This is a genomic window from Vibrio sp. M260121, assembly GCF_036533715.1.
Lineage (GTDB): Bacteria > Pseudomonadota > Gammaproteobacteria > Enterobacterales > Vibrionaceae > Vibrio.
In genome coordinates this window covers 1-57,671 of record NZ_JATABF010000012.1, presented here as the reverse complement: position 1 = coordinate 57,671, position 57,671 = coordinate 1, and the positions used below count along the sequence as shown (strand labels likewise).

Genomic DNA, 57,671 nt, shown 5'->3' with positions numbered 1-57,671 from the left:
CCCGAAAGAGCTGACTGACCGCATTCTTGAGCGTGCAGGTCTTGACGGTTTCCTAGGTAACTGCCACGCATCTGGTACTCAAGTTCTTGACGATCTTGGTGAAGAGCACATGAAGACTGGCAAACCAATCTTCTACACGTCTGCTGACTCTGTATTCCAAATCGCATGTCACGAAGAGACTTTCGGTCTAGACCGTCTACTAGAGCTTTGCCAAATCGCACGTGAAGAGCTAGAAGATTACAACATTGGTCGTGTTATCGCGCGTCCATTCGTTGGTGCTGGTAAAGGTCAATTTGAGCGTACTGGTAACCGTCGTGACCTTTCTGTTGAGCCACCATCAGCAACGGTTCTACAGAAACTTGTTGAAGAGAAGCAAGGCAACGTGGTTTCTATCGGTAAGATTGCTGATATCTACGCAAACTGCGGCATCACTAAGAAAGTGAAAGCGACAGGTATCCCTGCATTGTTCGAAGCAACGCTAGAGCAAATCAAAGAAGCGGGTGATAACACAATCGTATTTACTAACTTCGTGGACTTCGACTCTGCTTACGGTCACCGCCGTGATGTAGCGGGCTACGCAGCTGCACTTGAGTACTTTGATGGCCGCATCAATGAAGTGTTGGATATTATGGAAGAAGACGACGTGCTTATCCTAACGGCAGACCACGGCTGTGACCCAACATGGCCAGGTACTGATCACACTCGTGAGCACATCCCTGTGATTGTTTACGGTAAGAAAGTGCCAGCTGGTTCTTTAGGCCGTCGCGATAGCTTTGCAGATATCGGTCAAACATTGGCAACTTACTTCGGTATTTCTCCAATGGATTACGGTAAGAACTTTCTATAATTAGGTTTTGAAAACTAGGAGCTATATTGCTCCTAGTTTTATGTTTGCAGCATGAAAATGTTGCTTGTCGGAAATGAGAATATTCTAGCCAAAACCGCCAACAGCAGCGCGGATCGCTAGAGACAGGTTAAGGAAAAGAAACATGGCAACTCCACATATCAACGCAGAAATGGGTGCTTTCGCAGACGTCGTTCTAATGCCGGGTGATCCGCTACGTGCAAAATACATCGCAGAAACTTTTCTTGAAGATGTAGTTCAAGTGTGTGACGTCCGTAATATGTTTGGTTACACAGGTACTTACAAAGGTCGCAAGATCTCGGTAATGGGCCACGGTATGGGTATCCCATCTTGTTCAATCTACGTGACTGAACTGATCAAAGACTTCGGCGTGAAGAAAGTGATCCGTGTAGGTAGCTGTGGCGCTGTGAACGAAGACATCAAAGTACGTGATGTTGTTATCGGCATGGGTGCTTGTACTGATTCTAAAGTGAACCGTATCCGCTTCAAAGGTCATGACTTTGCGGCTATCGCTGACTACAAAATGGTTCGCGCAGCAGAAGAAGCAGCAAAAGCTCGCGGCGTTGATGTGAAAGTAGGTAACCTATTCTCAGCGGAACTGTTCTACACGCCTGATCCAGAAATGTTCGACGTAATGGACAAGTACGGCATTGTTGGTGTTGAAATGGAAGCGGCTGGTATCTACGGTGTTGCAGCAGAGTACGGCGCAAAAGCGCTAACTATCTGTACTGTTTCTGACCACATCAAAACTGGTGAGCAAACGACATCTGACGAGCGTCAAACTACGTTCAACGACATGATGTTGATCGCTCTAGATTCAGTATTGCTAGGTGATGAAGAATAAGGTGAGAGCCATCTACTCTTCTGCTTATCAGCATTAAAAAACAGCCCGCATCATGCGGGCTGTTTTATTTTCTAAATTCGCTTCTTGGATTATTTGGTTAGCAACAGGTTTTCTGCTTTCTTGCGGCGGATCGGCTGTCTGCGCAAGATCATGATGAACAACATGCCACACACAAAGCTCATTAGCACCATCATGTACATGTAGCGATCACTCTTGCGGTAATGGTGATCAGAAATGGCGGTGACTCGACCGGTTTCAAATGTCACTCGCACAAAGCCAATCACTGCGCCATCCGACAACACTGGCTCTACGAGCTGTTGGCGGCCAATCGATGCGGTCGCGAGTGGGGTATCTAATCCCAACACCTCACGTACTGACAATGCTTCTTCACTCGATGCCAAACGCACACCTTGTGCATCATAAATGGTTGCATCAAATACCAAGCGGTCTTGAGCAAGCTGGTTAGTGAGCTTGAGTAGACGTTCTTGGTCTTTATTGATGATCATCTCGCCGGCTGATAAGGACGCCTGCGAAATCAAAACTTTGGTCAGGGTTTCAAGCTGTTGTGCTTGTATTTTCTCATTACCCTTACTGATCACGACACTGTTTTTGATGGTGACAAAAAGCATCACACATAACAGGATCAGAGCCAGAATTCTTAGGGCATTCCTTACTGAGAACAAGGATTCACTCATGCTCTTTACTCGTCCATTCAAATCAAAACAAAGACTTGCCTTTTTAGCTTGTTAAGGTAACGTTTTAGCAAAGTCACAAGGGATTATATACATGGACGCGTCAAAAAGCTTGCCTATCAGAAGGCATACGACTCTTTTAAAACGACTACCCGAAACTCGCTTCGCGACACAGCTCGATAAAGCCAAGGCGAATTGGATTGTGTTTGGTGAACATCTTGAGCCCCGCAACTTCGAAGACATCGACTTCTTTACTGGCTTTTACAACCCGATTTTAGACACTTGGAAAGTTGGTCAATATGAAGTGGCTCTCATGGCGGGCAACCTTACACCAGAGCATGAAACCATTCTGAAAGGCTTAAATCTGGATTACGCCTCTCTGCAAGAAGTGCCAGATCTTTCTGCGCCGGGTTTGGTCGTGTTCGATATGGACTCAACCGCGATTCAAATCGAATGTATTGACGAAATCGCCAAATTGGCAGGTGTCGGCGAAGAAGTGGCAGAAGTGACTGAGCGCGCCATGCAAGGTGAGTTGGATTTCGAACAAAGCTTACGTCAACGTGTCGGTAAGCTAAAAGGTGCCGATGAAGCCATTCTTGAACAGGTACGTGGCCAACTACCATTTATGCCGGATTTCGAAGCGCTGATTGCAACGTTTAAAGCGCTTGGCTGGAAGACTGCCATTGCCTCGGGGGGGTTTACTTACTTCTCTGATTTCATCAAAGACAAAGTTGGATTGGACTTTGCGCAGTCTAACCAACTGGAAATCGTGGATGGCAAGCTGACCGGTGAAGTACTGGGTGAGGTTGTATCAGCTCAGACAAAAGCGGATATCTTAGTTGAGCTTGCGGAAGAGTACGAAATCGAACAACACAATACCGTTGCCGTGGGGGATGGTGCGAACGATTTGGTGATGATGGCTGCGGCAGGGCTAGGTGTGGCTTATCACGCTAAACCTAAAGTTGAAGAGCAAGCGCAAACCGCTGTTCGATTTGCAGGTCTAGGTGGTGTGCTGTGTATCCTTTCTGGCGTTTTGGTTAAGCAGCAGAAAATCAGCTGGAAAGCGAAACCTTAGCTGGAGCTTCTTCCAAATTAACATAGAAAAACACCGCCATCTCGGCGGTGTTTTGTTATTCCGTTAGCTCTAAGCGAACAATCACTTCTTCGGTAATGTCTTCAAATTCGCTGTAACCAACTAGGGCGGTCAGCTCTTTTTCTAACTTACTCGCCTGATGAACACCAAATTGGGTTAAGTCGCTCAAGTCTTGGCGTAGCAATGATGTCATCGGATCGAAGATCGGCGCCGTTGAAATGCGTGTCGCGTAAAACTCGCCCATCATGCGCGCTTTCTTAATGAACTGAATACGCTCTTTGACGCTGGTGAAGTCTTGTTGCATTTTCGATTCAATAGCGGTGATCTTATTGCCGACTTTACTTACGCTGATATAAATGTCTTGGTGTCGAGCCTGTGCTCCATCAATACGCTTTATTGGGTCGGCAATTAATGTGTTTGAGCGTCCTTTAAAAAGGGGCTCTAACGAATACTGCTGATTGTGACCCAGGCGAGCATACAACTCGATATGTTTTGCTAACGGTAAGTTCACCCCAATTACGGGGGTCTTCACTGAAGAGGCGGCACTTTTGCTGATAAAGATTGGCGTGCTTAGCGTTCGTGACAGCAACACACTGTGCAGTCTTTCTAATAGCGCATTGCTTGGCAGCATCTCTTTCTGCGGGATCAGCTTGTCTTGGTTGTGCTCAATAATGCTGTTGAAGAAAGCGATCACTTTCATGGTCTTGCTTTGTTCATCAATCACCAGTTGGACACTTCGACCATCAGGGCTAACGCGAATGACACGGTAAGGCACCTCTGAAAGTGGCAACTTCTTATCGTAAAGCTGTAACTCTCTAAAGTTTATCCGTACCTCTTCTCCTGAGCGCAGTGCGGTAGGCTCATCCAATCTGAGGCCCAAACCTCGCTTAGAAATATCCGCGGTAAAGCCAGCAGCTTTAGCGTTGCCAGTATCTAGAACCAAAGGGGTTTTAAAACGGTAGCGTGGTTCTTTACGGCGAGACTGGGCATCGAAGTAAATCCCTTTTGGATTACCAAGGATTTTTCTTGGTTGCCTAAACTCATTCAAGGTGTTTGCAGGAACACGAGGCTTTTCGGTCAGCAAGTAATCTTGGCCTGACTTCTCATCTGCAATTTCTTGCAAGATGCCCACATGTGTCAGCTTTTGCGAGCTTTCGGCCAACTCAGAAGAAAACGCAGCAAGGTCTTCTTTTTCTTGTTGAGACAGTTCGAAAATCGAGATTCGGAAAGCACGCCAACTTGCTCGTTTTGCTCCTAGGTGCCAGAACAATTGACGTTGTTCTCTGGTTGCCTCTGGGCGCAGCATTGAATAGAAGTAGGTTTTGCTCTCATGCTCATGAGTGAAGGAATACAACACGTTGGTTGCGCCTTTCACGCCGGGAGCAATCAGGGAAGCCATTCTCTTTGGATTGAATAGCGAACCAAAAACTTGTTGGTTGCGTTCATCATGCCAGTATTGCCAAAGCTTTTGGTTGTTTGGCGTTAGCATTGCCAGTTTGAGTTCACTGCCCTCGAAAAACAGCGGCAGGTTACTGGTGTGCTTCAGGGCGATATGTTCGTAACCACGCGTGCGAGCGCGAATGATTTTATCTTGGTTATCATGACGAGCACGTTTTGCAGCGCTGTTGAGAGCTTCATCAATCAAGCGAGCAACGACATTGGTCTCGGTCAAGCGAATGGTTCTTAGATAACGAACAGCATCGTTCTCGTAGCAATCATCCACTGCGAGCACACGATAAGTGATTGGTTTTTCAACGCCGGCAACCTGAGATTTGCTGGCAAACTCGGTAAAGGTAACTTGAATGACTTCGCCCAAGCTGTATTTGAAAGCGCTTGGGACCTTGAATTTCGCGCCAGAGCTGGAAAGATCGATACTCAAACCGTGAATCACTTGCCCTTTAGGGCGGATGATTTCGACTTGAGATTGTACTTTTAAGCGTTTTTCTTGGCGTTTTAGATCATAACCAAGATGGACTGGTTCTGCCAGAAATGGGCTTTTCGGATCGGTCAGTGATTGTTCTTCACTTTTACCATTGTTTTTACTCATCACGCGAAAGTTATTGCGCGTGTTGACCAAGGCTTCCCACATACCTTCGGTATAAGCGCCAAACTTTTTTAGGTTCTTGTGGTAAGCATTAAAAGCAACATCATCCAACCAATGCGGGATGCCATCTAATAGGTATTCACGACATTCACCTTTCACTCGGCCTCGTAAATCAATGCTCTTTTTACAAGGTGCCATGACACGGTTGAGTTCCATCTTAACTAGGATTTTGGCTGACGGCGGTTCACCCTCGGTCAGTTGACCAAGGACAAAGTCAAAGTCATCAGTGCCATAAACAGGGATGAGTCGTTCTGCGAGCGAGAGAATTTCAGATTGCTGCATTATTTCTGTTAAAGTATGTCGTTATTCGAATTATATCGGCTAAGCAAAGCAAAACTTGAGTATATCAAGAGTTCATGTCCGATAAGGTCAGACATGGCTGTGTTTGGTCACATTTGTTGAAAAAATCGAGGCATCATGGCGAAAGCAAAACGAGCGTATGTTTGTAATGATTGTGGCGCGGATTTCCCACGTTGGCAGGGGCAGTGTAATGCGTGTGGTGCATGGAATACGATTACCGAAGTTCGCATAGCGGCATCGCCAACTGTCGCGCGCAACGAGCGCTTATCTGGTTATGCAGGCTCAGCGACGGAATCAAAAGTTCAGACGCTTTCCGAGATTGATCTGCAAGAAGTGCCGCGATTCACCAGTGGCTTTAAAGAACTAGACCGCGTGCTTGGTGGCGGCGTGGTGCCTGGTGCTGCCATTCTGATCGGTGGTAACCCAGGTGCAGGTAAGTCGACCTTGCTATTGCAAACCATGTGTTTACTCTCAGCGCAAATGCCAACGCTTTATGTAACGGGTGAAGAATCCCTTCAGCAGGTCGCGATGCGTGCTTCTCGTCTTGGTTTACCAAAAGAGCACCTAAAGATGTTGTCGGAGACCAATGTCGATAAAATCTGCCAAATCGCAGAGAAAGAGCAGCCTCGAATTATGGTTATCGACTCGATTCAGGTAATGCACGTCTCGGATGTTCAGTCTTCTCCGGGTAGTGTGGCGCAGGTGCGTGAATCAGCGACCGCTTTGACGCGCTACGCAAAGCAAAACAATGTTGCCGTCTTTATTGTTGGTCACGTAACAAAAGATGGTACCCTTGCAGGTCCGAAAGTGCTTGAGCATATTATTGACTGTTCTGTGCTGCTTGATGGTGGCACCGATAGTCGCTTCCGTACACTTCGCAGTCATAAAAACCGTTTCGGTGCAGTGAATGAGTTAGGTGTATTTGCTATGACGGGGCAGGGACTGAAAGAGGTCAACAACCCATCGGCAATCTTCCTTTCTCGCGGTGAAGAAGAAACTTCGGGTTCTTCTGTTATGGTGGTATGGGAAGGCACGCGCCCTCTATTAGTAGAGATTCAAGCGCTGGTGGATTATTCGCAACTGGCCAACCCTCGTCGTGTTGCCGTTGGCTTAGAACAAAACCGCCTCTCTTTATTACTCGCTGTCCTGCACAAGCACGGTGGCCTTCAAATGGCTGACCAAGACGTATTTGTGAATGTCGTCGGTGGCGTAAAAGTGACAGAAACCAGTGCTGACCTTGCGTTAGTTATGGCGCTTTTGTCGAGCTTCCGTGATCGCCCATTACCGAAAGATGTGGTCGTATTTGGTGAGGTTGGCTTGGCGGGTGAGATTCGCCCTGTACCAAGCGGACAAGAACGCTTAAATGAAGCATTCAAGCATGGCTTTAAGAAAGCAATCGTCCCTGCGGCAAATATGCCTAAAGGTGGCATTCCTGGTATGCAAATCCACGGCGTGAAAAAATTATCAGAAGCGATTGAAGCATTTGATGAGTTGTAAACGCCATTTTGTGCCCCAATTCTAGGGGTAACAATAATGTTGAATCTGTCCTCATTATTGTCGAATTAAGCACACATATTGCGAAGTTTGACTATTATTTGAGGACGGAAAATCGACGTTAAAATTTTTTTTCTTCCATCCGCACGCAAGGGTATCAGTATTGACAGAATGTGATATACTCTGCGCGCACTTTATACCTTATTAACAGAGTAAGACAATGACTGATTTATCAAAATACAGAAACATTGGTATTTTTGCTCACGTAGACGCGGGTAAAACTACCTCTACAGAGCGTATCCTAAAGCTAACTGGTAAGATCCATAAGATCGGTGACACTCACGACGGTTCAACTACTACTGACTTCATGGAGCAGGAAGCTGAGCGTGGTATCACAATCCAGTCTGCAGCAACAACTTGTTTCTGGAACGATCACCGTCTAAACATCATCGATACTCCTGGACACGTTGACTTCACTATCGAAGTTTACCGTTCTCTAAAAGTACTTGACGGTGGTATCGGTGTATTCTGTGGTTCTGGTGGTGTTGAGCCTCAGTCAGAAACTAACTGGCGTTACGCTGACGAATCACACGTATCTCGTCTGATCTTCGTTAACAAACTAGACCGTATGGGCGCTGACTTCTACAAAGTTGTTGACCAAGTACAAAACGTTCTAGGTGCTACTCCACTAGTAATGACTCTACCTATCGGTATCGAAGAAGATTTCGTAGGTGTTGTTGACGTACTAAGCCAACAAGCTTACGTATGGGACGAGTCTGGCCAGCCAGAGAACTACGAAGTTCAAGACATCCCTGCTGATCTAGTTGAGAAAGCGGCTGAATACCGTGAAATGCTAATCGAAACTGCTCTAGAGCAAGACGAAGATCTAATGATGGCTTACCTAGAAGAAGGCGAAGAGCCATCTCTAGAAGACATCAAACGTTGTATCCGTAAAGGTACACGTGACCTAGCATTCTTCCCAACTTACTGTGGTTCAGCGTACAAGAACAAAGGTATCCAACTTATTCTTGACGCGGTAGTAGATTACCTACCATCACCAACAGAAGTTGATCCTCAGCCTCTAACTAACCCAGAGACTGGCGAACCAACTGGCGAAGTTGCAAAAGTATCTGCAGACGAGCCACTAAAAGCGCTTGCGTTCAAGATCATGGACGACCGTTTCGGTGCTCTAACGTTTATCCGCGTTTACTCAGGCCGCATGAAGAAGGGTGACACAATCCTTAACTCTGCAACTGGTAAAACTGAGCGTATCGGCCGTATGGTTGAGATGCACGCAGACGAGCGTAACGAAATCGATTCAGCACAAGCTGGTGACATCATCGCTGTAGTTGGTATGAAGAACGTTCAAACTGGTCACACTCTATGTGATCCTAAGCACGAATGTACTCTAGAACCAATGATCTTCCCAGATCCAGTAATCTCTATCGCAGTTAAGCCTAAAGATAAAGGCGGCAGCGAGAAGATGGGTATCGCGATCGGTAAAATGGTTGCAGAAGATCCATCATTCCAAGTTGAGACTGATGAAGATTCAGGTGAAACTATCCTGAAAGGTATGGGTGAACTTCACCTAGACATCAAGGTAGACATCCTTAAGCGTACTTACGGCGTTGAGCTAGAAGTAGGTGCTCCACAGGTAGCTTACCGTGAAACTATCACTCAAGCAGTTGAAGATAGCTACACGCACAAGAAGCAGTCTGGTGGTTCTGGTCAGTTCGGTAAGATCGACTACCGCATCAAACCAGGTGAGCCAAACTCAGGCTTCACGTTCAAATCAACAGTTGTTGGTGGTAACGTACCTAAAGAATTCTGGCCTGCAGTAGAGAAAGGCTTCGCTAGCATGATGGAACACGGTGTTCTAGCTGGCTTCCCAACTCTAGACGTAGAAGTTGAACTATTCGACGGTGGCTTCCACGCAGTTGACTCTTCAGCTATCGCTTACGAAATCGCTGCTAAAGGCGCATTCCGTCAGTCTATGCCTAAAGCTGGCGCGCAACTTCTTGAGCCAATCATGAAAGTTGACGTGTTCACTCCAGAAGATCACGTTGGTGACGTAATCGGTGACCTTAACCGTCGTCGTGGTATGATCAAAGACCAACAAGCTGGTACTACTGGCGTACGTATCAAGGGTGATGTACCTCTATCAGAAATGTTCGGTTACATCGGTACTCTACGTACTATGACTTCTGGCCGCGGTCAGTTCTCTATGGAGTTCTCACACTACTCGCCATGTCCAAACAACGTTGCTGAGCAAGTAATTGCTGACGTTAAAGAGCGTAACGCTAAGAAGTAATTCTTAAGTTAACTCTGTAAGACATCAAAGCCCCGCCTAGTGCGGGGCTTTTTACTATCTAGCATCTGTTTACTTGTCTATCTGAACGGAGCTGATGTTTTCCAAAATTTATTGCTTACTTCATTCTTCTTTTAATTGAATCGTTTCAAAGTCTCGAACGGTACTGCGTTCAAATTCAGCAATCTCTTCTTTTATCCATTGACTAAATAACTGTGTTTTTTGACGCTTCAAATATCCTGTCGGCGCGCAAAGGTAATAGGCATACTTAGGCTGAATGCCTATGTCACCAATTCTTACCAGTTTTCCTTCTTGGATGTATCGATAAGCCAAGCTGTGCTTGACCAACGCTACGCCTTGCAACGAAAGAGCACCTTCTAAAACCAAATGCGAGCCACTGTACTTGAGCGTTGGTTTTGCCGCTTTATGACCTAATGTGTTGAGCCACATGTTCCAGTCTAAGTCCGGCCATAAATCTTCGATCAACTCTGCTTTATTTAAATCTTGGACGCTGTAGATACCATGCTCTTTTTGGTAGATGGGATGGCAGGCAGGGTAGAAGACTTCATCCATCAGCCATTGTGATTCGAGATTCGGGTAGTATCCATGACCATAGCGAACGCAAAGGTCTATCTGACTGTCTTGAAATGACACCAACTCGTTGGTTGGTTCCATCAGTAAAGATATATCCGGGTGACGCTGCCGAAAAGCGGTGATTCTTGGTACTAACCAATGGTGTGCAAAAGAGGGCAGCGTGGAGATGGAGAGGTGATTCGGGTTGGGATCTTGATTAATCAACCGTACACCTTGCTGAAGGTGGTTGAACCCTCGCTCTGCTTGGGCAAACAGTAAATCCCCCTCTGCGGTAAGGAGTATCTTTCGATGTTGGCGGACAAATAAGTCGGTACTGAGAAACTCTTCCAATTGACGTATCTGCTGACTAATCGCTGCTGGTGTGACAAATAAGTATTTGGCAGCGGCTTTAAAACTGCCTTCCTTTGCCGCGATGTAGAAGTAGTACAGCCCTTGTAACGGAGGCATACGTTCTTTCACATTAGTTTTCCTTAACTCAGTGTCAGATTCTATCGTTTGAGAATAGCAGGGTAGTCACTGATTATTAAGTGGTCAATGTGAATAAATCGAGGAGGATATATGAACAACGCAACGCAAACCTGTGGCCAGCTAGCGTCTAAGCCAAGCAAGAGTTTAGTTCAGTATATCTTTTCTAAATTAGCCGTATGGAGAAAGAACTACCGTACACGACGTCATTTGTCTGAATTACCTCGCCACCTTTTGGATGATATCGGTTACAACGAAACTGAAGTCCAAAAGGAAATTCAGAAACCGTTTTGGCGGGATTGATTAACGTGGGAATGAAAAACGCTCCCTTTATGGGAGCGTTTGAATTGTTGGTTCTCGGAGTGTGAGTAAGAGATTATAAATCTTCTTCCCATACAACCAGTTCGCCTTTTGGCCAGTTGTGTCCGATTTCATGATATTTCTGCTCAAGAACGTGGCGTTTGATCTTCAAGGTAGGAGTCAGAATGCCGTTTTCGATACTCCAAGGGTCTTGGATCATCAACACCCCTTTAATTTGCTCATGCGATTCAAGTTCTTGGTTCATGCGAGCGACAACCTTACGTGTTGTGCGGGCGTAACGTTCCTTATCAAAGTTCGGGAAGTCATGTGGCACAACCAATAATATTGGTCCAGGTAAGCCTAAGCCGATCAAACACATCATTTCGACTCGACTGTACTCAAACAGCTTCTTCTCGATAGGCACAGGAGCAACAAACTTACCTTTGGCAGTCTTGAAGGTGTCTTTTTTACGACCTTGAATGGTGAGGTAACCATCCGCATCAATTGAGCCAATGTCACCAGTATGAAGCCATCCTTCTGAGTCAAACGACTCTTGTGTCGCGATGTCATTTTTGTAGTAGCCAGAGAACAGCCCTTTGCCGCGAACCATGATCTCATCATCGTCAGCGATCTTAAGTTCAATACCTGGTCCGGCATTGCCCACAGAGCCAATCTTATCGGCGCGGAATGGGTAGTTTAGTGTGCTGTAGGCGAAAGACTCTGTCATCCCCCAAGCTTCAGTGATGTTTAGACCAACACTGCGGTACCACTCAAGTAGTGCTGGCGACACTGGGGCAGAACCACAACCAAGGACGCGGGCTTGATCTAAGCCGAGACCATCCGCCAATTTCTTCTTAATCAATGAATTAACGAATGGGATCTTCAACAGAATGTTGAGCTTTTTCTGTGGAAGCTTGTCTTGAATACGTTGTTGGAACAATGTCCATAGTCGAGGTACAGAGATGAAGAGTGTCGGGCGATGCATTTTGACATCTTCAATGAAGGTATCGAGTGACTCAGGGAATGCTGTGGTTACACCACCCATAATCGATGAACCAAAGATGTATACGCGCTCTGTGATATGAGCGAGTGGTAAATAAGAGAACAATCGGTCGTTTTCTTGGATACCAATATGATTGATCAGTTGCTGAACGGACCAGCTGAACGCACCGTACGTCAGCATTGCCCCTTTTGGCAGGCCTGACGTACCTGAGGTGTAAACGAGAGACATTAGCTTGTCATCATGGTGTTGCGGACGCTCTGCGCTTGGCTCAACGTCTGCAATAATCTCGTTAAACTGATATTGGCATTTCGGCGCCGTATCGTAAGGAAGTGCAATGCTAATTAAATCTGGCATTGAATCGACTACTTGCTGAGTGGCAGTAGGATCATCTAGCTTACCGCCGATCAGAGCTTTACTTTCACTGTGGGTAACGCAGTACTCAATGGTGTCTGCACCGGCTGTTGGGAAAATTGGCACACTCACGTAATCGCCAAGCATCATGGCTAAATCGCAGATGAACCACTCTGCGCAGTTTTTCGATACTAATGCGACTTTTTCACCGGGCTGTACACCCAAGTTACGTAGGGCTGTAACCAGTTTAAGCGCCTTATCGGCAACGTCAGCGTAAGTAAATTCAACAAATTGTCGGTTAATGATTTGCTTTAAGTAAACCTCATTTGGGCGTTCCTCTGCCCATTTAAGGATCATTTCATTCGGCGGCGGGAGAGCGCAACCAGCGGTATGTTCTAGGTTAGGCTGATTCATTGTAGATGACTCCATGTCTTCTCTCGTTTGTATTTATAGTTGTTAAAACATTGTTAACTTTAGCATATTAAATCATTATACGGGAATGGATTTTAATGAATTCTGTGGGAAAGGTAGCGTTAGAGGGGATAAAGTCGCCGTAGTTATCATTACTTAAAATTGTTGCCGATAGGTCGCAGGGGAGAATCCAGTTTTCTTTTTAAAGATACGAGAAAAATATGAAACGTCTCGGTAGCCACATTGATAAGCGATATAGGCGATCTTCATCGAGTCCTCTTCGAGTAGCATCTTCTTCGCGAGAGAAATACGCTTTTCTGTGACGTAATCACGAAAACACATACCAACTTTTCTACGAAAAAGCTTAGAAAAATAGTTCGGAGAGTAGTGGCAAAGTGCCGCAGCTTCCTCTTCTCTTAAGTCTTTATGGACATTATTTGCAATGTAATGAACCACATCAACGAAGTTTGATTTGCCGCTTTTTGATAGCATGGTGTCGGATGACAAACATTGCTCACCGAGTGCCGTAGATGAGAAGTACTTGAGTTTTACTTGTGATATCCACTCGTTCGGTGAACATGCGTTTGTTTTGCAATATTCGGCGACAATATGCTTCGGGGGGAGACTGTTATGGTCTTCTCCGTCATGAATCACGATGAGCTTTTTATCTAGGTTCTCACAAAGGGTCAACAAACTCTTTTGTAAACATTGATGCTCCGATGTTGGGCAGTAAAAGAAGTGAGTGAACTCTTTGTCGCTTAGCACAGAGACATCTCCTTCGCTCTTAATGAGAGTAAAGGACTTTTCCAGCTCTGAACGAAAATCGTGATTAAGAGCTTGTGGGCTTTGTCCGATCCAGTAGGCTTTGATAAGTTCTGTCATATTATTTCCATTTATAGTGAACTTTGCCGAAGGGTGTTCGTAGAAGGCTTCAACTGTCCCGCATCCTTGCGAGCAAAAACTAAACCTTTCGTTTATTAAGCTTAGGCTTATATAGAAAGTCTGCAAGTGTGAGATGTGTCACATATCACCCAAAGAGGTGTCTCAAAAGTGCTACATTCGTGCTTTGCCAGCAGATCTAGCAAGAAAGTGCTAGTGTTTGGCAAAAAAGTCCTAACCCCCAATATTCTCGATGACTAAGGTTTAGTCATGATTCAGACACACCCACGCGTCGAATCATCAACAAGCGAGACTGTTAAAGAGGGGAAATCTTATGGAAAACTTTCGCAAACTAATCAATGACTTCATGGAAGACGAAGAAGGTCTAACGCTTCTAGAATACATCTTAGGTGCGGCACTTATCGTTACAGCATTCTTGACCTCAGGCTTCTGGGACACTTTATCAAGTAAATTTACATCTGTTGCTTCCAGAATCAGCAATTCGTAATGACATTAGAGATCGTCATTTGGTCATTACTGTTCGCCATAGGGGTATCTGACGCACAAAAGCATAAGATCCCGAACAAAGCAGTATTGCTTTTATTAGCAGTAGTCGCTGCAAGCGTAGTACTCGTTCCTAATTCGAATGGTCTAGATCATTTGTATGGTGGGCTTGTTGCGTTTGCAGTCTGCTTTGTCTTGTACTTATCCAAAGTGATGGCTGGGGGAGATGTTAAGTTACTCGCCGTATTGGGGGCTTGGATAGGGCTGAGCAACTTAGGAGAAGCGTCATTAGGCATTGTGATGGCTGGTGGAGTAGTGAGCCTTTTTTATCTCGCTCTCCATATTGCGTCTTCTACTATCAATCTATCCGACCAAGTCAAAGGCTATTGCTTGGAAAAAGTAACGCCCGGGTTAAAAGCATCAAAACCATTAGTTATTCCTTTTGCTCCCGTGATCGTTATCGGATTAGCTTACTTTTCTTACTTAAACTAAATCCAATAAAAATAAATAACTTGGCGTTAGACATCGGTTGACTAGGCAACGACAGAGGGGAATTGTCATGGGGTCTGTGTATTGGGATAAACTCGTGCCACAAATAACGCCGCCTAAAGTACCACCAAACGTAGAAGGGCTCGGCATACCGGCTTCGGTTGTCGAAAATTTGGTACTCAAACATCTTTCTGCTTTTCCTAAAATCGATCTGGTCGAGTTGACTCAACGGTTGGGCGTTGTTTCTACGATCGTTGATTTAGCTTTAGCGCAACTGAGAAAACGCAGTTGGGTTGAAGTGTATCAGCCGACAGCAGATAAATTGTCTAACTCTTACACAAACGTTCGGTACAGTCTGACAGAGCTTGGTTTAGCGGAAGCCGATATTGCGTTTCGTAAAGATGCTTATGTTGGCCCAATTCCAGTTTCTTTGGAAGAGTACTGGGAAGTGGTGGAAGGGCAAGATCTTCGTAAGCATCCTATCACTCGTGTGGATGTTGAACGGGCTCTTACTGACGTTTTTGGCTCTGAGCGCTTGATTCCTATTTTAGGGCCTGCCATTAACTCTGGCCGAGCAATGTTACTCTACGGCCATGCCGGTACGGGGAAAAGTTACGTTGCGGCAAGAGTACTCAACGCAATGAGCACGTCTGTGTTCATTCCCTATGCCGTTTATGCTGATGGGAACATCATCAAGGTGTTTTCTGAGCAGCACCATCGTCGGTTGGACAACTCCCATTCTAAAGTGTTTGTTAAGCTCGAAACTCACTATGACAAACGCTGGGTTCTGTGTGAGCGCCCAAATATTCAGGTTGGTGGTGAGCTAACCATGGATATGTTGGAAGTCAACCACAGTGAACATAACCGAGTCTGGAATGCACCTCTGCAAATGATGGCAAACAACGGCATTTTGGTCATTGATGACTTGGGGCGCCAGGCCATGCCCGTCGATGCATTGCTAAACCGTTGGATTGTTCCTATGGAATACCTTTATGACCATTTGGCTCTACCTAATGGTCAGCAGGTAACCGTGCCATTCATGTTGACATTAGCGTTCTCATCTAACTTTGCCCCGAGCCAATTAGCCGATCCTGCCTTTCTGCGCCGTCTAGGATACAAAATCGAGTTTAGCCCTTTGAGCCCTGAGGACTACAAGGCGCTATGGTTGAGTTTGTCTGGCGACTTAAAAATGGCGCTTGCCCCAGATTTTTTCGACCAGTTGCATCAATTGCACCGCGACAACAACGTCCCTTTCTTTCCATGTTTGCCAAAAGATTTGCTAGGGATAAGCCGCGATATTTTAGTGTTTGAAGACAAAAAGAAGCTTGTTTCTGCAGACACACTAACCCGTGCTTGGGCTCTGTATTTTACAGTGGATGAATAGGGAGATTTCGTTATGAGTAAGACGCAAGTTGTCATGCTATTACTGCTCTCCATTGTGTTTGGTCTTGCGGCTGTTTTGATTGCAAAGCAGTGGATTGATGGGCAAAACCAACCAACAGTAGAGCTTGAAGAGATAGAAAGGCACCCAGTATTAGTGGCCGCTATGGAGCTGGAGCCAGGAACGGTTTTAGAAGAAAAACACCTCACGACCAAGTTAATGGAAGTGGAATGGATTGAAGAAGACACCTTAAAAGTCTCTGAGCAAGCGTTGGGGCGCATTGTTGCCAACACCATCTATTCCGGTGAAATGGTGAACCCAAACCGACTTGCATTACCTGGTGAAGGGGCGACATTAGCAGCCCTGATCCCTGAAAACAAACGTGCGATTACCATTCGTGTTAACGACGTTATTGGTGTGGCTGGTTTCCTACTTCCGGGTAACAAGGTTGATATCCTCAATACCATCAGCTCGGGTAAGGGGAAAAGTGCTTCGACTAAAACCGTGCTCAAAAATATTAAAGTACTGGCCGTCGACCAAACCGCAAAAACCAACGATAACAAGCCAGTTATTGTTCGAGCAGTGACGTTAGAAGTCACACCAAAAGAAGCGGAAAAACTCTTATCGGAGAATAGTAAGGGCAAGATTCAACTTGCATTACGTAACCCTCATGAAGTCGATAAACCACCTGTTGCACGCAAATATACACCTCGACCTAGTGTGACCATTATTAAGGGATCTCAGGCATCGAATGTCCGAGTCAGTAATTAGGTGACTTATGAAAAGAATAATATTACTCATTAGCCAGTTACTTTTTGTCAGCTTGTCTGTAAATGCAGCGCCTGCGCAGTCAGGGAAGTTAGTTAGCGTTGCACACCACCAATCAACACAATTGATTATTTCGGGTAAAGCGAAAAAAGTGACGTTAGGGGATCCGGAAGTTCTGGATATTATTGTGCTGCGTTCTAATGAGTTGTTCTTAGTGGGCAAAAAGCTTGGAACAACCAATGTGTCTGTTTGGGACAGTCGAGGCCGCTTAATTGAGCAGTTTAACGTTGAAGTCACTCACGACTTAAACACCCTAAAATCCAAACTTTATCAATTCTTACCAGATGAAAGTATTGAGGTGCACAGCGCCCAAGAAAAAGTCGTGTTAAGAGGTTTGGTCAGTACTCAGCAAAACATGGATACCGCGGTTAAGATTGCTGAAACCTTTGCCGCAGGCGATGCTGCGGATGAAGGGGAAGACGATTCAAGAGACGACAGCATGGTCATTAACCTCTTGAACATTGGTGGAGCGCAACAGGTTACTCTAGAAGTCACGGTTGCCGAAGTGCAGCGCACGTTAGTACGTCGTTTTGATTCCAACTTCCACTTCTTCCAGAAAAGCGGAGACTTCACTTGGGGGGCAACTACCGCTGGTGGTGGCATCGACAATATTGGGCCAATTCTAAATGTGCCTGCAGTGGATGATTTTGGTTTCCTCGGTTCCTTTATCGACAGTAATACACTGTTTACCTTCGCGTTAGACGTTGCGCGTCAAAACGGTGTAGCAAAAGTCCTTGCCGAGCCAAGCTTGACGGCTCTGAGCGGAACCCAAGCCGAGTTTGTTGCTGGTGGTGAGTTTCCAATCCCTGTACCAAACGAAGATGGTATTACCATTGACTACAAAGAGTACGGTGTACAACTGGACTTTGTTCCGTACATCTTGAGTGATAAGCGCATCAATCTAAAGATGAACGTCAACGTCAGTGAAATCTCCAACTCAGGTGTGTTGACCTTTAATCCTAATGAAGTGAATGCGACCTTTTTCATCCCACCGATTACTAAACGAAGTGCAGGTACCACCATCGAGCTTGCTGATGGACAGACGATTGGTATTGCGGGCTTATTGAGTGAGAACGCACGTAATGTTGCCGATGGTATTCCGGGAGCGAGTGATTTACCGGTACTTGGCCGACTATTTAAGAGTGAAGAGTTCACTTCTGGTGAAACTGAGCTTGTGATCCTAGTTACTCCAAGACTTGCAACACCTATTGACCGTCGTCGTATTACCTTGCCGACCGACGGTTTTGTAAGCCCTAACGATGTTGAGTTTTATTTGTTGGGTAAAGGTGCTGAGTTGGATTTCGACCGATACCAACTCAACGACATAAGAGAAGAAGAAACGTTTGAAAGTTTCGATCAGTTTGGTTCGTCAGATGGTGGCTCTGAGGGCAAATTTGGGCACAGCTTATAAGTGGAGAATAAGATGAAAAACATAATGATAATGACCATTTGTTTCACTTCATTCGGCTTGTTTGGCTGTGCGAATGACCCTGAGCTTGGTATCTCTGTCAGTCAATTGCGTGCAGAGCAAACTCTTAATCCAGAAGCTTGGTATGAGAATTTGGGATATTTACCAGAAGGTAGCGGACAACGTACGCAAACGAGTTTAGAGGTATACGACAATAATGGGGTAGCCAAAGATGATTAAGTGATTTATTCACTTAGGAGGGGCTATGCGACGGAAAATGCAAAGGGCAACAAGACGAACCCAAAAAGGGATTACCTTGGTGCTGATCAGCATGGTATTGCTGATCCTATTGGGCGTGGCGGCGTTTGGTATTGACCTTAACCACCAAGTCCTAAATAAAACGCGTCTTCAAAATGCCGTTGATGCGGCGGCATTGGCTGGCGCGGTTGCCGCAGATGAAAATGGCGACGTGGTAGCGGCAGAGGCCGTTGCAACTGCCACATTGAACGGTATTAGTGCTTCGTCCGGTAACTCAGAACTGGTGTTTGATGACAGTAATACATCCATAACTTTCTCACTTGATAGAACGACGTTTGTTGACGCCGCGAGTTTTACTGCTCCTGCTGGCGCTTATGATATCTACGTTCGTGTTGCTGTTACCGAGATTGGATTGACACAGTTTTTGAGTGGTGTGTTTGGGATTAACAAAAACATTTCGGCAAGTGCAATGGCTGGGCGAAGTGCAGGGTTTACCCAGTCATGCAACCTGACGCCGATCGCCATGTGTGGTGAGCCGACAGGCAGTGCAGAAGATGCATGGGGATATAAACCTGCTAACTATGATCCTAATGTGGACACGGATCCATCTTTGGTACATGAACTAAAAGTCGGAGACCAGAACAATACAGACATGGGGCCCGGTAACTTCCAACTATTGGACTTTGGTCAAGGGACAGGCAACAGCGGTGCTGCATTAGTGAGAGATGCTTTGTCCGGTGCCTATAACGGTTGCGCTGCAATAGGCGATACGGTGACAACCAAACCTGGTAATAGTGCTGGTCCCGTCGCTCAAGGTTTAAATGTTCGGCTGAACGACTTTTCTGGGCCGATCAAAAATGATGGTACTGTTTTGCCGGATAAGTATGTACGAGAGCCCGACGTATTAGCGGCAACGGATGAGACGTATGCCGGTAATTTGTATTACGCAAATTACTTACAAGAGCTTAGTGCATGTAGTGGTGGTTCGTCTCCGTGTGATACTTCGAGCTACATGGGTGACGGCGGATTAAATGGACGTCGTATTTTGCGCATTCCTATTGTCAACTGCACCGAGTCGACAGGTAAAACTGACTTTGATGTTTTGGGATTTGGCTGTTTCTTCTTATTACAGAAAGTGAGTAACTCAGGACAATCTTCAGTATTTGGGCAGTTCTTATATGATTGCTTAATCAATAACGGCTCTACTGGTGTTGATCCGACAGACAAAGGCTTCTATCGCATCCAACTCTACAAAGATCCGTTTAGCGGGGCATCTTGATATGTTGAATAAAACTATTAAGCAAAAAAAACAAGCGGGCCTCGCGATCGTTGAGTTTATTGTGGCGCTGCCAATATTGCTGATGCTTACTGTGCTGGTGATTGATGTGTGTCGAGCTTTTATTCAATACACTGAGGTTAATAAAGCCCTACAAAATGGTGCTCGTTATGCGGTTGTCGACACGTATGGCACGCTAACTTTTGACGCCATAGCCGATGAAACGAGCATTAAAAATGTCGTCGTTTACGGCAGCCCAACAGCGAGTACGACGCCGATCATCGATCATATATCCGTCGGTGACATCACGATTACGCAGCCTACATTGGCCAACAAGGTCGTGACACTTTCTGCGACTTACAATTATGTTCCTATCTTTTCTACCTTACCGTTCTCCGGTCAATCATTGCAGTTCAGTATCGGTGCAACAACGACGATGAGGACTGGGCCATGATCATTAATCGCTTTAAGCAAAAAGGTGTTACCCAAGTAGAGTTCTCTCTTATCGCATTGGCCGTCATATTAGTGCTCTTTCTGATCATGGAGTTTGCGGTGTACTTCTTTTCTGTTCAGATGGTCAATGAAGTGACGCGTCGAGCGGCCAGATTAGCGACGGTATGTTACATCGCAGATCGGGATGATATTCCTAACTTACCCGCAGTATCAGATCTGTACCCCTCAGGATTTAGTGCGAATAATTTAGAAATCACTTACCTCGATGCCACAGGGGCGAATGTCGATGTGTCTGGCTTTTTATCTACCCCACCCGCTGATGACTCTGTACTAGGCGCTCAATTCTCACAAATAAAATACGTTCGTGCTCGAGCCGTAAATTACACTTTCCAGTTTTTTGTTTTGGCTGCTTTAATTAATGCAGTAGGGACAACACCTGCGTTTGAAACCATATTACCAGCCGAAAGTTTAGGGGTGTTAAGACCGGAAGGTGCAGGAACGGACGATATAGAAAATTGCTGATGGAGTAGCAGTATGCTGAAACCAGTGAAAATGAATAATGAAAACTATAAAAACCTTAAAACAAACTTGATTGTTTGGGTCGTATATTCTACGTCAAATTTTAAGCTGCATTTAACCAATGAGCTGTCTCAATGCGTCAATGTCAATGTTGAATGGATAGAACTTGATTTATTTAATGTCGATTTGGTGAGAAATAAACAAATTCCAGATCTTATTTATATTGAAACGGGGGATAACTGGGCGCAAAAAGTCGCACATGTGTACTCCAGTGACAGCAATTTGCAGCACAACCATACCGCGTTAATTGTCTTTGGCGATGAAACGGATACTGCATCTCTCAAGATGGCATTACGTCTTGGAGCAACGGACCACTTTTCACGTTCGGCGGATTTAGGTGAGTTATATCCGCTACTCAAATCAACGGCAGAAGAAAAAGTCTATAACAAGAAGATGGGTGACCTGACCTTGTTTATCAACACAAAAGGCGGCTCAGGCGCAACGACACTGGCGCTTAATACTGCGATTGAGTTGTCCAGCTATGCCAAGAGCAATGTGTTGCTCATCGATTTGGACATGCAATTTAGTGATGCGGCAGACTATTTAAACTGTAAGCCAAAATACAACATCAATGATGTTATCGATTCGGTTAATGACCTCGATGAATTGTCGCTAGAGGGTCTTGTTTACAAGCATCCATCTGGACTCAATTATTTGTGTTTTGATCAAGGAAACTTACAAGGTAATTACAACTATGCTAATGAAGTCAGCAAGTTATTACCTATTCTTCGACAGTTTTATTCACATATTATTGTCGATATGTCCCATGGGATTGAACATGTATTCCAAAAAATCGTTTCGCCAGCTACCCATATATTTTTGGTCATGCAGCAGAACGTTACGTCAGTAAAACACGCAGTAAATTACGTGAGAGCCTTAGAACTAGACTATGGTTTAAATAATCATCAGGTCGAACTTATTGTGAATCGCTTTGAGAAAAAATCGACCATTTCATTAAAAGACATTGAAAGCGCTGTTGGTGGGCACTCTATTCATTTAGTTCCAAATAACTTTGCTATTGCAATCGAGAGTGCAAATTTAGGTAACCCAATTGTTCAATCTAAAAAAAATAGTGCGATAAAAGCTTCTTTGGCTGAAATCTCACATTTATTGGAAAGCCCAACCAAGGAAAATCAAAGTTGGATTAAGAAATTTTTTTCTTAATAAGGGGGAGTCATGTTTTTCAAAAGAAAAAGCGTCGGAAGTGCGTTTCACAATGCCGATGAGGCAAAAGATCAAGAATCAAAAGTGGATGAGTTAAGTCGTACAGAACACGCTGAGACTCACTCTGAAAAAGCGGCCTTATCTCCGGTTGAAGCTAAACTGAAAGCGATTGAAGAACAGAAAAAACAGCTGGAACAAGATCTCTCAATTAAGCATTACTACCACAAAAAATTACTTGATACGCTCGATCTCGGGCTGTTGTCCCACTTACAAGAAGACAGAGCGAAAGAAGAGTTACGAGAGGCGGTAGTTCAACTGATTGCCGAAGATCAGACGCACCCTTTGAGCTCAGAAGCGCGTAATCGCGTCATCCATCAGATTGAAGATGAAGTGTTTGGCCTTGGTCCTTTAGAACCTCTTCTGGATGATCCTACCATCTCCGATATTCTCGTGAACGGACCTAAGAACATCTACGTAGAGCGTTTTGGTAAATTGGAAAAAACGCCACACACCTTTTTAGACGAGCGCCATCTGCGCAACATTATTGACCGCATTGTTAGTCAAGTTGGGCGTCGTATCGATGAAGCCTCACCTATGGTAGATGCGCGTTTAAAAGATGGCTCGCGCTTTAATGCGATTATTCCACCTCTAGCGATTGATGGGCCATCGGTGTCGATTCGTCGTTTTGCTGTCGAACGACTCAATATGGACAACCTACTAGAACTTAACTCCTTGTCACCAGAAATGGGTAAGTTTCTAAATGCCGCGGTTGTCGGGGAAATGAACATCCTTATCTCTGGTGGTACGGGTTCAGGTAAAACCACCACACTCAATATTCTTTCTGGTTTTATTCCAAGTGACCAACGTATCGTCACCATTGAGGACTCTGCGGAGCTTCAATTACAGCAACCACACATCATCCGACTAGAAACACGACCATCGAACATCGAAGGCAAGGGAGAGATCTCTCAGCGAGATCTAGTGAAGAACTCATTACGTATGCGCCCTGACCGAATTGTGATTGGTGAGGTTCGTGGCTCTGAGGCCGTGGACATGCTGTCTGCAATGAACACAGGTCATGATGGTTCTCTTGCCACGATTCACGCTAATACGCCGCGAGATGCGTTGAGCAGAATTGAAAACATGTTCTCCATGGCAGGTTGGAATGTGTCGACAAAAAATTTAAGAGCGCAGATTGCTTCCGCGATAAACATCGTTGTTCAAATGGAACGCCAGGAAGACGGTAAGCGCCGTATGGTCAGTTTGCAGGAAATTAATGGCATGGAAGGGGAGGTGATCACTATGTCTGAGATCTTCACCTTCCGTCGACGAGGGGTAGACAAAGAGGGCAATGTTATTGGTGACTATGAAGCCACAGGCATTGTGCCTAGTTGTCATGACCATCTTGTTAAACGAGGCTTAGACGTACCATTTGAAATCTTTAACGAAAAAGCCCGTTAGGAGAGTGTGCTATGGAAAGCCAATTCCCACTTTTCCTTGTGCTGTTGTTTTTGTCGGTATTCTTTATTAGCCAAGCGTTAATCCTTCCTTCTGCTGGTAAAAAAGTAAAACACAAGCAACTGATACAGAGGATTCAAGATAGCCACAAACACATAGACCAAGAGAGCATTTCTCTTCTTAGAGAGAATTCACTCAAGCACCTTTCTCCCCTAGAGCGATGGTTGGTGAATTTCAGCCTCTTTGATGGATTGAAGAAAAAGCTTGAGCTGGCTGGCATCTCAATGGGGTTTACCCGATTTCTGTTCTTATCTTTTCTTGCTGGGGTTGCGGTTGGGTTAGTGATCTTTATCTTTGGTCAAGAATGGTACATGTGCGTTGGGGTGACGGTTGCCTGTTGGGTCGCTATCTATTTCTATTTACAAAAAATGATTGCCGATCGTTTGATGAAGTTTGAGGAGCAATTACCTGAAGCGCTCGACATCATCAAGCGTGTTCTCCAAGCTGGTCAGCCCATCACTCAAGCATTTGGTGAGGTCGGGAACGAAATGAGTGCACCATTGGGGCCAGAGTTTCTCAACACCTTCAACATGCTTAACTATGGCTATGATTTAAGACTCGCCATCATGCAAATGTCAGAGCGTACACCTACGGTGTCTATGCTCGCGTTCTCAAGTGCCGTTCTGTTGCAAAAAGAAACGGGTGGTAACTTAGTCGAGAACATTGAAAAGCTTTCTCAAATCTTACGAGCTCGCTTCAAATTAGCAAGAAAAATCAAAACGATTTCTGCTGAGTCTCGTATGTCTGCGTGGGTGCTCGTGCTCGCGCCATTTGGACTCTACGTCATCATTTCATTGGTTCGTCCCGAATACATTGAACTGCTCCATACCACACCGATGGGCGTTAAGATGATTGTGGGGGGGATGGTGTCCTTGTTTGTTGGCACTATTTGGATTCGCAAGATCGTCAACATTGAGGTGTAACTATGAATACAGAAAGCATTCAAGCATGGTTGGCCGGTCTTGCAATTAATCAAGAGACCCTGTTATTTGCTCTGATCCTCATTACGACGGTTCTTGTGGTAATGACCATCGGAACCATAGTTTTAGGCGTGAATTCACCAGTTAAACGCAAACTCGCAGAGTTGTCTGGTGATAAAAGAGAAAAGGTATCTGCCAATAGTAAAGTTGCAGACACATTAGAGTCTCTTGCTCCACTCACGTCGCCAACCAGTGAAAAAGAGCGCCAAACAACGCGCAATAAATTGATGCATGCGGGTTTTCATCAAAGTAACTCGCTATCGATGTTTTATGCCATTAAGTCCGTGACAACCATCATCGGTGTTATGGTTGCAACCTTGGTTTATTTGACGATTCCTGAATCGAAATACCTCTATACTTTTATGGCATTAGCTGTGTTTGTTGGCTTAGTGCTCCCAGACTTCATTCTTCGTCACATGATTGATAAGCGTCAAAGAGCGATTCGTGCCGGGGTTCCAGATATGCTGGATTTGCTGGTGGTTTGTACGGAGTCTGGTCTTGGTTTTAATGCGGCATTGCGTCGCGTTGCCGATGAGCTTGTGATATCTCATCCTGAATTGGCTGACGAAGTGGATACGGTGTGTAACAAAATTCAGGCTGGTAAGCCCATGCCAGAAGCGCTTCGAGAACTGGTTTATCGCACAGGTTTAGACGAATTGATGGGGCTCGTGAGTATGCTCAGCCATGCATCAAGAATTGGGGGGAGCTTAGTCAACTCCCTACGCGAATACACGGAAGATTACAGGGATAAGCGCCAACAAGCAGCGGAAGAGATGGCTGCAAAAATCCCAGTGAAAATGATGTTTCCAATGGTGCTGTTTATTTGGCCATGTTTTTTTATTGTGGCAATTGGTCCAGCGCTGATTTCACTGGCTGAAGCATTTAAATAAAAGCAGAAAAGGGATTTGTTATGTGGATTAAGAGATTTGCCATAATTTCGTTGTTGTTGCTTACCGCATGTTCAACAACAGATACGTCGTCGGACTTCAATTCGGAACTTTACTCGGGTAAACCCGTAGAGTCCCTCACCAATGATGAACCACCAAAAACAGAGGAAGAAGCGATTTCTCGAGGCGATATCGCTTTGAGTAACAAGAATGCCGACTTGGCGTTATATGAATACATCCGCTCCCTTTCTTTTCCAAACGCAAAGCACAAAGATAAAACACTCTACACCGTTGGTCGAATCCACCTTGCTCGCGACAACCAAGAGTTGGCAGATAAATCGTTTAGAGCATCATTAGCAGAGAATCCAGATAACATCGGTTCACTAGAAGAGCTTGGAACGCTCTACACCAAACGTGGAGACAGAGAGGCTGGGCGTAGTTACTACTTACGCGCACTGAATGCCGATCAAACTCGTCTCGGAGGGGATCCCAACATCACGAAAGATAATGTCTCTAAAGAAAACATTGCGACTTATCGCTACGATGAGAACTCGCCTGTCGCTGCGTATTCCGGTTTAGGCGTGCTGTACGATATTCGAGGTGATCACGAACTTGCACAAACACTTTTCAGAAAAGCGCTAGATATAGAGTCGAGAAACGTGAATGCACTAGTGAGTCTGGGTTATTCCTACTACATGGAAAAACAATACTCGAAGGCAACGCACTTCACTCAAGCCGCATTGGGTTTGCAGCCTAGCAATGAAAGAGCGATTAACAACTTAGGTTTGATTGCGCTTGCAAAAGATCAACCTCGCCAAGCTCTCAATATTTTTACTCGTCATATGACGGAACCAGAAGCATTAAACAACGTGGGTTACTTCCTGATCTTGCAAGGAAAACCAGATGAGGCCATTCCTTACTTGCAACAGGCTATCGATAAAAATCCGGCTTACTATGAACTTGCTAATAAGAACCTAGAGCGTGCACTGTCTATGGTGAGAGAGCAGAAAGACACCTCAACTGCTTTTCTTCAATAAACATCTCTCTACTACGGTCATAATAATGAAAGCCACTCTTGTTGATAAGAGTGGCTTTTTTACATCGCTATCTTAATTGAACCACTGAGGAAAACGGGCAATAAACCTACCCACGAGTTTCCACAATAAGATGGTCAATATAATCGAAACATAACCATCCACAGCGTAATGCCATGCAAGATGTACTGAGCCGATTTGAATGAGCGCGGCAAATGCGTACGCAAGATAGCCGGCGGTTTTATTTAACCGGTAAAGGCTTAAAGCAACCAAAATCGCGATAGAGACATGCATACTTGGTAGCGCTGAAATCCCAGCACCTAGACCATTCTGTTGATTCTCATAGGCTTGCCACAAGTAGTTTTGCGTATTCAATGCCCATAATGATAGCCCTCCGTAGCCTTCTAAATACTGGCTTTGTGCGTTGAGCGTATCCATAAGAGGGACAAATTGCTGATCTCCGGTTAACAACTCTAGGTAGCACGGCCCAACCGAAGAAAAGAGGGTCGCCGTGACACTTCCTAACAGCATCCAAGTCAGTAAAAACGTAATCAAAAACTGCAATCTTAAGACTGGTTGGCGCTTGTATATGAGAAAGAAAAACAGCACGCCCCACATGATAAAGAACCACAAGTTGTAGGCGGTGTTGAGTAGCAGTGAAGCCCAAGGTGATGAAAAGACATAGTGGGTAATTAACCATGGGTCCAAGCCTAGGTGCAGCACTTTATCCAGTTCTGCTAGCGCATGGTCGAATTCATAGGGGTTGATGACAGGAATGATGAACTTAAGGAAGGTGTAGTTTGCGAACACCACGCCAAGCGTGAGGAACAATAGGATGACAGCAACAGTTTGGTGGAGAGGAAGAAGTATCGACTTCAACTTCAATAGAAAGCGCTTCGTTGGTCGTTTTTCTTTCTTATAAAGCAAATACAGGTAGTAATAAGTACACCAAATAAGAAAAGCAGAATAAGTCGCAAGGTATAGAGTGTGGAAATAGGTGTTAACGGAATACTGAAACGGAAACGAATAGTACAGTGTTAGGGCATAAATAGCCGAGGTTGTGAGTAAGCAATACAGGTAGAGAAATCGGTCTTTTATGATCTCGATTTTGAGTAATACACACCACTGATAGACTTTATCGAGAGCTTCTCTGTGAAGTTTGTCGTTACTTTCTTGTGTCATAGGCCGCACCTCGGGTGAGTGGCTTTTTTTGTTATTTAATTTCTCGATTTCTTACTTGGCGCTCTCACAAGGAAACGCTGAAGGGTAACGGTGAATAAGGTAACCGACGCCTTTCCAGATCAGAATGGTTAAGACGGTCGCGAAATACCCATCAATCGCGTAATGCCATGCTAAATGAACCGAACCGATTTGAATGATTAGTGCAAAAAAGTATGCAACGTAACCGGCGATTTTGTTCAGGTGGTAAATGCTCAGTGCGATTAGTACGGCGATGGATACGTGCATACTTGGCATCGCAGAAATCCCGGAACCAATACTATTGGCTTGCTCAATATAGTCATGCCACAGGTGTTCTTGTGTCGCGATCGCCCACAGTTGTCCAATTTCTATGTCTAGCAAGTACTGGTTTTGTGCTCTCAATGTCTCCATGAGAGGAGAGAAGTATTCGTTCTCTGATAAAGGCTCGACATAACAAGGTCCAACCGAAGAAAGCAAGGTGGCAAAAAAGAACCCAATCACCATCCAAGATAGGACGAAGGAAAGCAGAAACTGCTGCCTAAGTTGGGGGCGTTTTTTGTATATCAGGAAGAAAATCAGCATCCCCCACATCAGGAAAAACCAAGCGTTGTAAGCCATGTTTAACACAAATGAAGACCAAGCTCCGGGAAACAGAGAGTGGGTGATAACCCAAGGGTCGACGCCAAAATGCAATGCGCGGTCGAGATTGATAAAGGCTTCATCGAGACTAAATGGGTGCAGAACAGGGATCAGCGATTTCAAAAAGGTGTGGTTTGAAAACACCAGGGTCAACATCAAGACCAACGTCGCGACTGCAATCGTGCGATTTAGCGGAAAAAAAATCTGTGCCAGCTTTCGAAGAAACTGTTTAGTGGGAGACTTCTCTTTTTGAACAATAAGGTAGAAGTAATAATATGTACACCACATTAAAAAGGTAATGTAGCACGCGGTGCCAATCGTTTCTAAATAGGTCGTCAGTGAATAGCGAATGGGGGATTGAAAGTAGAGGGAAAGCGAATAGATAACAACAGTCGTGACTGCACAGTATAAATAAAGAACCTTGTCTTTGAGTAAGTGTACCTTTAACTCACCAAACCAAAGCGACACTTTTTGCTGCCAGTTAAGTGGCAATTCGAAATTATTATCTTGCGCCATAGATGATCCATCACCCTGATTTTCCCCACCTTATATAAGCGTAGTTGAGAAAACGGGCACTCGTGTTGAAGTGCCCATTGTTCATGGTTGGATGATCTATTTGCTGTGCTAATGAGGCGTTAGCGAAATAACTTACATCATGCCAGTCACAATGCCTGCCGCGACAAAGAACACAATCATCCAAAGCACCGACAAGTTAAGTTTCTTATGTAAGTAGAAGCCAGCAATCACAAGAGCGATGTCAATTGGGGCAACCACAGCGCTGCTGAATACCGGTTGGTAAAGTGCAGCTAGTAGCAAACCAACGACCGATGCGTTTACGCCGTTGATTGCACCTGACACTGCAGGTTTACCAGCCAGCGCTTGCCAGTTCTTTAGCACGCCAAGTAGCAATAAGAAGCCTGGTAAGAACACACCTAATGTTGCAACTAGCGCGCCTAGGATAGGTGCATCAGACAGCTCGTAACCAATGTAAGTTGCGAAGGTAAACATCGGTCCCGGTACTGCTTGCGCTGCGGCGTAGCCCGTTAGGAACGCGTCTTGGCTGAGTTGATCGCCAACGATGTTTTGCAATAGAGGAAGTACCACGTGACCGCCACCGAACACTAAGCTACCCGCTTGGAAGAAGTCGCTAAATAGCCCAAGCATCGGCAGGGTATGAGCCACAAACGGCAAACCAACTAGAAGTACTGCGAACAGCGCCAATGGTGCAATGGTTGGCTTAAAAGGTTCGGCAGGGGCTGCGGATTCTTTCTTGAGATATTGAGTGCCAATCAAGCCCGCTACTACAAGCACCAGCATTTGAGTTGCGATGCTCGGTGCAACTAATAACGCAATCGCGGTTGCCACACACAAGCCTGCTGTTAGTTTGCTTTGACAGAAGTTTTTGTACATTCCCCAAGTCGCATCCGCCACCACAACGACCGCCAGCAACTTCAAGCCATGAACGATGTTTTGGAACAGCGCCGTATCGGTGATCTGGCTGCTTACCATTGCAAGCGCCAACATGATGATCACGGAAGGCAGCGTGAAGCCAAGAAACGCCATGCATGCGCCGCCTAAGCCTCCGCGTTTGTAACCCAGAGCAAAGCCAACTTGGCTAGAACCAGGGCCCGGTAAGAATTGGCTCAAAGCCACGATCTGTGCGTATTCGCTGTCATCAATCCATTTGAGCTTTTCAACGAACGTTTGGCGGAAGTAACCGATGTGCGCCGCAGGGCCACCGAAACTGATCCAACCAAGCCAAAAAAAGGTTTTAAAAATGGTAAACATGTTGAGCCTGTTAAATCTCCAATAAAACTGCATCTACTGTAAGAAATGTACTAAGATGACTCAAATTAATAGTTTTAATTTCATCTATGAATGAAATGGGATGAGGTTTGTTCTGTGAAAGATGACATCCAGTGGCGCAATATCGATTTAAATCTGTTGGTGACCTTTTCTTACCTATACCGCTATCGCAGTGTGAGTTTGGCGGCGGAGAAAAGCTTTGTCAGTCAGTCTGCCATGAGCCACAGCTTGTCGCGTTTGCGCGTGTTGTTTGATGACCCATTGTTTGAGCGTAAAGGCCATAAGATGGACCCAACCGAGCACGCGCATCATATTGCGCCGACGGTGCGTCATTTATTGGACTCGATTGCCAAAGACTTACTGACGAAGTCCGATTTCTTGCCAGAAAACTACGCCGGGGTGTGCCGCATTGGTTTAACCGATTACGCCGAATTTATCTTCGCCCCACTGCTTTATGATGAAATCCGTAAGCGTGCGCCAGAAGCCCAAATCAGTTTTATCAACGTCAACCGCAGCAATTACGTGGCGATCACGGAACACGATAAATTAGATGTCATCATCGGTAGTATGTCTGTACTCGACGATAACTTTGAGAGCCAGTACCTCTACACAGAAAAGCACGTAGTTCTGTGTGATAAGCGAGTGTTGAAAGGTGAAACACAATTGTCGATTCACGCTTTTGCCAATATTGAACAAGCCCTCGTAAGCCCTGATGGCAGCTTGAGTACACAAGTAGACAAAAAGCTTGCGGAACATGGTTTGAGCCGAAAAGTCACCGTTGCTTCACGTAACTTCTTGACGATTCGAAACTTGCTTAAACAGCGAAAGTTGGTTGCGATTGTGCCGGAGAAAATGGCGCAAGCGGAAGGGTTCTCGGACGACTTGGTGAGTGTCCAACCGCCAATTGCGGTAGCGGATTTTGATATCGCCATGTTGTGGCATACAAGCCGCAATAACGAGGATAAAGGGATTTGGCTGCGTCAGCTGGTGGCAGAATTGATTACAGGGAGCAACGCAGGCTCCCTGTAATTGACTAGTGATTTCTACTCAGTGAAGAAGTCGTTGTACAGCATGTAAAGGTGCGCCGCACTCCATGAGAAGTTTGGTGCGCCTTGTTGATCGCCCGTTAGTGGGTTGTAGTTCTCACGAATCGGGCCATCTTGCACAAGGCCGTCCGCATGTTGGAAGAAGGCCGTTGCCATCTCAATGGCGTCATCACGATAGCCGTATCTGTCCATGCCTTTTAAACCGAAGTAGAACTGATCGACCCATACGCGTCCACGCCAGTAAATATCAGGGCCGAAGGCTGGGTTCGATAGCGCAGCCGTACCCAGTGGCACATACGTGTTGAACTCGTTGCTGTCTTTCATCACTTTCACGACGGAATCGGCATGAGCTTGAGTCGCCGCACCATTAAACAGTGGCGACCAACCCTCTGGTCCCATGCCGCGCTCGACAATCGGCTTGCCCGCACAGCCATTTGCTAGTGGTTTGTCTTCGATGCGAATGTCGTAGAAGAAGCCCGTTGACTCATCGAACATACAAGTGTTGATGTAGTTCGCCAGGTGTTTTGCTTTCGCTCGGAAGTCTTTTGCCTCGCCTTCTTTGCCTAACATGTCCGCCATTTCGGCCAGATATTGGTTATCGCTGTACATGTAGCTCGCTTGGTCGACGGATTCTTGTAGCAACGAGTAACCCAGTAAGGTGCCGTCTTCAGCGCGGTTCTGCGCAAATTCCACATCCCAATCGCTGCGCTTACCGCCTTTGGCAACGTAAGCATCCAGCTGTTCTTTATCGATAAAGCCAAATACCGCTGCGTCATCGCGGCCAGACTCCCAAGAAGCGGCAGTTTGTGCTGGGCTCTCGATGTAATCGTAATTACCCTCTGCCATCACTTTTGCCAGCGCTTTCTTACCCACCACTGTTTCATGCTCTTCGCCGCGAACCACCGTAAAGTACATTTCACCTTCTGGCGTGTTGTGCGCTTTGTCTACCGCAGCGCCGTATTCAGGAACGCCGTTGCCGTTGTTATCGCGGTTACGCAGCCACCAGTTGTGGTACGCCACAAGCTTCGGATACATTTCTTCGATCCATGCCTTATCGCCGGTGGTTTTGTACACTTCCATGACCGCCCATGCAGCAAGACTTGGTTTGGTATTACGTTCGTTCCAGTTGCCACCGTCGCCGCCACGCTCTGGACTTAAGTTGTAAGCCAATAGATCCGGCACATAACCCTCATCCCAAGGGCGAACAGGATCGTCTGCTTGAATTTGATAAGCAAACATCGCACGAATGTTGTCTTTCGCGACATCTGGATTGAAGTGCGCCATCGCATAAGCTTGCTTCCATGTGTCCCAAGGCCAAGTTTGGTTACCAGAGAACCAACGAGCTGTCACGGACGGGGTTACCGAATCAAACTTCATCGCGCCTGCGACACCGCGCCAGTTGCCGTTCAAGGTCTCCATCGATTTCACCGCCACGCGTTCTTGCTCTGGGGTCGCGTGTGGGTTGGTTAAACCTTTAGTTAGATAGTCTTCCCAACGCTGCTCAGAAGCCGAGAGGTAAGCTTCTGGGTTTGCCAAAATGTCTTGAATCTTCGCTTGTTCAGCTTGGTTTTCTTTTGCGGTTAGGACATGAGAGTAGGTGGTGTAAATCGTGGTTGAACCGTCGATTTTCGCCGTCGAAGTAAACTGATGACCATCTACTTGAGTGTCCATATCGATGGACTTATGGATTTGGTATTCGGACTCGCCAGAGGTCAGCAGATCCCACGTTGAACGCACTTTGCCAAATGTCACTTTTAAACCGTCATCCGTCGTGACGATAGTGCGGTTGTAATTTGGGTACTGCTCATCAATGGTTTTATCTGATTGGGATTTGCCTTCCTTCGCGTGGTATTTCTCAATCAGTTGACCGTCCCATACGAGATCAACAGGGGCGTCTGTTGTAATGCTGGTTTCCAACAGAGAAGTGCGATCAGAAGCAAAGCGCAGAGTCATCTCCACAGTGATATCATCAGAGGTTAGCTTTTGCACCAATGCACCCGGCAAGCTGTACGCTTCCATTTCGAAGGCGACTTTTTTGCCATCTTTGTACACGCTTAAGCGATCAAAATTATTGGCCATAAAGTTGATGTATTCTTCGGTCAGGAGCGCCGTGCCAGGAAAGCCACCCATACCTTCTGCATTGTCAGGCAATAGATGCCCGTGCCATGCGCCCATATCGAAAAATGGATTAAAACGCTGGTGGTCATCAAAGTCGTAATCGCGCATGTATTCTGGAGAGCCAGTACGGTCAATCACATTCTTAAACTCGCTCGCTTGTAGCGGTGCTTCAGAAGTTGTGACGGTATTACAGCCAGAGAGTGTCACCGCTGAACCAACGGCTAAAGCAATTAGGGTTTTACGTAAAGTCATGTTTGGTTCCTCGGTTTACCAGTAGAAATATTGCATTGCGAAAACTTGAGCATCGCCTGTCACGTTGTCATCCCCGACAGCAAAGCGACTATCAAATGCGGTTGCCCATGTGCCGTTGGCGTATTCCCACCACACGCCGGCGTTGATGTAAGAAGTGATTTCGTCTTCAGTGGTGTCTGATTCAAAGTTGGCGTAGTTGTAGGCCGCTGATAGATAGACGCCCGGAGCGGCTTCATACCATGCACTGGTCATAAAGCCTGATTCGCTGCCGTCTGAGACTTGGTTACCTTTATCGGTGTCGTGCCATACACGCGCGGCAACGTTTTTGTATTCCGCGCCAAGGAGGAACAGTTCACCACCGTCGTTGTTACGGACTTCTGCGCCGCCCATCAGAGTTAAGTGCTCAGCAATGTCGTATTGGATGTAACCGTTGACCATGGCGTTCTTATCGATCCATTGATCTGCGAAGCGGTCGTATTTACCAAAGTTGACCCAAGAATCATCTTCCGAGAAGTCCGACTCAGGAGCGGCTGAAATGCTGTAGCGGAATTTACCTTCAAGGTTTTGGATCTTAGCGCCCAAGAACACGTCTCGAGTATTGGAGATCACGTAGCCATATTCGACCGTCGCATCGCCCCACCATTGAACGTCATCCAGAGAAGAGTCCATACGGCCAATCATAAACTCGGTGTTGCCATCGGTGCGGTAGCCGGCATAGAAACGGTTGAAGCCACCCTCGAAGCCGCCCCAACCATGGCCTGTCGCCCAAGCATTGCCATCGTCATCGGCTTGAACTGTCCAACCTTCCATATACGCAAGGCCAAACCAGTTACCGTATTGGACAGCGAGGCCACCCTCGATGTAAGTGCCGTCTGCGTAGCGGCCTTTGTTTTCGCCTTCTAACGCGACATGGCCACCAACGCCTAATTCGCCGTAAAAGTCGAAGCTGACTTCTGCGTCGGATTGTGGAGGTTGAGTAGGGCTATGGTCAGCTTGGTTTTCAGATGCATGGACATTGACAGCGGTAAGAATCAATCCGGACAAAACAGTTTTAGTAAAATAAGTCTTCATTTTAATCACTTCTTAATTGAGTAGGATTTATCGTTTGCTGACGTGGCTGAATTTATATGGGGGTGCTCTAAAGGCTTTAGGATCAGCTCGTGTGCAAACTTGGGATCAATTTTATCGATTAAATGATATTTGATTAAATGCTCCATAGTTAAATTGTGATCGATATTTAGTAAAGTTTTACTTGTCATTTTTATGGATTGAGAGCGGTTATATAGGAAGAGGGAATGATGGTTTTTGCTATGTAATTACGCCCTAGAATGCGCTTGAAGAGTGGTGGTTTTGCAAGGGAAGCAGGACAAAAGCAAAAAGAGCATCACGAAGATGCTCTTTGAATAAGAGGGGGATTAACGCTTATTTATGATTGCGTTACTGGTTCTTGCGCCTTTTCTTGCGTTGCTTGTTGTTTGAGCGCTTGCTTCTTTTCAAAGCGAGAGATCCACCACCAAGCCAGAGCAGAGAAGACGGCAGTCATAAACACGTTGATGAAGAACGCACGTACCAAATCAACACCTGTTGGGAATGCCGATGCGGTCATGCTCACCACGAAGATGACAATCAGTACCGACACCACACTCATGCCCACTTTGCGTGAACCCATACGGAAGTCGCGCGGTGTATCGTCGTGTTTTAGACGGAACACAAAGTACGCAATCATGATGAAGATTGGCGGTAGCATCGCCGTACCTGCCGTTAGGTTGATCGCTTGGTTCATCATGTCTTGCACGGATTCTGAACCAAAGCCGTTGACGATCAGCATCACCACAACGAACGCGAATTGCCACCACGCTGCACGTACTGGTACACCGTGTTCGTTTAGCTCTGTGGTTTTCTCGCCGTACACACCTTTTGGAATTTCAGAGAAGTGAATTTTTACTGGTGCTGCAGTCCACATCATCATTGAACCAAACATCGCGATGAACAAGATGATGCCAACGAAGCGGCCAACCAATACTGTTGAAATGTCGAAGTATTGCGCCATACCGGTAAAGATTTCTACCATGCCGCCGGCGTAGGTTAAGTCTTCACGCGGAACGAACACGTTCACCAAAAGTGAGCCAATAGCGTACATCGCACCAATCAAGACGCCTGCCATGATGATCACTTTGATGAAGGCTTTTTGGCCGCCTTTTACGTCTTTCAGGTAAGCCGCTGCGGTTTCTGCACCGCCTGCTGCTTGGAAGATCCAACACATAATGCCTAGCGTCGCCCAGTTAATGGTTGGGCTCATTGCTTCTAGCGTGATTGGTTCTGCTGGCGTGTAAGTGTCGCCGCCTAATGCCATTAGCGCGCCGAGAACGTAAATGCCGAATAGTGCAAACACACCGTAAGCAACCAGCTCAGAAATTTTGCCCAACCAAGATGCGCCTTTGGTTGAAATGTGGGTCGCCGCTGCGAACAGAACAATCGAGATCACCGACGTCACCATTGGTGAGAAGGTGTACTCGTAACCAAGCATTGCGTAAGACGCGTAAGCAATCACGTTTGGTAGCAGAGACACAAACCAGAATAGGTTCACGAACCAGTAGAGGAACGAACCTAGGTAAGCGGCTTTAGAGCCAAGCGGTTGTTTAAGCCAGTCGTACATGCCTGACTCAGAGTTTTTGTTCGCCGAAACGAACTCTGCAATGATGAATACAAATGGAATGAAGTAAACGATCGTCGCGAAAAGGAAGATAGGAGCAGAGCTAAGGCCAAGCTCAATGTTGTTGTTCACGATGTTACGGACGTTAAATACCGCCGCAAATGTCATCGACAGCAAGGCGAATTTGCCAATGGTGCCGCGCATAGATTCAGACATAGAGTCCTCCAATGAATCACGTCAATTCCCTTCGTAACTCAGTGATAGTGCTATTGACCGTTTTATCATCCTTGGGCGAATACTATTCGTAATCGCGTTGGATTGTTGAGGTCTACAGCTGATCTGTGATCTGAATTACTTTGGGTTTATTTAATTATTTTGTTGTTAGGCCAGACGCGTTGTCTGGCCTTGCCTGTAAGCCGTTATTTATTTAGGAAATAGCCATCTTCGATGGTCACTTTGAGCACCACTTTTCTTACTCGGTTGTCACCGTGGAAGCGGTACGCTTTATCGTTATTAAAAATTGCAACTTGGCCTTCGCAAAGCTCACGAGTCTCACCTTGACCAGAGAGAAATTCGCGGTCAGTTTCATCTCGATATGCTTGCTCTAGGCGTAAATCGGATTTGTCGGCGAACTCCACAGTTTCGCGACCTTCTAGGTAGTAATGCACGTCGAAGTAGCGGCGGTTCCCTTCAAACAGTTCGGTTTGTTTTGTGCCGTCTTCAATCATGTAAACCAGAGAGTCACCAATCGAATACATCACGCCGTCTTTGATGTTGGCGATGTTCTCAATCGCTTCCACGCAGCGGTTCCATTTACGACCGTCGCGGTACACGACTTTGAATTGTTCTAAGTTGTCTAACACGATCATGGATTACGCCTCGTTTGCTGTTTGAGTATTAGGTTGAGTGAAGAACGCATTGTCGAAATCATGGTTTGCCATGGCTTGCGCACTGCAATCGCCTGCTTGAAGCGGCATCAGTGTTAGGCCATAGCGGAACTCGTCCATGTACACGCGGTATGAATCAAGCACTTCGCTGCCCCATGAGTTTGAGCCCAGTCCCATCACTTGATGGTCAAGGTTGAGCGTGATGTAGCCGCTCTTTTCTAGCTCAATGGTGTGTTGCGCTTCGTGCAGGTTTTGGTTGGTGTAGAACCAAGCGCTGAAGTTGATTTCTTGCTGTGGTTTCACTAATAAGCCCGTGCCATGGCGATTCGTCAGTGACGCCCAACGAACGTGTTGGCGGTTGCCGTTGTTTTGTGGGAACGGGTAGTTCTCAAACATGTCGGCTACTGTGCTGTGGTAGACATCAATCAAGTTCGCTTGGCGGCTGTCTTGGTAGTTTTCTTCAGGGCCACGGCCGTAGTAACTCACTTGGTCAAAGCTGCCGTTAATGCCCAAATCCAAGCCAATCACAGGGATTACGTGCGGGTAATCGCCATAGCGCTCACCGCTTAGTTCCACATTCAAATGACCTTGTGCGTTGATTTGGTAGCGGTAGGTACAGCGCATGCCAAAATCGAACACCGGTGGCGCAATGATGCTGGTGGTCGTGATCGAAACCGATTCATCCGTTGCTTCGACTTGTAGCGTGCGGAAGTGCTCTTGCATGATTTGTAAGTGCGCTGGGTGCCACAAACCTTCGTACTCTTGTTTGTGGTTATCAATCATTGGCTTGAAGAAATTCAGTCTAGGCTCAGATTGAATCAGCTCTTCACCATTGACGCGCCAAGAGGTCAGCTTGCCGTTGACTTTAGAGAAGGTCAGAGTGAAGTTGTGGCCTTCAATCACGTGCTCTAAGCGGCTTTCTGAGGTGACTAACGCTTGTGCATTGTGGCTAACAAATTCGGCTTGGCTTGCTGTGTTCTCTTTCAGTTGGAATTGGTACACCGCGATGTCGTGGTTCGCTTCGCTGTACAAAGTGCGGCTGTCTTTACGCACGGTGAAGTTGATAAAGGCTTCACGCTCGTCCAGTTCTGGCAGATTAATTGTGATTTCACGCGCGCTGTTTGCAGCAAGTTCTTCGACCTTAAACTGCACGCTGCGCAGCATTTCACCTTCCGCTCGGACATCTGCCGTGATGGTGTAATCATCAAGGTTGGTAAACCACAATTTGTTCTCTACTGTGAAGGTGTTTGTCTTGCCTTCTACTGCTTGAATTTTCACTGGAGCGATGACTTGTTTGTACTCTTTCAAGCCCGGTCCAGGTGTTTGATCTGGGTAAATCAAACCATCCATACAGAAGTTGTAGTTATTCGGGTAATCGCCGTAATCACCGCCGTATTTGTAAAACTCTTGGCCGTTTTCATCACGTGCTAATACGCCGTGATCACACCATTCCCATACGTAGTGACCTTGAATGTGGTCGTGCGCATAGAACACATTTTGGTATTCCGTTAGACCGCCAGGGCCGTTACCCATCGCGTGTGCGTATTCACAAATGATGCGTGGTTTCTCGTGTGGGTGCTCACCAAAGTGATTCATGAGCTGCGCACGTGAGTACATAGTAGAAATCACGTCGACGACTTCTGCATCGCGGTCTTCTTCGTAATGCACCAAACGGGTGTCATCAATCGCTTTGGTTGCGTCGTACATTGCGCGGATATTGCAGCCGTAACCGGACTCGTTACCTAGTGACCACATGATGATGGAAGGGTGGTTCTTTTGGGCGTGAACGTGGCGTTCTGCGCGGTCTACAAACACACTTTCCCATGCGGCATCGTTGGTGATGCGGCTTAGATCGCCAACGTTCGCGAAGCCGTGGGTTTCTACGTCGGTTTCTGCCATTACGAACAAGCCGTAAATGTCACACAGTTCGTAGAAGCGTGGGTCATTAGGGTAGTGCGCGGTGCGAACTGAGTTGATATTGTGTTGCTTCATCAAAATCAGATCTTTCTCGATGCGCTCCATGCCAACTGCACGACCTTTTAGGTGGTCGTTATCGTGGCGGTTCACACCGTGCAGCATCACGTATTGGTTGTTGATGTAGAAAAGACCATCACGCACTTTGATATCGCGGAAGCCAACGCGCTGTGGGATCACCTCAATCACATTGCCTTGTGCATCTTTCAGTGTGATGAACAGTTGGTATAGGTATGGATTTTCCGCGGTCCAATGGGTTGGGTTCACTACATCAATGGCAAAGTTTGTTTGGCTGTTGTCTTGGATAGTCAGTGCATCACATTGGCCACTAGCAATCACTTTACCTTTGTCTTGTAGTGCGTATTCCAGTGTGTAACCAGATACAGCCTTAGTAGACAGGTTTTCTAGCTCAACTTGGCAGCTTAAGGTGGCACTTTGGTAATCGTCGGCGAAATCAGTTCGAACAGCCAGGTCTTGGACGTGAACGTGCTCTTTTCCGACAAGGTAAACATCACGGAAGATACCCGCCGTCCACCACATATCTTGGTCTTCAATGTAAGTCGAATCTGCCCATTGCATAACGCGTACAGACAATAAGTTTTCGCCTTGTTGAACGTAAGAAGAAATGTCGAACTCAGCGGTTAAGCGGCTGCCTTTGCTAAAGCCAACGTAATGACCGTTTACGTAAACTTCGAAGTAAGTTTCAACGCCATCAAATTTGATGATGGTTTGTTTGTTGTCCCATTGCTGGCCAAGCGTGAAAGTACGTTGGTATGCGCCAGTTGGGTTGTCGGTTGGGACAAACGGTACGTCGATAGGGAATGGGAAACCTTCGTCAGTGTATTGAAGGTCACCGTGGCCTTCCATTTGCCACATGTTCGGAACGGTAATGTGTCCCCAATCTTCCATTTTTTGAGAGTAAAACGCTTCAGGTACCAAAAGCGGGTTAGTGAAGTAGTTGAATGTCCATTGACCACTCAGCAGTTTAAAGCGGCTGCTCAGCTCGCGTTGGAACGTTTGTGCGTTTTTAACTGAATCGTATGAGAAGAAGTAAGCACGTGGTGCCATACGGTTCTCATGTAAGTGAAGGAAGTTTTCCCAGTTGTTCACGTTTGTTCTCCCCTCGGCTTAGTTTGGTCATTTCGGCGCGGTATCGTCAGCGTCGAATCTGCCCAAAAGAAATGCAGCCGATGTATTGTGAAAAGGCTTATAAGTTATCTGGGAAAGATATTAGTAAAAGTTTTACTAAAATAAATTGGTGAAAACGTTTAACTTTAACTCGATCACGTTTTAATACGTGATTGGTAAGCAAGATGTGATCAGCGTAAAGGAATAGCATCCCAAGCTTATTTGTTGGGTAAAATGAGTAAAAAATGACGGGAATTTAGATAAGGAAAATAAAAAAGCACTGAGGATTCAGTGCTTTATAAAACAAGAATGAAGTGAGAGAACTACTTAGTCGTGCCGCGCAGTTTGAGTTTGCTTGGTACGTGAACTTGCAATGGCAGCGCACGACCATCGCGGTATTTTTCTACCAATAAGTTTACCCCTTGTATGCCCATCATCTCTGAGTGAATGCGCACAGTAGAGAGCGGTGGGAAGGTAAAGCGAGCAGTTGGAATATCATTCACACTGATCAGTGCAATGTCTTGTGGAATGTTTAAACCGAACTCATGGATGGCACGTAAAACCCCAATCGCAATCGAGTCTGATGCGATAAAGAGTGCTGTTGGAAAGTCGCCTTTTGCCAACATCGCTTTGGCTAAGTCGTAACCCGATAGGCTAGAAAAATCGCCGCGGTAAATGTCGTTCTCTGATACAACACCTTTTAGGCTGCCGTATTCCACAAACGCGTTTTCACGAATGTCCGCCGTGTTGGGCTCGTCTTGTCCGCCAATGAAACCAATGCGCTGATAACCTTGTTCGACGAAGAAGTCGACGACTTGCTTACTGATGCGAGCAAGATCGATATCAACACTGTCGTAAACGCTGTCGCTGTCTGAGAAGTCAATATAACAAATGCTGTCTGCGAGGCGCTTAGGTAGTTTATTGATGATCGCTTTATCGGTCTTACCAACCAAAAGGATACCGGTGATCTTTTGCGTTTCGACATCAATGACGCTGTCGTAGCAGTTGGTTAATGTAATGCCCAACCTGTCGCACTGGGTTTCAATCCCGTGACGAATCGACAGGTAGTAGGGGTCATTCACCTCTGCTTCTTGCTTGTAGTTATACAAAGCTAAAAAGTGGTGTTTTTGTTTCGCCTCTTTGGTGGCTTTTTTCGAACTGCTGGTGCGGTATTCCAGCTTTTCAGCAATCTCTAAGATGCGGTGTTTGGTTTCTTCTTTTACGCTCAGAGTCGGATCGTCATTCAACACGCGTGAGACGGTTGCAAGTGAGACGCCCGCTTCTGTAGCGATATCTTTTAGTGTTGCCATGTTCACTTCCCGTTGGCAAAGCTCACTGTCCCAGTGAGATAAGCAATAATCCCATCATTGTAAACAGCTACTTATGGATGCACAAATTTTTAGTAAAACTGTGCGAGGAGTGAAATGAAGAGATCACCGCGAGAAGCGGAACTTTTAAGCAAACAAAAGCCCGAACGGCTAGGACAATCCGTTCGGGCTTTGTTATTTATCATTACCACTTAACACGAGTGGTAGGGCGATAAGGTTAAACCTAAGACTTTTTACCTTTGGTTTTATCTGGATCGACAAGCAAGTGATCAAACACATGGCGAATGAATGGTGCCCCGACTTTTGAACCACCGTTACCGTGCTCAATCACAACGGTCGCTACGTATTTCGGATGGTCGTACGGTGCGAACGCAGTGAACAACGCATGGTCAAGCAGGTGGTTTGCGAGCTTTTTCGAGTTGTAGACTTCGTCTTTACGCAAGCCAAATACCTGCGCCGTCCCCGATTTACCACCGCTGCTGTACTCTGCGCCTTTAAATGCACGGCGACCAGAACCATGTGCGCCATTGTTTACCAAGCGCATCGCGTTGATTGGAATGTCCCAGTATTTATCAGGCACACCTTCAATTGGCGGCAGATCTTTCGGTGCAACGTCGACTTGGTTTTCAAACTCTTCACCATGTTCAATCACAGCTTTAAGTAGGTGAGGTGCTTTCATTTCACCATGGTTGATAAGGAACGAGGTCGCTTTGGCGATCTGCATTGGCGTCGCTGTCCAATAGCCTTGGCCAATACCGATAGGCACAGTATCACCCTGATACCAAGGCGTGCGGTGGCGTGCGACTTTCCACTCACGGGTCGGCATGTTCGCACTGCTCTCCTCATAAATATCGATGCCGGTTGGCAAGCCAAAGCCGAACTTGTTCATCCATTTCGAGATGCGGTCGATGCCAAGGTCAAAGGCGGTTTGGTAGAAGAAGGAGTCCACGGATTCTTCAATCGCTTTCGTGACATCAACATTACCGTGCCCCCAACGTTTCCAATCTCGCCATGCTTTTGAATTGGGTTTCGAGCCAGGAATACGCCAAGAACCGTGATCGTTACGCACCGTCGTTGGCGTAATCACATGTTCCTCAAGCCCCGCCACTGCCATAAATGGTTTCACGGTGGATGCCGGAGGGTAAACACCAAGCGTCGTGCGGTTTACCAAGGGGTGAGCAGGATCGTTCAATAGTGATCGGTACGCTTTGCTGGAAATGCCGTTCACAAATGGGTTGGGGTCATAACTTGGGCTAGATGCCATCGCGAGTACGCTGTTGTCTCGTGGGTCGAGCACCACAGCACTACCTTGGCGATGGTCGAGCTCTTTGTAGACGTATTCTTGTAACTCGATATCAAGGTTTAGCACGATGTCTTTACCCGGAATCGGCGGTACGTATTTGATGGTGCGAATGACACGGCCGCGGCTGTTTACTTCGACTTCTTCGTAGCCCTTGGTGCCATGGAGAAGGTCTTCGTAGTAGCGCTCAACGCCCAACTTGCCGATGTTTTGCGTTGCTTGATAGTTCTGCGCTTTGCCTTCTTCATCAAGGCGACGTAAATCTCGATCATTGATGTGCGAAACGTAACCTAGTACGTGCGTCAGTTTTTCACCGTAAGGATAAAAACGCTTGAGGTCGGCAGTGACAAACACGCCATTGAATTCATGCTGATGAACAGAAAAGCGCGCGACTTGTTCGTCATTCAGCTCATTCATGATGGTGACAGAACGAAAGCGGCGAGTGTGCTTATAACGTTTTTTAAAAGCGTCGACTTGCTCTGGAGTGATGTCGACGTAATGACGCAACTTTTCAATTAGCGCATCCGGATCGCCTGCTTGCTCTGGGATCATGTCAAGGTTGTAAACCGGGCGGTTCTCCGCCAGCAGTACGCCATTTCGGTCGTAGATCAAGCCGCGTGTTGGCGCGATAGGCAGGATTTTGATTCGGTTGTCGTTAGAGCGAGTCTGATAATCTTTAAAGTGGTAAACCTGCAAGTTGTACAGGTTCGCGACCAATCCACCCAGCAAAATAACCATGCCGAGGAAGGCAACGATGGCACGGTTCTTAAACAACCGCACTTCTTGGTTGTGGTCTCGAAATTCGTTTCGCTTGCGTAGCATGAGGGCCCTTCAGATCTGTTTTTATTCTTTGCATGCCCCGATAAAAGGAAAAGACGCGATTCGAGTCTTGTTACAAAAGGTTACATTTGGGGCGGGGCTACTGTAGCGGGCTTTATCTCTCGTTTTGTAAGAGCAATGTCAGGTATCGATTGCGGAAAATCATCTTTCTGGTTTGCGTGAATCACCGTGTTTTCCTTACATTGTGTAAACGTTTATACATGTAAGTGTTATAAATCTTTCTAATTTTTCTGGTTTAACACAACTTTCTTTATTTTTATTGATTTTAAATCGTGATGCAATTTTGTGGAAACGTTTACACTATTTTGAGTTTGATCACGGATCTGGATCGGTTTTGATTGGTAGACTTTTAGCCAGTTAAGAGATGAGCTAATTTGCTTGGTGATCAGGCTCAACCAATTTCCAAGCATCGAGCAGCAAAAGTGGAGAAGCAAAAGTGAAAGTTCTTGTCACAGGCGGTATGGGGTACATCGGCAGTCACACATGTGTCCAGATGATTGAAGCAGGTATGGAGCCAATCATTATCGACAACTTGTGTAATGCCAAAATGGAAGTGTTAAGCCGCATTGAAGCGCTAACCGGGAAGCAACCAGCTTTCTACCAAGGCGACATTCGCGATGAAGCCTTTTTGGACTCAGTATTTGCCAAGCATGACATTCAAGCTGTGATTCACTTTGCTGGCCTGAAAGCGGTGGGCGAATCTGTCGCGAAACCATTGGAATACTACGACAACAATGTGAATGGCTCATTGGTGTTGGCGCGCAGCATGCGTAAAGCGGGCGTGAAAAGCATTGTATTTAGCTCATCGGCAACGGTTTATGGCGATCCTGACATTGTGCCGATTACGGAAGACTCGCCAACGGGGGCGACCACTAACCCATACGGTCGCAGCAAGTACATGGTGGAAGAGTGCTTGAGCGATTTGTTCAATGCAGAAAACGACTGGAGCGTGACTTTGCTGCGCTACTTCAACCCAGTTGGTGCGCATCCATCGGGCACCATGGGGGAAGACCCTCAGGGCATCCCGAACAACTTGATGCCGTTTATCGCGCAAGTGGCAGTAGGCCGCCGCGAAAAACTGTCGGTATTTGGCAACGACTACCCGACGCCGGATGGCACAGGCGTGCGTGATTACATCCACGTGATGGATTTAGCAGACGGCCATATCGCCGCGCTGAAATCGGTAGGTGAAAAAGCTGGTTTGCACATTTACAACCTAGGTACGGGCAAAGGCTCTAGCGTGCTTGAGATGGTAGAAGCGTTCGCAGCGGCTAGCGGTAACCCAGTGCCTTACGAACTTTGTCCTCGTCGTCCAGGTGACATTGCAGAATGCTGGGCAAGTACAGATAAAGCGGAGCGAGAGCTCGGTTGGAAAGCGACGCGCAGTGTTGCGGAAATGACGGCAGATACGTGGAAATGGCAGTCAAATAACCCACAAGGCTATTCCCCTGCGTAATTGATGCTGCAGTTGTTGATTGACCGCCTAGCTGCAACTCCAATTTCATTGGGGAATGCAGATGAAAGAAATTCTAAAAGTTGAGTAAGTAAGATGTCGAATGTTGAATTTAACCCAGTGGATCACCCACACCGTCGTTACAACCCACTAACGGGTCAGTGGATTTTGGTGTCACCGCATCGTGCAAAACGCCCTTGGAGTGGCGCTGATGAGAAGCCTGCAACTGATGAGCTACCAAGCTACGACGAGAAGTGTTTCCTTTGCCCATCTAACGAGCGTATTTCTGGTGATGTAAACCCAGATTACCAAGGCACGTACGTGTTCCAAAATGACTTCGCAGCACTGATGGTGGACTCTCCAGATGCGCCTGAGTCAGACAACCCTCTGTTCAAAACGCAAGGTGTACGCGGGTTGAGCCGAGTGATCTGTTTCTCGCCTGATCACAGCAAAACTTTGCCTGAGCTACCGGTCGACAAAATCCGTGGCGTGATTGACACGTGGAATGATCAAATCGAAGAGCTGGGTAAAGACTACGTTTGGGTTCAAGCATTCGAGAACAAAGGTGAGACCATGGGTTGTTCTCAGCCTCACCCGCACGGTCAAATCTGGGCAAACAGCTTCTTGCCAAACGAAATTGAGCGCAAAGAACACAACTTAAAAGCTTACTACCAAGAGCATGGCAGCAACTTGCTAGTGGATTACGTGCAAGCTGAACTTAAAGACGGTTCACGCACCGTGGTTGAGACTGAACATTGGGTTGCTGTTGTGCCTTACTGGGCGGCGTGGCCATTCGAAACCATGCTACTGCCTAAAACGCACATTCGTCGAATGAGTGAGCTAACCGATGAGCAACGTGATGACCTTGCGGTTGCAATCAAAAAGCTAACCAGCCGTTACGACAACCTATTTCAATGCTCTTTCCCTTACTCAATGGGCTGGCATTACGCGCCGTTCTTTGAAGAAGGTACCGATATCGACCATTGGCAACTGCATGCGTTGTTCTACCCGCCACTGCTACGTAGTGCAACGGTTCGTAAGTTCATGGTTGGCTACGAAATGCTGGCAGAAAGCCAACGCGACCTAACCGCAGAACAAGCGGCGCAGCGTCTGCGTGACCTAAGCGATGTGCACTACAAAGAGCAATAACGCCTCAAAGTAGACTGATAACGAATAACGGGATAGCGCGACTTTACAGATAGAAAGTTAGGCTCACGCGCTATCCCAATACCAAATTTATAATTTAAGAGAACGTCTCTATGTCTGATCTAATCCAAAATGTGAAAACCTCTTTTGAACAAGTGCTGGGTTACGCCCCAAGCCACATTATTCAAGCCCCTGGTCGTGTAAACCTGATTGGTGAGCACACTGACTACAACGACGGTTTCGTACTGCCATGTGCGATCAACTACCAAACCGTTGTGGCGGCAGCTAAGCGTGAAGACAACCTAGTACGCGTAGTTTCTGTGGATTACGGCAACGCCGTTGATGAGTTCGATATCACGCAAGAAATCACATTCCAACAAGACAAAATGTGGGCGAACTACATTCGCGGTGTGGTGAAGTGTCTTCTTGCTCGTGGATACCAATTCTCTGGTGCGGATATTTCTGTTAGCGGTAACGTGCCTCAAGGTGCGGGTTTAAGCTCGTCTGCAGCGTTGGAAGTCGTGATTGGTCAAACATTCAAAGTGCTGTTCAATCTTGAAATCAGCCAAGCGGAAATTGCGCTAAACGGCCAGCAAGCAGAGAACGAATTCGTTGGTTGTAACTGCGGCATTATGGACCAAATGATTTCGGCAGAAGGTCGTGAAAACCACGCGATGCTATTGGATTGTCGCAGCTTAGAAACTGAAGCGGTATCAATGCCTGAAGACATGGCCGTGGTGATCATCAACTCAAACAAAAAACGTGGCTTGGTAGACAGTGAATACAATACACGTCGTGAGCAGTGTGAAGAAGCTGCGCGCATCTTCGGTGTGAGAGCACTGCGTGATGTGACCATTGAACAATTTAACGAGAAAGTCTCTGAGCTAGATGAAATGGTCGCAAAACGTGCTCGTCACGTCATCACAGAAAACGACCGCACGGTAGAAGCAGCACAAGCACTTCGCGCACACGACATGAAGCGCATGGGTGAACTGATGGCTGAGTCTCATGCTTCTATGCGTGATGATTTCGAAATCACAGTCAAAGAAATCGATACGTTAGTTGAGATGGTGAAAGAAGTGATTGGCGAGCAAGGCGGCGTGCGCATGACAGGCGGCGGCTTTGGTGGTTGTATCGTTGCGATTGTACCGCCAGCGTTGGTTGACGAAGTGAAAGCAACGGTAGAAGCGAAGTACCAAGCAGCAACGGGTCTAAAAGAATCCATCTACGTGTGCCAAGCGAAAAACGGCGCTGGTTTAGTCGAAGTACTTTAAGAGGCTGGAATGAGAGAGTATTTTGAAAATTTACAGCAAGCGATGGCCAATACACCATCGTTTGATGGTCTCCCAGCGAAGCTGATTCACTTAACCAACAGTAACGGAATGACCGCGTCTTTTATGGATGTCGGTGCGACGTGGTTAAGTTGCACTTTGCCTATCCATGGAGAGTATCGCGAAGTGTTACTGCGCTCGCCAAATATGGATGAGCATATGAAGCAGGGGGCTTACTTTGGCTCGATAGTTGGTCGCTTTGCTAATCGTATTGGCAAGGGGGAGTTTGAGCTTGAGGGACAGCGCTACCAACTTGGCATCAATAATGGTGAAAACTCACTGCATGGTGGTTTAGAGGGGTTTGACAAAAGGCGTTGGACTATTGTCGAGCAGGATTCTCAGCAAGTTGTATTTGAACTTCATTCTGAAGATGGTGACCAAGGTTACCCGGGTAATCTAGACGTTAAGGTAACTTACGTTTTAACGGACGATAACGAAGTGTCGATTGCTTATGAAGCAAGCACAGATAAAGCATGCCCGGTAAATTTAACGAATCATGCTTACTTTAACTTGGCGGGAGAAGGTTCTGACGCTAAAAGCTTAGATCATAAATTACAGCTAAATGCCGCTCACTACTTACCGACTGATCAAGGTCTAATTCCTACAGGAGACCTAAAGCCCGTAGAAGGAACCAGTTTTGATTTCTCATCCGTTAAATTAGTAGGGAGAGATTTCCTGAGTGAACCCGATCAGAAAACCGCTGGCGGCTACGATCACGCCTTTGTGTTCAAGCCTGAAGTGACCAATGGCGTGTCTGTCGCCGCGGTTCTGATTTCACCTCAACAAGAAGTCACGATGACGGTCAAAACGACAAAGCCAGCCGTGCAGTTTTACTCTGGTAATTTCCTAGTAGGAACACCAGGTAAGAGCAAAAGTTATGAGCTCTATGATGGACTAGCACTGGAAACACAGTACTTTCCTGATGGGCCGAATAAACCTGAATGGGGTGTCAACAGTGGGGTGTTGAACTCTGGGGACTGCTATCAGCATCAAACCATCTATGGCTTTGAATTTTAGATAGCTTTTTTGGTGGGCTAAATGCCCACCTTTTTTGTTTTTGTCGAAGAGGTTCGAATAATCAATTCACCTTCTACTTTTCGTTTGCTGGAGAGTAAAGGTTGCTCTTCTATCAGAGCCATCAAGGATTCTACGGCGAGCTTACCCATATCTGAGTAAGGCAGTTCAACAGAGGATAGTGCTGGAAAGCTCTCAGAGGCAATCTGTTGATTGTCGTACCCAACTACCGCAACATCCTGAGGGATCTTAAGGCCTAACTCCGCCAATGCTTGGTAACACCCCATTGCCATGTAATCACTTCCACAGAATATCGCTTCAGGCGGTTGCTCCAAGTTGAACAGCGCTAGCGTCTGTTGGTGCGCTTCTTTTAGAGACCAATTCGCTTCAGCAACGTACGCGTTATTCGGAATAATATCGGCGTCAATCAATGCCTGACGGTACCCTTCTCTGCGCTGCTGACTTGCAAGCATCCAGTTTTCACCAGTGAGCATTGCAATACGACGATAACCTTGTTGAGTAAGGTGAGAGACTGCTTTGTAAGCGCCTATCATATCTGCAGGTAAAACGCTTGGTGTTTCATGAGCACTTTCGTTTGTGCAGTTTAAAAGTATGGTTGGTAGTACCGTATTGACGCGTTGTTGTTCAAGTTCACGAGTCATGCTCGACGCATAAACCAAGCCAGCATAATCACCGCTATTTATTTCTGCTTCAATCTTACTTGCCAATACTTCATCGTGACTGTAATTGAACGTCACTAGAATAAAGTCGTTCGCCCACGCTTCTTCACGTGCGGCGTTAATTGCATCAATAAAAGGATCGTAGCTAGTTAGCCCATTGATCACCAAGGCGATTTTTTTGGGGCGACCAAGCGCATGAGCCACTTTCTTATTCTTGTAGCCAAGCGACTCTGCGGTTTCAAGGACCTTTTGTTTGGTGGCATCGGCAATTTTTACCGATGTAGAGCCATTCAACACCAAAGACACGGTTGACTGGGATACCCCTGCTTCCGCAGCAATATCACTCATAGTTACTTTTTTAGCCATTCTTCGATTTACGGATAATTTTCTTAGCTAAAGATATTAGCTAAAGATTAAGACCAGATCATCCCCAAAAGATATTGATCACAAAGTCATGTCATAGAGCCACTAAAGCTGTGATGAGCACCACGTTTATTTTGTGATCATCTGGCGACTAAATTATTTATTAATATATTAGCTAATATTATTAGTTAATAATTTAGTTTTGAGGTTAGTAAGATGACAAGATGGTCAGAAGAGAAAGCATGGCAGTGGCAAAAAGAACATGGATGGCTGCGTGGCTTTAACTATTTGCCAAGAACCGCGGTTAACTGGAATGAGATGTGGCAAGCCGAATCGTTCTCTCCTGAAGTTATGGAGCAGGAGCTAGCGTGGGCGAGAGAAGTTGGCTACAACACATTACGTACTAACTTACCTTTCATTGTTTGGCAGGCGGATCGCCAAGGTTTGCATGAGCGTATTGAGCGCTTTCTAGATATTTGTGAACGTAACCAAATTAAAGTGATGATGACACCGATGGATGATTGCGGTTTTTCTGGCGATCATCCTTATCTTGGTGAGCAAAAAGCACCCGTTCCGGATTTGCACAATAGCCAAGCAGCCGCAAGCCCAGGCCGTAATATCGTGATGGATAAAACACTATGGGGAGAGGTTGAAACCTATATTCGAGACATTATTTCAACTTACAAGAATGACCCTCGTATTGTTATTTGGGACCTGTATAACGAACCGACCAACCGCATGATTTTCACCAATGAAGGTGAGTTTGCATATGACGAAGAAATGGAAGTATTCAGTCATGAACTGATGGTAAAGGCGTTTGAATGGGCGCGAGATGAAAACCCATCGCAGCCTCTAACAGTGGGAGCATGGCACGCTCCTAGCATTCTAGATCGAAGCCTACCGATCTTCGAACACCCTACTGATCGCAAAGCTTTAGAGCTGTCAGATATCATCACGTTCCACGCTTATCTTCCCATCGACCTCTTCCATAAAGCTGTCGAAATTGTGGAAGCTTATAACCGCCCAATGATGTGCACTGAATGGTTAGCACGCCATGCTGAATCTCATCTGCATGAACAACTACCTATTTTCAAACAGAAAACCATTGGTTGTTACCAGTGGGGGTTAGTGAAAGGCAAAACTCAAACTCATTTACCTTGGCCAGAAATTAAACGTAACGATACCGACTACGCAAGTCGATGGTTCCACGATCTGCTTGATGAGCAAGGACAGCCATATGACCCAAGTGAAGTGCAGTTAATCAAAACACTCGCAGAAGTGGATTAATTGCCTGTGAGCCGACCTTGAGATTTAGGTCGGCAGCCAATCTATAATTAACTCAATTGAGACGTGAACTATGACTACTCTACAAAACAGATTAACCAATAAGGAGCTGATGTCTTACTTCGGCTACGGAGTAGGCCAGTGCTTTAGCTTTGGTCTAGTCGGCTCTTTTATTCTTTACTTTTATACTGATATCTTAGGCATATCACCGATAGCGGCGAGTACGATATTCTTAATTGCCCGAGTTTGGGATGCGGTGAACGATCCTTTGATCGCGGGCTATATGGACACGCTTGAATCTCGATTTGGTAAGTTCCGCCCGTACATGTTGTTTACACCATTTCTTATCGTCTTGGTGACGATCGCTTCTTTCTACAACATTGATGCTGATACCTCTACAAAGGTGATGTACGCCGGTATCACTTACATTCTTTGGGGAACGCTTTACACCATTTCAGATGTGCCTTTCTGGTCAATGTCTTCTGTTATGACAGACGAGCCGCAAGAGCGTGCTAAAGCAGCAACTTGCGCAATGCTTGGTGTAAATGCGGGTATTGGTGCGACGTTAGTTATTTTCCCTAAACTAAGCGCTTATTTTGCCGACGGACGTGCAGATCAGGGTTACCTGCCTGCAGTGGTAGTGTTGATGATTGCGGGTCTGTTGTTCATGTTGAACGGCTTCTTCAACACTAAAGAACGTATATCTACTGCGAGCTGTGAGAAAGTCACGCTTAAACAGACTTTCCAAGCGGTACGTAAGAACAAGCCATTATTCTTTATTCTTGCCGCTTTCTTTATGAATGTGTTCTTTAACCTAGTAAATGGCCTGTACATTTTCTTCTTTACCTACAACATGGGTGATGCAGGCTTGGTCTCTTTGATTGGTACGATTACCTTGGTGAGTGCGATCGCTTGTTTAGCCACGCCAGTACTAACGAAGCGATTCAAAAAGCGCGATATATTCATTGCTTTATGTGTGCTTGAGATCATCGCTCGTGTTGGCTTCTATCTTACCGGTTACGATAACCCAATGGCCGTTATGATTTGGTTAGCTGTTATTACGGGGATATTCATGATGACGAACCCGCTGATCTCGGCAATGATTGCAGATACGGTAGAGTATTCTTACTACCACAGTGGAAAGCGTACGGCAGCGATTACGTTTTCTGGGCAGACTTTCACAGGCAAACTCTCCGTAGCAGTCGCTGGTGGTTTAACAGGCATCATCCTAACGATGATTGGCTATGTACCGAATGCGGAGCAGACTGAAACAGCGCTAAATGGCATGTTTTTCTGTATAGCTTTACTGCCTGCTCTAGGGGCTTTGGTTCGTATTTTTATTATGTCTCGTTATACCTTCACAGAAGACCAGCATGCAATCCTGCGTGAGAAACTGCAACGTGGTGAGTTTGCTGATGGGATTGAAGTGACTCAGACTAAGACAAGTGAAGCATTAAGCTAATAAACCTTTGAAATGAAAAAGCCCGCTTAATCGGATTGAGCGGGCTTTCTTGTGTATGTCTTTTAGAGACTAGAACTAAAGACGATCCACCGAGTTACGGCGAACTAAAGTTGGGCTAAAGATGATGGTGTCATCTTCCACTTGCTCATCACGTGATAACGCTAGCGCCAAACGCGCGGCACGCTCTGCCATCATTTCGATTGGGTAACGAATCGTGGTCAAACTTGGATTGACGAAGCGAGCAATTAAGCCATCGTCGAAGCCAACCATGGACACTTTTTCTGGTACGTCGATGCCGTTTTGATCTAACGCTGCCAGCGCGCCTGCTGCCATGTAGTCGTTGTACGCCACCACACCAGTGATTGCGAGTGACTTGGTCAGCAGATTGGTCATGGCTGTTTCGCCGCCGTCACTGTTTGGTTCACCATATTCGACATAGTTTTTTGATAGCTCGATATCGTGGTCTTTCAGTGCCGCTTGGTAACCTTGTAAACGCTCGTCGGTATCTTCGATGTCATGGGATGAGGCGATACAAGCGATCTTGGTGTGACCATGACGAATCAGATATTCCGTCGCTAAGTACGCGCCCTTGCGGTTATCAAGAGAGATACAACGCTCTGCCAATTCTGGGATATGACGGTTGATCAACACCATGCCTTTGACTTCTTTGGCGTAGCCGATCAGTTCTTCATCTGATAGACCTTTAGAGTGAATCACAATGGCTTCACAACGGTTGTTGATCAGAAGTTCTAGCGCTTGGCGTTCGTCTTCTGGGTTGTGGTAGCCATTACCAATCAGAATGTGTTTGCCGTTTTCACGTGCCACGTTATCTACCGATTTCACCAGTGTGCCGAAGAACGGGTCTGAGACATCACCGACAAGCACGCCCATGGTGTTGGTACTTTGGCTGACGAGTGCACGCGCTGCTGCGTTTGGACGGTAGCCCAGTTTGCTCATTGCTTGCGTCACTGCGTCGATAGAAGATTGGCTTGCTTTCGGTGATTTATTGATCACGCGAGAGACGGTCGCGACCGATACGCCGGCTTCTTTCGCGACATCCTTGATTGTTGCCATGAGGGACCTTTCGAGGGCTAAAAATGTTAATTGGAGTATTAAACACCCATTGTGTAATAAGTGCAATTTTAACCGATGTTTGCTTTAAAAAATGCGACCTTTACCACTTGAAATTATTAAGTTTGTTGGTAGTGTAAACGTTATCTTTTTAGTAAAATTTTACTGGAGTTTGAATTCATGGAAACGATCGCTTACTCAGACTTTGCAAAGCTAGAAATTCGCACCGGAAAAATCATCGAAGTAGCTCGCCACGAGAACGCAGATAAGCTGTACATCGTGCAGATCGACATCGGTGAGAAAACACTGCAAACCGTCACCAGCTTGGTGCCTTACTACACAGAAGAAGAGTTGATGGGGAAACAAGTGGTGGTGCTGTGTAATCTCGCGAAAGCTAAGATGCGTGGTGAAACCTCTGAGTGCATGTTGCTTTGTGCCGAAACCGATGATGAATCAGAAAGTGTTCTGCTGACGCCTGAACGCGCGATGCCTGCTGGTGTGAGAATCGTTTAGTACCCTTAAAGCTTACTCAAATAAAAAACAGCGCTGATAGAGTGCTGTTTTTTATTCTGTTCTTAAGAGTGTTGAGCAATTAGGTTATCAATCAACTCATAATGATGATCTTGTACGCCCGCTAAGTTGCCGTATTTGGGCTGGTGGCGATCGTTTTCTTTGGCATGATGCCAACCAACGGTATGGCGAACGAAATGCTCAGCAAAGGCATGGGAGACTTCCAAGCATCCTGCGAGGACCGTATCAACATAGCTTTGCATGATGGGACTGAGCGAGCAGGGTGGTAACGGATCGTTTTTCACATAAACCCAAATGCTGTGCTCAGAGTTAAAAGTGGCCTCTGTTTCTATCTAATCAGGACGGATTTGAATACGATGGTAGCCACGCTCGCGTCGGTCAAAATCCGCTAGCGCTTGATCGTCGACTTCAAGCAGCACGCCATTGACTTGACCTTCGCCTTCATTCACAACCAAGGGTGACAAGATATAGCTGTCGTCAACTTTGCCCCAATAGCGCACCAGACCATGAGCGATGACTGGAATGGCTTCTCCCGTTTGACCCGTTAACTTGCGCGAGGCGGCATTGATTAAACTGCCGTAGCCAAATATATACATCTCGATTGCTTCCCTTACTTCGACGAAATCACTGTTATCCGTTATACCTAAACACTACCAACCAAGCAATGCGTGAAGCACAGGTTTTACCTCGAAAGGATAGTTTGATTTTATAACATGTATTTTTCATGCATGTTTGTGTTAATATCGAACGCGTAGAATTTTTGAACGGTATCAAATGGGTACTTAAGGGCATCACAATGCTGAATATCACCGATAAAAAAGTGGAAGAGAAAATCCCTGCATGGCTGCGATTAGGGTTTAGACCGTTTTTCCTGTTTGGCTCTATTTATGCTGTTGTCGCAATTGCGGTATGGGTATGGATGTTTCAAACCGGACAGCCAAGTGCGTTGAGTATTCCGGCGTTGTGGTGGCACGTTCATGAAATGTTATTTGGTTTTTCAATGGCAATAGTGGTGGGCTTTGTGCTGACTGCAGTGCAAAACTGGACGGGCATTAACGGCACGAAACACTATACCTTGTTAGCGATATTTACACTGTGGCTTGCACCGAGAATACTGCTTTGGACACCAGCACCACTTTGGTTAACCAGCAGCATTGAAGCGCTGTTTTTGCTATTTGTGGCGTACGAAGTGGGCATTCGTGTTTACCGCGCGAAAGGCTGGCGTAATCTATTCTTTGTGCCGTTATTCTTGCTCGCCATCTTTGCTAACTTTGCTAGTTACGCAACAGTGAAAGGCATGCCGCCATTTACCTCGTCAGCGGTATGGCAAGCGATGCTTTGGTGGTTCACTCTGCTGCTTTCTGTCATGGGCGGACGAGTGATTCCATTTTTCACAGCCCGTCGCTTTAACTTCGAAAAGGCTCAGCCGCTACTGTGGTTGGATTGGCTAGCAAACCTACCTTTGGTCATGTTGTTCGTATTGAGTTTCTTCCCTGTGACGTTTGCAGAACTTGGTCAGCCACTTATGTTGTTTGCCGGTGTGGCGCAGTTGGTTCGATTCCTGCGCTGGAAGCCTTGGCTGACACTTAGCGAGCCGTTGGTGTGGTCGTTACACGCGGCTTATTTGTGTCTGCCTTTGAGCCTAATTCTACGTGGCAGTTGGCATAATGCGTTTGCGAGCCACAACTTAATTCATCTGTTTGCTATCGGCGCATTGGGTGGATTGATCTTAGCGATGATTGCTCGAGTGACCATGGGGCACACAGGTCGCATGATTTACAAAGGCCCAAACATGAGCATCGCTTTTGCTGCCGTGATTGGCGCGGCGTTAGCAAGAAGCTTAGGCGTGATTTTTGACCCTTCACACATGCTACTTTGGATTGATGTAAGTGCAGCCTTGTGGATTCTGGCTTTCGGTATGTTTGTATGGCGATTCGGAATTATGCTGATGAAACCAAGAGTGGATGGCCATCCCGGATAGTCACAGTTCAGAATTGATAAAAGAAGGGCTCAACCAACGGTATGAGCCCTTTTTATTTGAGCTTTCTTCCGCAAATGACCCACAATTAGTAAGGTGATTGTTAAGAATGTGAAAAACGTTGAATTCTATAGTGTGATTTGAGCGTGCTAGAAGAGGCGGACTCCGCTACTCTGTAGGTGTTATTGCTCGTATGCACATGAGTGATTAACTAGCCAATTAACGTTTTAGACCCATAGGTGTCTTTTCGTGTAATTACATGGCCGCTTAGTTCTATACCTCCGTGGAACTAAGCGGCGTTTTTCGTTTTGTGGCTAGATAAAATTAGATATTCCCTTCACTGAAGTCTTTTTGGAAATACAGCACTTTCTGTAGATAGCGTCTTGCTTCCCCTTTTGGGTGTTGAGTGGTCAACGCATCATAAACCTGAGTCGGGTTAAGGCTGTTAAGCTCATTCATCGCGCGTTTTCGGTCACTATCGAAGGTAGAAAGCACGCCGCCTGTGCCGCCGTTATAGGCTGAAATCATACTAAAGTGTTTCGAAGTAGGATGTTTTACATCTCTTAGATAGCGATTCTTCAAGATATAGAAATACGCCGCGCCTGTATCAATGTTATTGGCAGGATCGAACAAGTATTCTTTGGTTGGAATACCCGGTTTGTTTTTCACCAAATTAAACACATCAGCACCGGCGGTTTTTGGGATCACCTGCATTAAGCCGTAAGCCCCAGCATGAGAGACCGCATAAGGGTTAAAGCTGCTTTCGGTTTTGATCACAGCGAAGATTAGATCTTCAGACAAGCCATATCGTTTAGCTGCATCACGTACCAAGCCTGCATACTGGTATTCTCGCTGCTCTAGGTGATCTTTCACCATGTTGATTTCGACATAATAAGCACTGCCGCGTTTGATGGCTTTCTTCTGCAGTTTATTGTCGAGCAGGTAGTCCGCGTAGCGATTAGCACGCCACTCCCATTCAATCGGCTTTCCATCGTGATCGAGAACTTGCCCCAATAAGAACGGCTTACCACGCAATACCGCTTCTTTATCGCTAAACAACTCTGCATGAGCTGGATCGGCAGGCATGAGTAGCGTCTGTACGATGGCTTTTTGTAGCTTCTCTGTTGGCTGATATTGGGAAATCGTCGAAACATAAATCTTACCCGTTTCGAAATCGATGTGTGCTCGGGTGTTGTAACCATCAAGGTACTTCACGTAACGGTGTTTGCCTGCTTCAACGAACTCATCTTCACCCCAGCGTTCTTTGGCTTTTTGAGCAATGTAAGCCAGTAACTGTTTGATGTTATCTTCGTTCGATGCGCTTGGCGGTTTTACGTAGGGAGGAACGTAGTCATCACATGCGCATGGTGGTGTTTCTTCGGGAGCGACAGAACAACCACCGAGAAGGAGTAAGCTCAGGATTAGCGATTTCTTCATCGGATACCGATTTAATTAGAGGTGAGGGCAATTGCCGACTGAAGAAAATAATAAGTAAGAGTGCTAATCGCCTGAAATTAAAACTTTTTGTGCTTTCGATAGAAGTGTTTGATGCTGAGTGTTCACCGGAAAAAGAAAAAGCCTGCGGGGTGCCTGTCTCTTGATCACAAGTCTAGTGATCAAGAGACATTGCGAGCTCGTAGCCTTCAAGGATGGTTTGCAGTTTAAACCATCCTTCCCAAAGTGCCTTTATTGAAGCTCTGCCCGTCCTCTTGGTATCTTTCCAAC

General features: G+C 46.2%; 47 protein-coding genes and 1 pseudogene (1 of these 48 running past the window's edge). 29 read left to right on the top strand and 19 right to left on the bottom strand.

The features are described 5' to 3' along the window. Both QTO06_RS09240 and deoD read left to right on the top strand, forming a co-directional pair. A protein-coding gene (locus QTO06_RS09240) for a phosphopentomutase (RefSeq protein ID WP_331407563.1) crosses the window boundary here: on the top strand, positions 1–847 show its 3' portion. The gene continues 374 nt to the left of window position 1, outside the view; 847 of the gene's 1,221 nt are visible here — the last part of the coding sequence; its start codon lies off the left edge, out of view; it ends in the stop codon at positions 845–847. Positions 848–989: 142 nt separating this feature from the next. Further along, on the top strand, positions 990–1,709 hold the full coding sequence (gene deoD, locus QTO06_RS09235; protein WP_005449118.1) for a purine-nucleoside phosphorylase: 720 nt from the start codon (positions 990–992) through the stop codon (positions 1,707–1,709). 89 nt (positions 1,710–1,798) lie between these two features. Here the strand turns inward: deoD and QTO06_RS09230 are convergent, their stop codons facing one another. After that, complete coding sequence (locus QTO06_RS09230; RefSeq protein WP_331407562.1) at positions 1,799–2,404, bottom strand: YtjB family periplasmic protein; 606 nt, start codon at positions 2,402–2,404, stop codon at positions 1,799–1,801. A gap of 91 nt (positions 2,405–2,495) precedes the next feature. Here QTO06_RS09230 and serB point away from each other — a divergent pair, with 91 nt between their 5' ends. After that, a complete protein-coding gene (serB, locus tag QTO06_RS09225; RefSeq protein ID WP_331407561.1) occupies positions 2,496–3,476 on the top strand; it encodes a phosphoserine phosphatase in 981 nt (326 codons plus the stop codon). Positions 3,477–3,531: 55 nt separating this feature from the next. Here serB and QTO06_RS09220 read toward each other — a convergent pair whose 3' ends face one another. Further along, positions 3,532–5,880: a PilZ domain-containing protein gene (locus QTO06_RS09220; RefSeq protein WP_331407560.1), complete on the bottom strand. Its 2,349-nt coding sequence runs from the start codon at positions 5,878–5,880 to the stop codon at positions 3,532–3,534. Between the two features lie 135 nt (positions 5,881–6,015). Between QTO06_RS09220 and radA the strand changes: the two genes are divergently transcribed. Both radA and fusA read left to right on the top strand, forming a co-directional pair. Further along, positions 6,016–7,395 carry a DNA repair protein RadA gene (radA, locus tag QTO06_RS09215; RefSeq protein ID WP_005439523.1) on the top strand — a complete coding sequence of 460 codons (1,380 nt, stop codon included), beginning with the start codon at positions 6,016–6,018 and terminating at the stop codon, positions 7,393–7,395. 217 nt (positions 7,396–7,612) lie between these two features. After that, a complete protein-coding gene (gene fusA / locus QTO06_RS09210; RefSeq protein ID WP_331407559.1) occupies positions 7,613–9,703 on the top strand; it encodes an elongation factor G in 2,091 nt (696 codons plus the stop codon). Between the two features lie 120 nt (positions 9,704–9,823). Here fusA and QTO06_RS09205 read toward each other — a convergent pair whose 3' ends face one another. Then, positions 9,824–10,753 carry a LysR substrate-binding domain-containing protein gene (locus tag QTO06_RS09205; protein ID WP_331407557.1) on the bottom strand — a complete coding sequence of 310 codons (930 nt, stop codon included), beginning with the start codon at positions 10,751–10,753 and terminating at the stop codon, positions 9,824–9,826. A 99-nt stretch (positions 10,754–10,852) separates the two neighbouring features. On the opposite strand from QTO06_RS09205, the gene QTO06_RS09200 reads away from it, so the two are divergent. Continuing rightward, positions 10,853–11,062: a DUF1127 domain-containing protein gene (locus tag QTO06_RS09200; RefSeq protein WP_331407556.1), complete on the top strand. Its 210-nt coding sequence runs from the start codon at positions 10,853–10,855 to the stop codon at positions 11,060–11,062. Between the two features lie 73 nt (positions 11,063–11,135). On the opposite strand, the gene QTO06_RS09195 is transcribed toward QTO06_RS09200, so the two are convergent. Together QTO06_RS09195 and QTO06_RS09190 are read right to left on the bottom strand one after the other, a co-directional pair. Beyond that, positions 11,136–12,827 carry an AMP-binding protein gene (locus QTO06_RS09195; protein WP_331407554.1) on the bottom strand — a complete coding sequence of 564 codons (1,692 nt, stop codon included), beginning with the start codon at positions 12,825–12,827 and terminating at the stop codon, positions 11,136–11,138. Between the two features lie 153 nt (positions 12,828–12,980). Further along, entirely contained in the window at positions 12,981–13,706 is a 726-nt protein-coding gene (locus QTO06_RS09190) for a helix-turn-helix domain-containing protein (protein ID WP_331407553.1), read from the bottom strand. A 331-nt stretch (positions 13,707–14,037) separates the two neighbouring features. On the opposite strand from QTO06_RS09190, the gene QTO06_RS09185 reads away from it, so the two are divergent. The 14 genes from QTO06_RS09185 (at position 14,038) to QTO06_RS09120 (ending at position 26,465) form a co-directional block, all read left to right on the top strand. Further along, positions 14,038–14,211, top strand: a complete 174-nt coding sequence (locus QTO06_RS09185) for a Flp family type IVb pilin (RefSeq protein WP_331407551.1) — start codon at positions 14,038–14,040, stop codon at positions 14,209–14,211. Continuing rightward, the gene (locus tag QTO06_RS09180) at positions 14,211–14,699 is read left to right on the top strand and encodes an A24 family peptidase (RefSeq protein WP_331407550.1); all 489 of its coding nucleotides are present in this window, start codon (positions 14,211–14,213) and stop codon (positions 14,697–14,699) included. Before QTO06_RS09185 ends, QTO06_RS09180 begins: the two co-directional genes overlap by 1 nt. A gap of 67 nt (positions 14,700–14,766) precedes the next feature. Next, complete coding sequence (locus QTO06_RS09175) at positions 14,767–16,080, top strand: AAA family ATPase (RefSeq protein ID WP_331407548.1); 1,314 nt, start codon at positions 14,767–14,769, stop codon at positions 16,078–16,080. Between the two features lie 12 nt (positions 16,081–16,092). Further along, positions 16,093–16,848, top strand: coding sequence for a Flp pilus assembly protein CpaB (gene cpaB / locus QTO06_RS09170; RefSeq protein ID WP_331407546.1), 756 nt, complete (start codon positions 16,093–16,095; stop codon positions 16,846–16,848). 7 nt (positions 16,849–16,855) lie between these two features. Further along, positions 16,856–18,316: a type II and III secretion system protein family protein gene (locus QTO06_RS09165; protein WP_009707504.1), complete on the top strand. Its 1,461-nt coding sequence runs from the start codon at positions 16,856–16,858 to the stop codon at positions 18,314–18,316. Positions 18,317–18,328: 12 nt separating this feature from the next. Next, positions 18,329–18,553: a hypothetical protein gene (locus QTO06_RS09160; RefSeq protein ID WP_009707503.1), complete on the top strand. Its 225-nt coding sequence runs from the start codon at positions 18,329–18,331 to the stop codon at positions 18,551–18,553. 25 nt (positions 18,554–18,578) lie between these two features. Next, positions 18,579–19,850: a pilus assembly protein TadG-related protein gene (locus QTO06_RS09155; RefSeq protein WP_039840232.1), complete on the top strand. Its 1,272-nt coding sequence runs from the start codon at positions 18,579–18,581 to the stop codon at positions 19,848–19,850. A 1-nt stretch (position 19,851) separates the two neighbouring features. Beyond that, positions 19,852–20,301 (top strand): TadE/TadG family type IV pilus assembly protein, encoded by a 450-nt coding sequence (locus QTO06_RS09150; RefSeq protein WP_331407542.1) that lies wholly within the window; start codon positions 19,852–19,854, stop codon positions 20,299–20,301. After that, positions 20,298–20,822 carry a TadE/TadG family type IV pilus assembly protein gene (locus QTO06_RS09145; protein ID WP_208444502.1) on the top strand — a complete coding sequence of 175 codons (525 nt, stop codon included), beginning with the start codon at positions 20,298–20,300 and terminating at the stop codon, positions 20,820–20,822. Before QTO06_RS09150 ends, QTO06_RS09145 begins: the two co-directional genes overlap by 4 nt. A gap of 12 nt (positions 20,823–20,834) precedes the next feature. Further along, entirely contained in the window at positions 20,835–22,043 is a 1,209-nt protein-coding gene (locus QTO06_RS09140; protein ID WP_331407540.1) for an AAA family ATPase, read from the top strand. Between the two features lie 12 nt (positions 22,044–22,055). Further along, positions 22,056–23,504, top strand: a complete 1,449-nt coding sequence (locus QTO06_RS09135; RefSeq protein WP_331407538.1) for a CpaF family protein — start codon at positions 22,056–22,058, stop codon at positions 23,502–23,504. A gap of 11 nt (positions 23,505–23,515) precedes the next feature. Further along, the gene (locus QTO06_RS09130; RefSeq protein WP_009707496.1) at positions 23,516–24,484 is read left to right on the top strand and encodes a type II secretion system F family protein; all 969 of its coding nucleotides are present in this window, start codon (positions 23,516–23,518) and stop codon (positions 24,482–24,484) included. A 2-nt stretch (positions 24,485–24,486) separates the two neighbouring features. Continuing rightward, the gene (locus QTO06_RS09125) at positions 24,487–25,431 is read left to right on the top strand and encodes a type II secretion system F family protein (RefSeq protein WP_331407537.1); all 945 of its coding nucleotides are present in this window, start codon (positions 24,487–24,489) and stop codon (positions 25,429–25,431) included. A gap of 20 nt (positions 25,432–25,451) precedes the next feature. Next, positions 25,452–26,465 carry a tetratricopeptide repeat protein gene (locus QTO06_RS09120; protein WP_005436549.1) on the top strand — a complete coding sequence of 338 codons (1,014 nt, stop codon included), beginning with the start codon at positions 25,452–25,454 and terminating at the stop codon, positions 26,463–26,465. Positions 26,466–26,537: 72 nt separating this feature from the next. On the opposite strand, the gene QTO06_RS09115 is transcribed toward QTO06_RS09120, so the two are convergent. The 3 genes from QTO06_RS09115 to chrA all read right to left on the bottom strand — a co-directional run bounded on the left by QTO06_RS09115 (position 26,538) and on the right by chrA (position 30,089). Beyond that, positions 26,538–27,644, bottom strand: a complete 1,107-nt coding sequence (locus tag QTO06_RS09115) for a phosphatase PAP2 family protein (protein WP_331407536.1) — start codon at positions 27,642–27,644, stop codon at positions 26,538–26,540. Positions 27,645–27,695: 51 nt separating this feature from the next. Next, positions 27,696–28,817, bottom strand: a complete 1,122-nt coding sequence (locus tag QTO06_RS09110; RefSeq protein WP_331407535.1) for a phosphatase PAP2 family protein — start codon at positions 28,815–28,817, stop codon at positions 27,696–27,698. A 132-nt stretch (positions 28,818–28,949) separates the two neighbouring features. Further along, entirely contained in the window at positions 28,950–30,089 is a 1,140-nt protein-coding gene (gene chrA / locus QTO06_RS09105) for a chromate efflux transporter (protein WP_045480392.1), read from the bottom strand. A 114-nt stretch (positions 30,090–30,203) separates the two neighbouring features. Between chrA and QTO06_RS09100 the strand changes: the two genes are divergently transcribed. After that, entirely contained in the window at positions 30,204–31,136 is a 933-nt protein-coding gene (locus tag QTO06_RS09100) for a LysR family transcriptional regulator (RefSeq protein WP_443088831.1), read from the top strand. Between the two features lie 14 nt (positions 31,137–31,150). Here the strand turns inward: QTO06_RS09100 and ygjK are convergent, their stop codons facing one another. The 7 genes from ygjK to mrdA all read right to left on the bottom strand — a co-directional run bounded on the left by ygjK (position 31,151) and on the right by mrdA (position 43,615). Further along, positions 31,151–33,523 (bottom strand): alpha-glucosidase, encoded by a 2,373-nt coding sequence (ygjK, locus tag QTO06_RS09095; RefSeq protein WP_331407532.1) that lies wholly within the window; start codon positions 33,521–33,523, stop codon positions 31,151–31,153. 15 nt (positions 33,524–33,538) lie between these two features. Further along, the gene (gene ygjJ / locus QTO06_RS09090) at positions 33,539–34,594 is read right to left on the bottom strand and encodes a protein YgjJ (RefSeq protein WP_331407530.1); all 1,056 of its coding nucleotides are present in this window, start codon (positions 34,592–34,594) and stop codon (positions 33,539–33,541) included. Positions 34,595–34,949: 355 nt separating this feature from the next. After that, entirely contained in the window at positions 34,950–36,392 is a 1,443-nt protein-coding gene (locus tag QTO06_RS09085; RefSeq protein WP_331407529.1) for an amino acid permease, read from the bottom strand. Positions 36,393–36,595: 203 nt separating this feature from the next. After that, positions 36,596–37,045: a beta-galactosidase subunit beta gene (locus QTO06_RS09080; protein WP_331407527.1), complete on the bottom strand. Its 450-nt coding sequence runs from the start codon at positions 37,043–37,045 to the stop codon at positions 36,596–36,598. 3 nt (positions 37,046–37,048) lie between these two features. Then, the gene (ebgA, locus tag QTO06_RS09075) at positions 37,049–40,147 is read right to left on the bottom strand and encodes a beta-galactosidase subunit alpha (protein ID WP_331407525.1); all 3,099 of its coding nucleotides are present in this window, start codon (positions 40,145–40,147) and stop codon (positions 37,049–37,051) included. Positions 40,148–40,488: 341 nt separating this feature from the next. Further along, positions 40,489–41,475 carry a transcriptional regulator EbgR gene (gene ebgR / locus QTO06_RS09070; RefSeq protein WP_005427451.1) on the bottom strand — a complete coding sequence of 329 codons (987 nt, stop codon included), beginning with the start codon at positions 41,473–41,475 and terminating at the stop codon, positions 40,489–40,491. A gap of 241 nt (positions 41,476–41,716) precedes the next feature. Further along, on the bottom strand, positions 41,717–43,615 hold the full coding sequence (mrdA, locus tag QTO06_RS09065) for a penicillin-binding protein 2 (protein WP_331407523.1): 1,899 nt from the start codon (positions 43,613–43,615) through the stop codon (positions 41,717–41,719). A gap of 454 nt (positions 43,616–44,069) precedes the next feature. Between mrdA and galE the strand changes: the two genes are divergently transcribed. From galE to galM, 4 genes are all read left to right on the top strand, one after another. Beyond that, positions 44,070–45,089, top strand: a complete 1,020-nt coding sequence (galE, locus tag QTO06_RS09060; RefSeq protein WP_331407522.1) for a UDP-glucose 4-epimerase GalE — start codon at positions 44,070–44,072, stop codon at positions 45,087–45,089. 93 nt (positions 45,090–45,182) lie between these two features. Continuing rightward, on the top strand, positions 45,183–46,235 hold the full coding sequence (locus tag QTO06_RS09055) for a UDP-glucose--hexose-1-phosphate uridylyltransferase (protein WP_331407520.1): 1,053 nt from the start codon (positions 45,183–45,185) through the stop codon (positions 46,233–46,235). 110 nt (positions 46,236–46,345) lie between these two features. Further along, complete coding sequence (gene galK / locus QTO06_RS09050; protein WP_331407518.1) at positions 46,346–47,506, top strand: galactokinase; 1,161 nt, start codon at positions 46,346–46,348, stop codon at positions 47,504–47,506. Between the two features lie 9 nt (positions 47,507–47,515). Continuing rightward, the gene (gene galM, locus QTO06_RS09045) at positions 47,516–48,580 is read left to right on the top strand and encodes a galactose-1-epimerase (RefSeq protein ID WP_331407517.1); all 1,065 of its coding nucleotides are present in this window, start codon (positions 47,516–47,518) and stop codon (positions 48,578–48,580) included. 17 nt (positions 48,581–48,597) lie between these two features. Here galM and QTO06_RS09040 read toward each other — a convergent pair whose 3' ends face one another. Then, positions 48,598–49,623, bottom strand: coding sequence for a LacI family DNA-binding transcriptional regulator (locus tag QTO06_RS09040; RefSeq protein ID WP_050912873.1), 1,026 nt, complete (start codon positions 49,621–49,623; stop codon positions 48,598–48,600). A gap of 213 nt (positions 49,624–49,836) precedes the next feature. Here QTO06_RS09040 and QTO06_RS09035 point away from each other — a divergent pair, with 213 nt between their 5' ends. Together QTO06_RS09035 and QTO06_RS09030 are read left to right on the top strand one after the other, a co-directional pair. Next, positions 49,837–50,907 (top strand): cellulase family glycosylhydrolase, encoded by a 1,071-nt coding sequence (locus tag QTO06_RS09035; protein WP_331407516.1) that lies wholly within the window; start codon positions 49,837–49,839, stop codon positions 50,905–50,907. 70 nt (positions 50,908–50,977) lie between these two features. Beyond that, positions 50,978–52,366 carry an MFS transporter gene (locus tag QTO06_RS09030; protein WP_331407514.1) on the top strand — a complete coding sequence of 463 codons (1,389 nt, stop codon included), beginning with the start codon at positions 50,978–50,980 and terminating at the stop codon, positions 52,364–52,366. Positions 52,367–52,441: 75 nt separating this feature from the next. Here QTO06_RS09030 and QTO06_RS09025 read toward each other — a convergent pair whose 3' ends face one another. Next, entirely contained in the window at positions 52,442–53,440 is a 999-nt protein-coding gene (locus tag QTO06_RS09025) for a substrate-binding domain-containing protein (protein ID WP_331407513.1), read from the bottom strand. A gap of 177 nt (positions 53,441–53,617) precedes the next feature. On the opposite strand from QTO06_RS09025, the gene QTO06_RS09020 reads away from it, so the two are divergent. Next, the gene (locus QTO06_RS09020; RefSeq protein ID WP_005436572.1) at positions 53,618–53,950 is read left to right on the top strand and encodes a tRNA-binding protein; all 333 of its coding nucleotides are present in this window, start codon (positions 53,618–53,620) and stop codon (positions 53,948–53,950) included. A gap of 62 nt (positions 53,951–54,012) precedes the next feature. Here QTO06_RS09020 and QTO06_RS09015 read toward each other — a convergent pair. Then, positions 54,013–54,564 (bottom strand): annotated as a pseudogene (locus QTO06_RS09015) (gamma-glutamylcyclotransferase family protein). 200 nt (positions 54,565–54,764) lie between these two features. Here QTO06_RS09015 and QTO06_RS09010 point away from each other — a divergent pair. Next, positions 54,765–55,949, top strand: a complete 1,185-nt coding sequence (locus tag QTO06_RS09010) for an NnrS family protein (protein ID WP_331407511.1) — start codon at positions 54,765–54,767, stop codon at positions 55,947–55,949. Positions 55,950–56,270: 321 nt separating this feature from the next. On the opposite strand, the gene mltC is transcribed toward QTO06_RS09010, so the two are convergent. Continuing rightward, positions 56,271–57,383 (bottom strand): membrane-bound lytic murein transglycosylase MltC, encoded by a 1,113-nt coding sequence (gene mltC / locus QTO06_RS09005; RefSeq protein WP_331407510.1) that lies wholly within the window; start codon positions 57,381–57,383, stop codon positions 56,271–56,273. Positions 57,384–57,671 lie beyond the last annotated feature (288 nt).

Bases quoted from the DNA above. Each gene is read 5' to 3' on its own strand.
- deoD (WP_005449118.1), top strand. From the start codon at position 990: ATGGCAACTCCACATATCAACGCAGAAATGGGTGCTTTCGCAGACGTC.
- QTO06_RS09230 (WP_331407562.1), bottom strand. From the start codon at position 2,404: ATGAGTGAATCCTTGTTCTCAGTAAGGAATGCCCTAAGAATTCTGGCT.
- serB (WP_331407561.1), top strand. From the start codon at position 2,496: ATGGACGCGTCAAAAAGCTTGCCTATCAGAAGGCATACGACTCTTTTA.
- QTO06_RS09220 (WP_331407560.1), bottom strand. From the start codon at position 5,880: ATGCAGCAATCTGAAATTCTCTCGCTCGCAGAACGACTCATCCCTGTT.
- radA (WP_005439523.1), top strand. From the start codon at position 6,016: ATGGCGAAAGCAAAACGAGCGTATGTTTGTAATGATTGTGGCGCGGAT.
- fusA (WP_331407559.1), top strand. From the start codon at position 7,613: ATGACTGATTTATCAAAATACAGAAACATTGGTATTTTTGCTCACGTA.
- QTO06_RS09200 (WP_331407556.1), top strand. From the start codon at position 10,853: ATGAACAACGCAACGCAAACCTGTGGCCAGCTAGCGTCTAAGCCAAGC.
- QTO06_RS09195 (WP_331407554.1), bottom strand. From the start codon at position 12,827: ATGAATCAGCCTAACCTAGAACATACCGCTGGTTGCGCTCTCCCGCCG.
- QTO06_RS09190 (WP_331407553.1), bottom strand. From the start codon at position 13,706: ATGACAGAACTTATCAAAGCCTACTGGATCGGACAAAGCCCACAAGCT.
- QTO06_RS09185 (WP_331407551.1), top strand. From the start codon at position 14,038: ATGGAAAACTTTCGCAAACTAATCAATGACTTCATGGAAGACGAAGAA.
- QTO06_RS09180 (WP_331407550.1), top strand. From the start codon at position 14,211: ATGACATTAGAGATCGTCATTTGGTCATTACTGTTCGCCATAGGGGTA.
- QTO06_RS09175 (WP_331407548.1), top strand. From the start codon at position 14,767: ATGGGGTCTGTGTATTGGGATAAACTCGTGCCACAAATAACGCCGCCT.
- cpaB (WP_331407546.1), top strand. From the start codon at position 16,093: ATGAGTAAGACGCAAGTTGTCATGCTATTACTGCTCTCCATTGTGTTT.
- QTO06_RS09165 (WP_009707504.1), top strand. From the start codon at position 16,856: ATGAAAAGAATAATATTACTCATTAGCCAGTTACTTTTTGTCAGCTTG.
- QTO06_RS09160 (WP_009707503.1), top strand. From the start codon at position 18,329: ATGAAAAACATAATGATAATGACCATTTGTTTCACTTCATTCGGCTTG.
- QTO06_RS09155 (WP_039840232.1), top strand. From the start codon at position 18,579: ATGCGACGGAAAATGCAAAGGGCAACAAGACGAACCCAAAAAGGGATT.
- QTO06_RS09150 (WP_331407542.1), top strand. From the start codon at position 19,852: ATGTTGAATAAAACTATTAAGCAAAAAAAACAAGCGGGCCTCGCGATC.
- QTO06_RS09145 (WP_208444502.1), top strand. From the start codon at position 20,298: ATGATCATTAATCGCTTTAAGCAAAAAGGTGTTACCCAAGTAGAGTTC.
- QTO06_RS09140 (WP_331407540.1), top strand. From the start codon at position 20,835: ATGCTGAAACCAGTGAAAATGAATAATGAAAACTATAAAAACCTTAAA.
- QTO06_RS09135 (WP_331407538.1), top strand. From the start codon at position 22,056: ATGTTTTTCAAAAGAAAAAGCGTCGGAAGTGCGTTTCACAATGCCGAT.
- QTO06_RS09130 (WP_009707496.1), top strand. From the start codon at position 23,516: ATGGAAAGCCAATTCCCACTTTTCCTTGTGCTGTTGTTTTTGTCGGTA.
- QTO06_RS09125 (WP_331407537.1), top strand. From the start codon at position 24,487: ATGAATACAGAAAGCATTCAAGCATGGTTGGCCGGTCTTGCAATTAAT.
- QTO06_RS09120 (WP_005436549.1), top strand. From the start codon at position 25,452: ATGTGGATTAAGAGATTTGCCATAATTTCGTTGTTGTTGCTTACCGCA.
- QTO06_RS09115 (WP_331407536.1), bottom strand. From the start codon at position 27,644: ATGACACAAGAAAGTAACGACAAACTTCACAGAGAAGCTCTCGATAAA.
- QTO06_RS09110 (WP_331407535.1), bottom strand. From the start codon at position 28,817: ATGGCGCAAGATAATAATTTCGAATTGCCACTTAACTGGCAGCAAAAA.
- chrA (WP_045480392.1), bottom strand. From the start codon at position 30,089: ATGTTTACCATTTTTAAAACCTTTTTTTGGCTTGGTTGGATCAGTTTC.
- ygjK (WP_331407532.1), bottom strand. From the start codon at position 33,523: ATGACTTTACGTAAAACCCTAATTGCTTTAGCCGTTGGTTCAGCGGTG.
- ygjJ (WP_331407530.1), bottom strand. From the start codon at position 34,594: ATGAAGACTTATTTTACTAAAACTGTTTTGTCCGGATTGATTCTTACC.
- QTO06_RS09085 (WP_331407529.1), bottom strand. From the start codon at position 36,392: ATGTCTGAATCTATGCGCGGCACCATTGGCAAATTCGCCTTGCTGTCG.
- QTO06_RS09080 (WP_331407527.1), bottom strand. From the start codon at position 37,045: ATGATCGTGTTAGACAACTTAGAACAATTCAAAGTCGTGTACCGCGAC.
- ebgR (WP_005427451.1), bottom strand. From the start codon at position 41,475: ATGGCAACACTAAAAGATATCGCTACAGAAGCGGGCGTCTCACTTGCA.
- mrdA (WP_331407523.1), bottom strand. From the start codon at position 43,615: ATGCTACGCAAGCGAAACGAATTTCGAGACCACAACCAAGAAGTGCGG.
- QTO06_RS09055 (WP_331407520.1), top strand. From the start codon at position 45,183: ATGTCGAATGTTGAATTTAACCCAGTGGATCACCCACACCGTCGTTAC.
- galK (WP_331407518.1), top strand. From the start codon at position 46,346: ATGTCTGATCTAATCCAAAATGTGAAAACCTCTTTTGAACAAGTGCTG.
- galM (WP_331407517.1), top strand. From the start codon at position 47,516: ATGAGAGAGTATTTTGAAAATTTACAGCAAGCGATGGCCAATACACCA.
- QTO06_RS09040 (WP_050912873.1), bottom strand. From the start codon at position 49,623: ATGGCTAAAAAAGTAACTATGAGTGATATTGCTGCGGAAGCAGGGGTA.
- QTO06_RS09035 (WP_331407516.1), top strand. From the start codon at position 49,837: ATGACAAGATGGTCAGAAGAGAAAGCATGGCAGTGGCAAAAAGAACAT.
- QTO06_RS09030 (WP_331407514.1), top strand. From the start codon at position 50,978: ATGACTACTCTACAAAACAGATTAACCAATAAGGAGCTGATGTCTTAC.
- QTO06_RS09025 (WP_331407513.1), bottom strand. From the start codon at position 53,440: ATGGCAACAATCAAGGATGTCGCGAAAGAAGCCGGCGTATCGGTCGCG.
- QTO06_RS09020 (WP_005436572.1), top strand. From the start codon at position 53,618: ATGGAAACGATCGCTTACTCAGACTTTGCAAAGCTAGAAATTCGCACC.
- QTO06_RS09010 (WP_331407511.1), top strand. From the start codon at position 54,765: ATGCTGAATATCACCGATAAAAAAGTGGAAGAGAAAATCCCTGCATGG.
- mltC (WP_331407510.1), bottom strand. From the start codon at position 57,383: ATGAAGAAATCGCTAATCCTGAGCTTACTCCTTCTCGGTGGTTGTTCT.